This window comes from Candidatus Aciduliprofundum sp. HYA1, from assembly GCF_056175085.1.
The window spans coordinates 900,976-956,244 of the sequence record NZ_CM149694.1 but is presented as its reverse complement, the minus strand read 5'-3'; the positions used below and the strand labels follow the sequence as shown (position 1 = coordinate 956,244).

Genomic DNA, 55,269 nt, shown 5'->3' with positions numbered 1-55,269 from the left:
ACCACACCACTTTCATACGCTATAATCTGCTGCGTGCGCAGAGCAATTTCCACAGATTTGCGAGTTGGTAGTGCAAGTGCCTCATCATAGGAATTTGTGTGTAAACTCTGAGTTCCTCCGAGAACAGCAGCAAGTGCCTGTATTGCCACTCTAACTATGTTGTTGAAGGGCTGCTGGGCAGTAAGAGTGGAACCTCCAGTTTGAGTGTGAAACCGCATCATCATTGACTTGGGATTTTTCGCACCAAACCTTTCACGCATAACCTTTGCCCATATTCTTCTGGCGGCTCTGAACTTGGCAATCTCTTCAAAGAAATTATTGTGCGCCGCAAAGAAGAAGGATAGGCGAGGGGCAAATTTGTCCACATCCACACCTCTACGGGTGATCCATCTAACATACTCAATGCCATCTGCTATTGTGAATGCCACCTCCTGGACCGCAGTGCTCCCAGCCTCACGAATGTGATATCCGGAGATGCTTATGGGATTCCACTTTGGTATTTTCTCAGCACAGTATACAATGGTATCCGCCACCATGCGCATTGAAGGTTGAGGTGGAAATATGTACGTGCCCCTGGCTATGTATTCCTTGAGTATATCATTCTGGATGGTTCCCCTCAATACACCAGGAGAGATACCTTTTTCCTCCCCAACAATCTGATACATGCTTAAAAGTATTGCCGCCGTGGAATTTATGGTCATTGAGGTGCTTATTTTGTCAAGTGGTATCCCATCAAACAGGATCCGCATATCCTCAATTGTATCTATGGCCACTCCAACCTTGCCCACTTCCCCCAAAGCCATAGGATCATCAGAATCGTATCCCACCTGGGTGGGTAAGTCAAACGCCACACTGAGCCCTGTTTGTCCCTGCTCCAGCAAAAACTTGTACCTTTTGTTTGTCTCCTCTGCTGTTCCAAATCCCGCATACTGCCTCATTGTCCACAGACGACCACGGTACATGGTTGGATAAACGCCCCTGGTGAAGGGATACTCCCCCGGAAATCCCAATTTTTCAATATAGTCCCAATCCTTAAGATTATCTGGTGCGTACAATCTATCTATATTCACATCAAAATCCAGCACAAATTTTTTCCTCTCACCCTTCCTCTCAAGAAATTTCTTTAGAGTTGTGCTTTCCCAACGCTCCCTTTCCCTGATTATTCTCTCCACATCCACATTTATCCCTCCACAAGTTCCAGAAGAAATCTGGTGCTCTGTGGGTGCACAAATGCTATTTTTTTGCCCCCTGCACCGAGTCTGGGTTCTTCATCAATAAGCCTGTATCCCAGCTCCTTCAAAACTTTCAGGGATTTTTCAATGTTTTCCACCTCAACGGCAAGATGATGCAATCCTTCACCCCTTTTCTCTAAAAACTTATTGATTGGCGAATTCTCGTTAATGGGCTCAAGAATCTCTATTCTGGCATTACCAAGATGAATTATTCCAACCCTTACCCCCTGATCATCCACATTTTCATATTCTACTTTAAAACCCATATCTTTCCATATTTTCACGCCTTCTTCCAGATTTTTAACCGCTATTGCAACATGATCAATCTTCTTTATCATTGCAGAGCACCTCCTTTTTAAAGATTTCATAAAGATTCTCTACTGCACTATAATAGTCACACTGGCATTCTGCCACCTTCTTCACATAGGCATCAAACGACTCGTTTCCATTGAGAAATTCAATTGCAAGATCATCCACATGGTCCAGAAACATTGTTCTAAGCAATCCCCTTATCTTATCAACATACATTGGGTTCTCCATACTCAAGTGCTCCTCAATCTTATCAAGAAGTGGTATTACCGTGGCCCTGTTGTACCCTATTGTTCTTACTATTGGAGGGGTCCATCCGTCTCTGGGTTCCACATTATCCCTCAAATAAGCCTCTGTAAGATCTGCTCCGTTTATATCACACTTATTTATCACATATATATCCGCACTCTCAATTATCCCTGCCTTCATCATCTGTATATCATCACCCATATTGGGCATGAGCACGAGTACTGTGGTATGGCATATGTAGGACACCTCAACTGCAATCTGCCCCGTGCCCACGGTTTCCACAATTATGTAATCCATCCCCGCAAGGGCAAGAACCTTGAGGATGTCCTTTACAGACCTTGATATCCCCTCCGGATTATCCGCACAACTTATGCTTCTAATGAAAACATTGGGATTTGTTGCATGTCTCTGCATTCTTATTCTATCCCCCAGTATGGCTCCACCGGTGTAAGGAGATCTTGGATCAACAAGGATCACTCCAACCTTCTTACCCCTTTCAACCAAGAGTGAAATAACATGATCTATCAACGTGCTCTTCCCCACTCCTGGAGGACCGGTGAAACATATAATCTTACCCTTCACCGGACAACCGTATATCTTTCCGATCACTTCCTTTCTAAGATCTGCATCCCTCTCCATCATTGTTATTAGTTTTGAAAGTGCAACCCTATCCCCCGACCTCACCCTCTCCAGAATTTCGCCTATTTCACCCATTCTCCCACCTTCTCAACTATAAACTTTAAAGAAGTACCCGGCCCAAATACCTCTTTGATTCCCATCTTCTTCAGAGCCTCCACATCATCTGGAGGTATCGTACCACCGCAGAAAACAGGAATATCCACACCCTTCTCCTTCATCAACTCAATAACCCGCCTGAAAAGTTGAAGATGTGCACCGGATAGACAACTTAGACCTATAAGATCAACATCTTCCTGTATTGCAGTTGCTACAACCTGCTCAGGACTCTGCCTGATTCCGGTGTAAATAACCTCGTACCCTGCGTTCTTTAATGCCCTTGCAACTACCTTGGCTCCACGATCGTGACCATCGAGCCCGACCTTTGCTATGAGAATCCTTTTTCCCATTGTTATACGATATTACAACATTGAATTTAAATTTTTCTTCATTTTATTTTCATAATTCGTTTTTATTTTGTTTTATCTTTGAATTTTAAATACGATACGCAAATATGGGGAGAAAAATTTTAATAAGTTGCTTCATAAAACCCCATACATGCTTTCGGTGAGAAATCTAAAGGTGTATCGAGGAGATACGGAGATAATAAAAGGGATAAATATGGATTTTCAAGATTCCAAGATTCATGTTATTCTCGGGATTAACGGTTCAGGAAAGAGCACGCTTGCAGGAGGAATCATGGGGATATATCCCACCACGGGAAAAATAGAATTGAATGGGAGAAGAATAGATCACATGGGCATCACCGAACGTGCCAAACTGGGCATAACACTCTGTTTTCAGGAGCCAGCAAGATTTGAGGGGATAATTATAAAGGACTACCTGCTGATTTCCTCAAAAGAAAAAAGCCTAAATTCGCTGTTCTCCGTTCTAAATCTCGTTGGACTACCGGTTGAGATAGTGAAAAAGAGAATGGACGATACCCTCAGCGGTGGTGAGAGAAAGAGAATAGAACTCGCATCTGTTTTACTTATGAAACCCAGAGTGGCAATACTTGATGAACCAGATAGTGGCATAGATATGCTTTCCTATGGAAAAATAGGAGAGGCGGTGTATACTCTGAAGAAAAATGGAGCTACAGTCATTCTGATCACCCATAACAAAGAACTTGTAAACCTGGGAGATGTGGCCCATGTGCTCAGTAACGGAAAGATAATAAAATCCGGTGAGCCAAAACTTGTGAAAAGTTTTTTTGAAAATATGAATGGGGGTGATGAGGACGAATGTTCTTGAGAGCATATCAAGGTACACCGGAATAGTGGATGAAAATACCCCCAGATTACTCATACACAAAAATAAACCTGTTAAAATTAAACTGGCAGATGGTATAATCATAAATACAGAAGAGTTGAAGGACAGCACGGTTATAGATATCCTGGTTGAAAGGAGTCTTGAAAAACCCGTACATATTTGCTTTGCAATATTGAACAAAACCGGAGAGCAGAGTATAAATGCAAGGATAACAGTAAAGGATAACTCAAAGGTGCACTTTATTTCCCATTGTGTATTTCCAAATGCAGAAAAAGTTGTTCACAAGTCAAATATCCAGTTTCAAATAGGACATGGAGCAGTGGTAAAATACGAGGAAAATCATATTCATTCTCAGGAAGGAGACATAGAAATAGATTCCAAGGTGCACGTGAATACAGGCATAAAATCAAGATTCGATCTTAGTTTTACTGCAACACATGGAAGGGCTGGAAAATTAAACTCATCTACGGATATTCATGTGGGTGCAGAATCTTCAGCAAATGTTATTGCTAAGATCCTTGGAAAGAAGGATGATTACATAGTTTTAAACGAAAAGATAACACTGGAGGGCTGTGAATCGAATGGGATGGTAAAAACAAGAAATGTGCTAACCGAAAGATCAAAAAGCGTGGTGAACTCTGAGATAACAGGACTCGGAATAGAATCCAGAGGTCACATAGACTGCACAGAGATATTGATGGATGAGGCAACAGCCATGGCCTATCCAATAGTAAACGTTCAAAATCCCACTGCAAAACTTACACACGAGGCTGCAATAGGTCGGGTTGATAAAAAGCAGATAATAACCCTTCTGTGCAGAGGACTTTCTGAGGAAGAGGCCACGGACTTCATAGTCCAAGGACTTCTGAGGTGAGTTAATGAAAATCCTTATGGGTGTGGGTAACGAACTCAGGGGAGACGATGCCATTGGAATCTATGTAGCCAGAAATTTTCACAGGAATGATTGGCATGTGATAATAGCCGGCCAGGTACCGGAGGACTTCACCTCCGAGATAAGGAGGATCAAACCTGAAACTTTGGTACTGGTAGATGCCGCGTTGATGGGCTTATCTCCCGGAGAGTTCCGTATCGTACCAATTGAGAAAATCCCGAACGTGGCATTCAGCACCCATGGTATGCCACTTTCATTCTTTCTAACCTACATTAATGATTTCGTGGGAAACAGCATTCTCATAGGAATTCAGCCTAAAACAATGGAGTTCGGAGTTCAGATTAGCCAAGAAGTGAAGAGAGGTGCAGATCAGTTAATTAAAATACTTCAAAGCGAAAATTGGAATTTAATAAAATCATTGTGACTTTCGTTTTATATTTTACTTGCACGTCTCATCTTTTCACGGGCCTGGTTCACAATATCTATAATACCTTCTTCATCCATTTCACCCACTTCTACGTATTCATTCTCCTCAGCTGACCTTAAAATCTCTAGAGCATATTCACTTCTGATTATGCAACTTCTCCAATCACCCTTTGAGCCCACGATACCAAAGGATATATCCGAGCTCTTTGCTGTGAAATCCTCACAAGACAAACAGGCAAGTTTCACATCTCTCCTAACACTCTCTAAAGAGATCTTTTTAACTTCACCATTTCTAAGCACCACTATAAACTCATTCATTTTTATCTCTGCACTTTTTATTTGTGGAAGACTAATTCCCATTTCTCTTTCCAACATTGTTTTAAATCCGTCCTGTGTGAATGAACCCATACAAAATAGACCAATGATAAGTTTTATCCTTTCAAATATATCGCCTACCTGCATAGGATATTCTCTCATATCCCTTATTACCTGACACTGGCAAGGTGTGCCAATTATTGCAATTCTATCCAATCTCCCAACTTTTAAAGCATCCACTATCGCATCCACCATTGGAGTGATAACCCATTTCGTTCCAATGGCAGACTTGAGTTGCTCACTATCTTTTATAACAATCGCTTTAGAATTCCAATTATCATCCGCCTTCACAACGATGGCCCCATCTATTTCATTTGAATCCAAAGCATAGGCTATAAGTGCTGTGGTGGCACCAAACGATGGTTTTCTGGATCTTACTCTAACCACATCTATATATTCCCCAAAATATTTTTCATACATCAAATCACCTCCGCATTTTCCTTTTTCAATTTAAGAAAGTTTCGGGGACATCTAAAATAACAGGTTCCACATCTTATACATTTATCCATCCTTACCTCTGGCATACCTTTAATCATTTCTATGGCCTCAACAGGACAAGAAAGTGCACACATACCGCATCCCACACATAAACCACGGGCAACAATTTCATCCTGAAGGTCCTGACCACTCGCTCTCTTTTTCTTTATGAGATTTTTAAATGGAATCAAATATTTTGAATTACCCTTTAAATAAGCATCTAGGAACTTTTTCAAAATCTCAACCGATGCAGGGCATCCAGGAATTGCATAGTCTATATTGATAACATCAGAAACTGGAACGAAGGTCATATGATATGCCTGCGGTATTTGATTACCCCTGCAAAACCTTGTTATACCCCCAACACAAGCACATGATCCCACAGCAACTATATCCCTGCACAATTCCCTTAGTTTTTTAAGAATTTTTATATGCTCAGGAAACTCTAAACATACAGATCCACTTACAAATCCAATATCAGCCTCTGTCATTTCTTTATTATCTACCAAATTTGGACAGTAAACCAACTCAACATCTGGATTTGTAAGAACTCCAAGAAAGTTAATCATACATCCGCTACAATCTGCGAGTTTGATGTATATAACCTTCATCCCCCATCCCTCCTAACAATTATCCTATGTGTTGCACACGAAAGGCAGGGATCATAACTTCTTACAATTACCTCTGCAAATTTCAAAGGAGCACCCACAAGTGCAGCATCTATTACAGGTATATTGAACATAGTTGGAACTATTATCCTATAATCCATTATTATCCCATCCTGTCTTAAATTCAACACATGTATGTTTGTACCCCTTGGGGCTTCATGAACGCCAATACCCATTCCACTTTTTGGTTCAAAAAATGTTCTTGTTTCTCCATTGGTATTTAGGAGTCCACATAATTCCTCTATCCTATCGCATCCCTTTAAGGCATCTTCTATGTAAGCCATATTTATTGCCAATGGGAATCTGGAATCAAACTTAAAGAATCTCTTTAATCTTGCCCTTGGACCCACCTCAGTTATCTCGTTATTATACATGGCCAGGGACGATCCAGTTTCCCTTATTGGTTCATCCAGATCGTAATACTTTTCAGGTGGCACTACTGATACATCCAGAAGATTTACCTCATTTCTATCCCCATAATATGGGTGCGTGGCCAAAAAGGGTAAATTAACGTTCCCGAGATCTTCAGGAATTTTATTTTCTTCCACCATTTTACCCAATCTTTCCTCAAAAGATGTGCGGAACTCCTCCATTAATGTCTTATATTCTCTCGTTGATTTTTCTATTTCTTCCTTACCTTTATCGCTTACATTTTTCAGCATGCCTCCAACGCAGACATTGGAGGGATGAATGGGTGCATGCCCGCTTATTTTAACTATCTCACTGGCCAATTCAAGCATTTTGAAAATTTTTTTCAACACAGCCCTATCATCTTCAAAGAAATCCTGGTAAAGAAAGAGCATATGCATGGCATGGCTTTGCAACCTGTTTCCCAATCCCGCTATTTCCCTTAGGATAAGTCCGTCTTTAGGAGGTATGATACCAAGCACATACTCCGTTGCTTCAATCGCCGCGATACCATGCGTAACATGGCAAACACCACATATCCTCATTGCCGCCACAGGCAAAAACTCAAGATCCTTTCCCACAAACATCTTTGAAAATCCCCTCACCGGCATAAACGGGTAAAAAAATCCTTTTTTTATTCTATCTTCTTCATCAACATAAACGATAATTTTTCCATCTGCTTCGATTCTTGTAACTATAGATTCTATTTTATTGCTCATTAAATACGATATTCGTTTTAAACATATAAATATTTCTCAAAATCAATCCATTTTGCATCACATAGATGATCCAAGTACCTTGCAAATTTCCGTTTAAAAACATTTACACTCCAATGAAAAATAATTTTCCACCATTTTTACGAATTTTAAAATCTAAAAAACGACTATCGTAACATTTATTAGGTAAAATGCGATATAGTAGCGATGTGTCTTGCCATACCTGGAAAAATTGTGAAAATCGATGGAAATGTGGCCATTGTGGATTATGGTGGAATAAAAAAAGAGGCACGCATAGATTTCGTTCCTGACGTTAAAATAGGGGATTATGTGATCGTTCACACGGGATTTGCCATTGAAAAATTGAAAAAAGATGAGGCATTAAAAAGCATAGATGCTTGGGAATTCATACTGGGGGATGATGATGAAGACCAGGATGCTCATTGATAGAATAAAAAAAGAGGCTTTGAAAATAGGACGCGTTGTCAGATTCATGGATGTCTGTGGCACCCACGAGGATACCATAAATCGTGGGGGAATAAGAACACTCCTCCCTGAAAATGTGAAAATATTTGCAGGTCCCGGGTGTCCTGTATGCATTACACCCGTTGAAGACATAGTGCGCATGATGGAGATTGCAAAAAGAAGAGAGATGGTAATAACAACCTTTGGTGATATGTACCGTATTCCAACTCCAATAGGTAGTTTTGCAGATTTCCGTGCAGAGGGACACGACGTTAGAATAGTTTATTCAATTCACGACGCCTACAAGATGGCACTCAAAACGGACAAGATGGTTGTTCATTTCTCACCAGGATTTGAAACCACCACAGCCCCTACTGCAGGCATACTCCAGGAGGTATGGGACAAAAATATTGAAAATTTCAAAATATACTCGGTACATCGTCTCACACCTCCCGCCGTTGAATATCTTCTGAAACAAGGGTCAAAATTTGATGGGCTCATCACTCCGGGACATGTATCCGCCATTATAGGAGTCAGGGGCTGGGAGTATATAACGAGAGACTACGGCGTTCCTCAAGTAATCTCTGGATTTGAACCGGAGGATATTCTCATATCCGTGCTGATGCTTCTCAAAATGCTCAATGAGGACCGTGTAGCGATAGAAAACGAGTACACCAGGGTTGTAGAGTATGATGGAAACTTGAGTGCTCAGAAGGCCATAAAAAAGTTCTTCTCAATACAAGATGCAAAGTGGAGAGCCCTCGGAACAATTCCCAAAAGCGGTCTTGTCCTGAAGGAGGAATACGAGGATATGGAAATAAGAACCCACTTGGATGTGGATGTCCCAGAAATGGAGGACCTTGAAAGGGGTTGCAGATGCGGGGAGGTCCTGAGGGGGCTTATCCTTCCTAATGAATGCCCATTATTTGGAAAGGTTTGCACACCATCCTCACCCGTGGGTCCCTGCATGGTTTCCTACGAAGGCACATGTCAGATATTTTACAAGTATGGCTCTCTGTTCGGGTGAACCTATGAAATGTGTAAAAATAAGTGTAAATGGTATAGTCCAAGGCGTAGGATTTCGCCCCTTTGTTTACAGACTTGCCAGTGAAAATTCTCTAAGAGGATACGTAAAAAATTTAGGGGATGCTGGAGTGGAGATTGTTGTTGAGGGTGCTGAGAAGGATATTAAAAACTTCATAAATATGTTGAAGTTAAAGGCCCCTCCTCTTGCAAGGGTGGAGAAGATAGAGGTGAAGAGCATATCTCCAAAGGGTTTCAGTACATTCACCATACAAAATAGTTCCTTGGAAAAGAAGGGTGGTGATTCCATAATTCCGCCGGATATTGCAATATGCGAAGATTGCCTTAAAGAACTTTTTAATCCGACAGATAGAAGGTATCTGTATCCCTTTATAGTGTGTACCAACTGCGGACCAAGATTTTCAATAATTGAATCCCTTCCATACGACAGAGAAAACACATCCATGAGCGAATTTCCCATGTGCAAGGATTGCAAAGAAGAATACGAAGACCCTATGGACAGAAGATATCACGCAGAACCCGTGTGCTGTCCATCCTGTGGACCAAGTTATACTCTTGTGGATAGGAAAGGAAATAAAATAAAAGGGGATCCCCTTAGAAATGCATCCAAATTGATAGACGATGGGTATATAATTGCCATCAAGGGTATAGGAGGATTCCATATAGCATGCAATGCCAATGATGAGAGAGCCATAGAAACCCTGAGAAAAAGGGTGAGAAGACCTCAGCAACCATTTGCAATAATGGCAAAGGATATGGATACAATAAAGAGTTTTGCCATAGTGAGCAAAGATGAATTGGAAGAAATGAAAAGTTATCGTCGTCCAATTATATTACTCAGAAAAAAGAGACCTTTTCCGTTACCTGATTCCCTAGCCCCTGGGCTTCATACGATTGGAGTTATGCTCCCTTATGCCCCTGTACACCATATAATGTTTCATTATTCAAAAACTCCAGTTTACGTTATGACTTCTGCCAATTATCCGGATTTCCCAATGGTGAAGGATAATGAGAAGATTGGGGAAATAAGAGATGTGGTCGATTACTTCCTCATCCACAACAGAAGAATTGTGAACAGAGTTGATGATAGTGTTGTAAGATTTGTGGACGGAAAGAGAGCAATCATACGCCGTTCCCGCGGATTTGTGCCCCTCCCTGTGGGGAAATGCCACAGGTACAACGGCATTGCTCTTGGAGCTGAACTGATGAACTCAGTATCCCTAATAAAAAACGGGAAGGTGTATCCCAGTCAATACATAGGAAACACATCAAAGGTGGAAGTTCTAGAATTTATGGAAGAGGCCATTGAGAAACTGAGAAAGCTCATATCGGTTGATTCCATAGAACTAATCACTGTGGACTCACATCCCCTTTATTACACCTCAAGATTTGGGAAGGACCTATCAGAAAAGGAGGATGTGGACCTGCTTAGGGTACAGCACCATAAGGCACACATCGCATCAATAATGCTTGAATACGGCGTTGAGGAGATTATAGGAATTGCAATGGATGCAGTTGGTTATGGTTCGGACGGTAAGATCTGGGGTGGAGAGATATTCTCAATCACCCAAAGTAGCATAAAGAGACTTACCCACATTTCCTATTACCCAATTCCGGGAGGAGATCTAGCCGCCCATTACCCCCTGAGATCCCTCATCGGACTGCTCTCAAAGACATACGATGCTGAGAAAATAGAAAGTATAATTCGAAAGATGTGCCCCCAGGCAATAGACGCCCTCAAGCACAAGAAAGAATTTAATCTTGTATTCCACCAGATTGAAAAAAGAATAAACACACCCGAAACATCATCCACTGGGAGATTTTTAGATGCAATCTCTGTACTTTTAAATCTCACATACATAAGAACCTATGAGGGAGAGCCTGCAATGAAACTTGAGAGTTTTGCAATGGGTGGCAAAGAGATGAACATTGATGTGGAGGTGGATAAGGAGATAGAACTCCACACCATTATTCCACAGATTCTCGATTTATCCAGAAAGGATGCGGCATACAGCGTTCAAACAGCTATTGGCAGAGCATTTGCCATAGAAGCCATAAGACAAGCTGAAGAGATGGGCATAAAAAGCATTGGAGTTTCAGGGGGAGTCGCATACAATCAGATCATAATCTCCACAATGAGGAGAATCGTGGAAAACTCAAACCTAAAATTTCTGGTAACCAAGGACATTCCCCGGGGAGATAACGGCATAAGTGCCGGACAGGCCTACCTGGGTGGATTGTATCTGAATGGAAATTTAAGGAGGGATGAAATTGAGTAGGATAACCTTGATGGATGGAGCAGGTGGAGAGTTGATGGACCGCTTGATAAGAGATGTGATCCTATCAACCTTATCTCTAAAAAGGGCAGGCAGTGTCTCTCTGGATGATCTGGATGATGGAGCAACCGTTTCTCTTGGATCACAAGAGATCGTCTTCACCATTGATGGTCATACAGTGCAGCCAATATTCTTTCCTGGAGGTGATCTTGGAAAACTGGCCTTAAGTGGAACAGTGAACGATCTTGCAGTTATGGGAGCAAAACCCATGGCAATTGCTGTCTCTCTCATCCTTGAAAATGGATTTGAGAGAGATTCTCTTAAAAAAATCCTGAAATCAATGAACGAGGTGTCCACCAGCGTTCCCGTACCGATAATTACAGGAGATACCAAAGTTGTGGAAGATCAAATAGGCCTATATGCCATAACTGCCGGGATAGGTGTTGCAGAGCATGTCGTGCGTGATTCTGGAGCAAGGGTGGGTGATACGGTTCTCATAAACGGAGGAATCGGTGAGCATGGCTTCTCAATAATGAGCAAGAGAGAGGGTTTGGAATTTGAAACAGAGTTGAAGAGTGATGTATCTCCAATATGGAATGTCGTGGAGAGCGTGGCAAATGCAATTGGATGGGAAAACATTCACGCCATGAAGGACCCCACCCGTGGAGGGTTGAGCGAGGCGCTTAACGAGATGGCAACGAAGGCGAATGTGGGTATTGAAATAGAAGAGGAATCTGTTCCAATGGATCCTGCTGTACGGGCCGCTGGAGAGATGCTTGGCATATCTCCTTATATCATGGCAAACGAGGGAAAGGTAATAATAATTGTACCATCACAGTTTGCTCAAGATGCACTGGACGCAATGAGAAAATGTGAGAACGGAAAAAATGCAAATATAATAGGCAGAGTAACAAAAGAATTTCCAGGGAAAGTCATACTGAAAACAAAGATAGGAGGTAGGAGATTTCTCGAGAGACCCATGGGCGATCCTGTGCCCAGGGTATGTTAGGAGGTGAAAAAATGCATGAGTGGGCTCTTGCAGATGGAATAATGAAAACGGCCCTGGAATTTGCAGAGCAGCACAGGGCAAAAAGAATAAAGAGGGTTACCATTGTTCTTGGAGAACTACAGGATGTGGAGCAGGAAATTGTGGAGTTCGCATTGAACGAAATGAAGAATGGAACCATGGCAGAAGAGGCAGAATTCAGATTCGAGGAAGAGGAAGCAATATTTGAGTGCAGAAATTGCGGATATGTGTGGAAATTAAAGGATGTGAGTTCCAATATGAATGAGGAAATAAGGGAAGACATACACTTCGTACCAGAGGTTGTGCATGCGTTCCTCGCTTGTCCGAATTGTGGAAGCAGAGATTTTGAAGTTGTGAAGGGTAGAGGAGTTTACATAAAGGAGATAGTTGTGGAGGAATGAATATGATAGATCCAAGAATTAGGGCAATAGAGGAAAGAACAAAAAATGTGAAGAGGATTATCCCTGTTGTTAGTGGAAAGGGCGGTGTTGGAAAATCCTTGATCTCGACAACCCTGGCCCTATTGCTGCGGGAGAGAAATTACAGGGTTGGTCTCCTAGATCTAGATTTCCATGGGGCAAGCGATCATATAATTCTGAATGCAGATACTACCACTCTTCCAGAGGAGGAAAAGGGAGTAATTCCCTCAGAGGTTGCTGGAATAAAATTTATGAGCATTGTGTTTTACTCTCAGGATAAACCCACGCCTCTTCGAGGTATGGAAATAAGTGATGCACTTGTAGAACTAATGGCAATAACCAGATGGGGGCCATTGGATTTTCTCATAATTGACATGCCACCTGGAATGGGTGATCAATTTTTAGACCTTCTCAGATTCTTGAGAAGAGGAGAATTCATACTAGTTGGTACACCCTCGCCCCTGGCACTGAACGTCGTAAATAAGGTTCTTGAGGTTCTTAAAGAGCAAAATGTAAAGGTGCTTGGGTTAATAGAAAATATGGCCAAGGATAAAGAATTCCTAGAAGAACTGGCAAAGAAGCATTCCATAAGATATCTTGGAAAGATAAAGTTAATAACCAGCATAGATTCTGTGATAGGCGATGTCGAGAAACTCCTGAATTCGGAGTTTGCCCAGGAACTAAAAAAAATAGTTGAGATAATTTAATCTGCAGGAACAACCAGGTTCTTAGACAATTTATCCTCGTCGGCTAACAGAAATTCATCGGTCATCTTAAGGCATTTCCTAGGGCATATCTCAGCACACTGACCGCAAAAAACGCAACGGGAAACATATATCCTTATTTTCAAGGGTGCAGCCAGTTTAGCACCATCTTTGCAGTGCATTATTATCCATTTTTTATCCCTAACAATTTCTATGGCTTTAGAGGGACATACCTGAGCACAAAGTCCGCATCCAACACATTGATCAGTATTGTATTCCAGTTTTCCTCGGAAATCTGGTGGCGTTGGGACTGGAGGATTTATCTTTATCTCATTATTTTGTACACCTTCAATAAATTTACTGGTGTTTTTAGGAGCGTACTTTGCAGGAAACTTGTTTGTGAATGGCTTTTTGAATAGCAATTTTAAAACCTCAAAAAACATCATTTTTATCACCTCACAACATCACATCAAGAGCTATAAAAACCAAAGCAATCAACGAGGCCAGCGTGAGATATCCCCAGTACATTTTAACTACCTGATTCACCTTGAATCTTGCAACGGATACTCGTATAAATGTCATACAAAAGAAGATCACTATTTCCAATTTCAGAAGGAAAAACAGGAAATCCACAATGTTCCATGCCCACGGAGGGAGTGAAACATAACCGCTCAGCAATGGAGATAAATTGTAAGGGAAGAATATGGCCACTATGAGCGATGACATAACCACAGTTTTCACAGCATCTGCTATGTAGAACAATCCAAGATTTCTCCCGGAATACTCAACAAATAAACCCTCCGCTATCTCAGTTTCTGCCTCGGCAATATCAAATGGGACCTTTGTTATCTCCCCCGTTGTAACCAAGAGCAGAACGACAAGTAGAATCACTGCACCTATCCATCCCCATGGTCCCATTATACTCCATACAGGATGCTCTGCAAATACAGCCAATGAAAATACTCTCTCTCCAGGATAGAGCGAGGCTATTTTCCAAGCAAGAGCAATCACGGTTATGGCCAGTGGAAACTCATAGGACATCATGAGAACCATTTCCCTCTGGGCACCTATGGAGGCAAAGGGTGAGGATGAAGCAAATCCCCCTGCAACCATCGCAAGGGAGGGGATAGTAAGAAGGTAGAGCACAAGTATAACGTCTCCATGACCCTGGAGAACTGGACCGAATGGCCCCAGGGGTATATAGAGCAGAATAACCAACGTTGAGGCAAGAGAGATTATTGGGGCTGAGTTGTAGAGCCATGAGATAGCATCATCTGGAACTATGCTCTCCTTCTGCAGTAATTTTTTCACATCCCAGAAGGGTTGCCACACTGGTGGTCCTACTCTCCACTGCATATGGGCTGCAAGTTTTCTATCAATGCCCTTAGTAAGCAATCCAAAGGGTATAGCAAAAATGGCAATGCCGCAAGTAGCCACCATGTACCATAGCAACTCTATAATATTAATGGGCATTGCGCATCAACCTCCTTGTCTTTTTAACACTCAATTCATGCATATACTCTTTTGTGATTTCATACTCCTTTCCACGCTCATTAACAACGGTAACTCTATTCAAACAAGACATACATGGATCCGTACTCGCTGCAACTATTGGCACATCCGCTATCTGAGCACCTAAAAGCATGGGAATCCAAGGCAGAACATTGTTATAGGTAGGTGCTCGAATTTTCCAAGACAAGAATGGCTCTTTGTTCTTCTCAAGCCTAACATAGTGAATATCCTCGCCCCTAGGTGCCTCCACCCTGCCTATGCCCTCCCCCTCTGCCTTCTTAATCATCATTTTTAATTTCACCAGATTCCTCTCAGCCAGTATTGGTCCGGAGGGCATATTCTCAATGGTCCAGTTTATAATATCAACACTCTGCTTCACCTCCAAAAGGCGCACTATTATGCGATCATACACATCCCCATGTACTTCCCCATTGTACATATTAGGAGTTATGGCCTTTACGCCATAATCGGCATAGGCTGCGTATGGAAAATCCTGGCGAACATCCTTGGGCACTCCAGAGGCCCGGGCTACAGGACCTACTGCGCAGAGTTTGAGTGCATCCTCTTTGGTAAGCACCCCAACATCCCTTGTTCGCATCCTTATTGTTCTATCCTTAAGATACATATCTCTAATCTTGGAGAATTTCTCAAGGTAAAATTCCATACCGTTCTTAATTTTTCTTTTACCCTCCTCTGTGATATCCCTGCGAACTCCTCCAATCATCATTATTGCCTTGGTAACCCGGTTTCCAGTGAGATACTCAATAAGATCCATCACATTTTCTCTAAGAGCCCAGGTGTAATGAAAAACTGTATCAAATCCAATTTCATGCGCTGCCACACCTGCCCAGAGAAGATGTGAATGTATGCGTTCAAGTTCTGCAACTATGGTTCTTATATAATCCGCACGCTCTGGGGGATATAGTTCAATTGCATCTTCCACTGCCTGCACCATACAGAGTGGATGGCAAACATTGCATATTCCGCAAACCCTCTCTGAAAGATAAATGCTCTGTATGGCATTGTTTCTGTTCATTCCAATCCATTCTATTCCACGATGTACTTGCGAGCAGAAAACATCCACACCAACTATTCTCTCACCCTCAACCTCTATCTTAAGGGTTATGGGCTCATGAATCGCAGGATGGAGAGGCCCTATGGGAATGGTGTAAGAGTTCTCACTCATTGGCATCACCTTCCTTCCAGGTTTCATACAATTTGTTAAGCATATCTTGTGGAAAGGTTTCATCTCTACGCCAAGGATACTTCCCATCTGGCCAGTTTTCTGGAAGGAAGAAGTGCCTCGTATCCTTGAGTCCCAGAAATTCCACTCCTACCATCTCATGAATTTCCCTTTCAGATATCAATGCACCTGGAATTAAATCAGTAATAGTTTGAATTTTTAAGTCATTCTTTGGAAGTTTGACTCTAACAGATACGGTTTTTTCCTGATGCTGTTTCCCATAATCAATTGTAAAATGATAGAGCAGTTCAATGTTCTCGCCAAGATCCGTGGCAGATATCACCGCGAAATGAGGATGATCCTGGATCTCAAAAAGAAACCTAACAAATTTCATAAAATCCTCCGTGGATATATCCACAAATATGCTGGTTCTCTTTATTTTCTTTGTTCCACAGGGTATCTCTTTAACTGTAACCTTGGCATTGAACCTTTCACCAATCATATCCACCAGCTTTTTAGTGTCCATTGCTCTCACCCCTAAGTCTCTCCAGTTTAAGCCATGCCTTAACCACACCATCTATTATCGCCTCTGGCCTGGGGGGGCATCCTGGAACGTATACATCCACAGGGATTACCTTATCCACAGGGCCGATTAGATTATAGGACTCGTGGAATACCCCCCCACTTATGCCGCAGGATCCAATTACGATTACAACTTTCGGATCAGGAACTTGCTCGTATATTCTCTTCAGTTTGTCTTCCATATCTCTTGTAACAGGTCCAGTTACCAGAAGAGCATCCGCATGTCTGGGAGAGCCTACAAGTTTAATACCGAACCTTTCCACATCGTATCTGGGTGTCAGTGCAGCGAGTATCTCTATGTCACATCCATTACAGGAACCAGTGTTTACATGGAAAACCCAGAGAGATCTATCAAAACTCTTTGTGGGAATCACGGAGCACCACCCCACAACGCGTACAGTATAATCATCACAGCAAGAACTCCTATGTACCAGCCAATGTAGTCTCTAACATCTCCAGTATGAATTTTTCTTAAAACTTCATAATATTTTTCAAGGGATGTGAAGAAACCCCAGTATATATTTGAAGCCCGAACCCTTGAATTCCCAACTGATTCAGGTTCATATCCGGAGAGAAATGGTTTTGTCTGATCGGTTCCTCTCTTACATCTCCCGTTACCTCTCCTCCATATCAAATAAGAGATAAGCAGTGCAACCAAAATCACCAGGACCCAGAGCAAGGGTGCCCAATAGCCATACGGGGTGAGAAAATCCATGTTCATGGCACCCCACCTCCGAGTACACGTGTGATGTATCCAACAGGATCAGAGAGGGCATGCGCTGCAGGAGAAACCAGATAATGCATGGCAATATTTGGGAATATCCCGAATAGTATGATAAAGAATGTCAAAATACCCATGGCAACAAGCATGGGGCGTGGAACCTCCCTAACATCATACATCTTTGGACCCATAAAGGCCGAATGGAAAACCTTTACGAAGGACGCAAGAGTGAGAATGCTCACAACCATTGCAATTATGGAGAGCAGTGGATTGAACATGTAAACAGATTCGTATATAAGAAGTTTAGACACAAAGCCATTGAATGGAGGAATTCCAGCAATGGCAAGAGCTCCAATCATAAAGAATATCATAGTGTACTTCATGGTATGGCCTAGACCACCCATCTTGTTCAAATCCGATGTACCAACCCGGTATATGATTGCTCCGGCAGTCAAAAACAGAAGCCCTTTGTACATGGCATTGTTCATCATATGGAAAATCCCCCCTTCCATCGCTGCTAAACCGTATTGATGAAATGCCGCGGTTCCCAGCGTGGCCAGACCAACTCCTACACCTAAGAGCATGTATCCTGTCTGAGAGAGACAATGATAAGCCATGAGTCTCTTTATATCGTGCTGTATAAGCGCCATGGTGACTCCAACAAACATGCTCAATACTCCAAGCACAATAAGGAACCACCCAAGGGTATAGGTATTGGCAGCGAGACCGAAAACAGTAAAGCACATCCTGAAGAGTCCATAAAGCGATGCTTGTGATGCTGTAACAAGCATGGCAGTTATTGCTCCAGGAGCTTTTCCATATCCATCAGGCACCCAGAAATGCATAGGTATCGCTCCTGCCTTCATTGCAAGGCTCACAGTTAAAAGTGCCATGGCAATTTTATCCAGACCTGTGAAGCCAGTTACCTGCATCCTATGTGCAATCATTGCCATATTTAGAGCGTCGTACTGCCCATAGAGTAAACCTATGGCAAATAGAACCATAAGACCTCCCAGAGTGCTCACAACTGCATATTTAAATGCGGCCTCAACGGCGATACCTTTATCCACACGATAGGCCACCAGGGCCGCCGAGGCAAGGGAATTTATCTCAAGAAACACAAAGAAGTTGAAAAGATCTCCTGTTAACATCATTCCAAGCATGCCCACGGTCATTAAAAGGAGGAGGGCATAATATTTATCCTGTCCTGTTTGCTCTTTCTCACAGGAAATTGAGTATATGGCCCCCGCTAGGGCAACCGTTGATGCGGTGAAAGCCATAAAAATGCTCATTGCATCCACTTCAAATATAATTCTTATGGGAATACCTCCAGAGTCGGGAGGTACTGTTAGATTATAGGGATTTGCACCGAACACATATACTTGAGTACCAAAATTGTAGACCTGATAGAGAAGCAGAAGTACCAAAATTTCTGTAAAAACAAGCGCTGATAGAACCCATACGTTTCTTAAACGAGCACTAAATCTGGATATAACAGGTGTGATAAATGCCGCAAGCATTGGAACCGCAATTATGAGAGCTGGAGAATTCTGCACCACAGCATCCCATATCATCCTTTCAACCTCCTTACCTTCCTCGCATCGAGGGTTCCGTAATGCCTATAAATTATCACGCAAAAGGCAAGTAGCATAGCCGTGGTGGCCACACCGATCACTATGGATGTAAGTGTGAGGGCCTGGGGTGTTGGAAGAACCATTCTGGTATTTGGAGCATTTGTGAATATGGGTGCAATTCCTCCGTTTTTATATCCCAGGGACACCAGAAATAGATTAACACCACTTTCAATCAGATCCAACCCGATAACAACTTTTATCAAATTTCTTTTGAACAGCGCTGCATATAGCCCAGTTATGATAATCAAGGCAACAGTTATATAAACGATATTAAACAGCATTTTTATCCACCTCCTTAAGATAATGTAAATAGTACATTACTATCACACTTAGACCTCCAAGTACCTCAATTCCAACAGCGAGATTCATTATTGGCAATGTGCCAGCCGTATTTAGATATCCTGGATTTGGACCATATGAAACTTTATTTCCAAATAGAAAACCTGTATTAGCAAGCCAGTTGTAGAAGAAAGAGGTCCTTATACCAATAAACGCTGTGATTATGAAAGCGAGTAAACCTATGGCCTCTGCACCAGTCAAATGTGTCTTTTTTATCCATTTTTTAACCCTCTCATAATTATAAGAAACAACAATAAGAGCTATACCTGTGGCTATCACCGCACCACCCTGAAAACCACCTCCGGGAGTTAAGTGTCCATGAGCAACGATGTAAAAACCGAATATCATAATAAAGACATAAAGGAAATTAGCCTGTGTACGCACAATTTTACTCATCATTTGGCATCCCTCCTTAAATTTCTGAGAACCATTCCAACAGCAAGTACTGCGGTGAACAGAACAGAAGCTTCACCCAATGTATCAAAACCTCTGTAATCAAAAACTATACTTGTAACAATGTTATTTGCACCTGTCTGGTTTTGACCATTGTGAAGGAAATAATTATCCATGTCCTCGAACCTTGGTTTCCCAAACACCAAATGCCCATCACCTGACATTCCAAAATCGGCTGGGTTAATGGCCACGTATAGGAGTGACAAAGAGAAAATAACAAACACCAAACAAAGGAGAATTCTTCTCATCCTTCCACCTCCCACCGGGATGTTCCCCTTATGGCAAGTATGAAAATTGCCGTGGTCAAACCCGCACCTATACCAGCTTCCGCTATTGCCACATCTGGAGCCTGAAGAACGTAGAATTCAAGAGACAGAAGGAAGGAAAATGCACCAAGGGCAACAGCACAGGCTAAAAGATCCTTGAAATGGATGGACATATATGCAGTAATCACCAATCCCAAAATTATTAAAATCTGAATGAGTATTTCAAATATCATTTTCTCACCTCCAGCCGGTCCACAACAGCATATTTTGGCTTCACCCCACTTTTATATGCAGCGCGGGCAATGGCATGGGCACCAACAGGATTGGTTAACAGCAATGCAGCAATCGCAATCAGGGAATGGAGCGCGAGAGTCAAATTCCATGGATTCCCACTCAAATACAGCTGGGTAAAAGCCCATGTCACCACACCGAGGGATGTAAATATGGATCCGAATGTTGTTGCCTTCGTTGCCGCATGCAATCTTGTATATACATCAGGAAAACGGAGAAGACCGATGACTCCGAGCCCGTTAAAGGTCAAACCTATCGCAATGAAAACATAAATGAGGTAAGAGGTCCACATTTAAATCCCCCCCTCCAGATATTTTGCAATGTAGAGTGTGGTAACAAAGGACAAAAGAGCGTAGACGATGGCTATGTCCACATAAATGAGCTCCCTGTATGCCACTGACAAAACTACCATAACAGCAACTATCAGCGTGTTTATCGTGTCAAGTGCAACAACCCTATCAGTCGCTGTTGGACCAAAAATTACACGGAGTAGGGATAGAAGTATCCATACGATAATTACAAATCCTGTTAAAAACCACATGTCAATCATCCGCAACCCTCCTTGCCCACCTGGGAAACGAGCCACATACCTTCTCAATGCTCGCATATTCTTTTTTCTCCTCTCCATGCGGCACATTTATCCAGTGCACATAAAGCACATTATCATCATCAACATCCACGGTCAAAGTCCCGGGAGTTAAAGTGATTGAATTTGCAAGAAAAGTAACGGCAAAATCTGTATTCAATTTTGGATCTATCTTAACTATCCCAGGTCTAATCTTTCCAGTTATAACCCTGTAAGCCACATCCAGATTGGCCTTGGCCATGGCCCAGAAAAATGGACCTATCCCGTAAACCATAAACAATAGCCACCTTGCAGGATTCAACATCCTGTAATTTCTTGACCTGCAGAGATAATTTTTTGTGATTGCCCCAACGATCAAACTCAAGAAAATCCCCATAACTATTTCAGAAGGTGCCCAGAACATCATAAAATGGCCACTACCTGCCGTTAGGACGAGATATATAACGAATGCAACGATTGTTGTGATTATGAATGCAATCATTTAATCACCATGTAAGATAATTGCAATTATAAATATATGTTTTTCGTTTTTTTGTGAATAAAAATTAAAATTTATTTTACGATTATCGTTGAAAAAAGAGGTGAAAAAACGCAAATGACATCATTCAGGAAACAATTTTATACTCTTTTGCATATCCATTAATATGCTGAGAAGATTTGGCGTGTCCATCGATGAAGAATTGCTCAAAAAATTTGATGAGTACATATCACAAAAGGGGTACGTTGGGCGCTCTGAAGCAATTAGGGATTTGATAAGAAACGCGTTGATAGATGAAAGCATTTCAAGGGGCAAAGAGGAGGTATTCGGAACAATAAGTGTCGTTTACGACCATGAGGTGAGAGGTATCAGCGAGAAGATAACACATATCCAGCATCACTATGTCAAGGAGATAAGGGCAGCAATCCACGTGCATATTGACGAGAGGAACTGCCTGGAGGTGGTTATAGTACATGGCAAATCTGCCATCATAAAAGAAATAGCAGATAAATTAAATAGCCTGAAGGGTGTCAAGAATGTAAGATTCCACCTGACCTCTGTGGAACCCTGATCATTCCTCTATTTTCATAAAATAATCTCCCCTAGGCTTCATATCCTTGAAATCCTCCCAGTTTAGTTCCGTGATCTCTTTGTCTATTTTCATTTCAAATTTTTCATTGCCCTTTATATACCTACATTTTTCAACAAAACCATCCTTGATGTATATCCTGAAAAAATCTCCGGTTTCACCCGCACCTAAAATCACAAAACTCCTAGAGTCTGCCGTTGTATAAAAATACTTCACGATTGCGGGCATTTTGGTAGGATCTATATCAGTAACCCTCATTCCACCCCTTTTCTTCTCTTTTATTAAAAATTTGGTATGTACAAACTCATCAATGATGTATCTCAAGGCATTTCGGATTCCCTCTGCAAATTCCTTCAATTGCTTATCCATCAACCTCTCACCAAAACCCTCCCAAGAGACATATATAGTCATATTCTTTTTCTTCTCGTTCATTTCAAACGCTATCACCAAAGTTCCCTTCTTTCCTTTCATTATATATCTCAAGAAGGGATAAGAAATTTCAACCTTTATGTCAAAATCAAACTTGAAATCAAAGATAAATTTTTTAACGTCAAATTCTACATGTACAGCGTTATTCTTAAGAGCACAGCCCTTACAGTATGGAAAATAATAAAGCAAAAACTCCGGCTTTTTAGCGATATTCACAAATGTCTTCCAATCACAGTCGCACTTCATAACAACTTCCTTCGAATTCATTAACTTTCACCCCAGATGCCCGCATTACTCTGAGTGAATTTAAACTTATCGGTATAAAATTAAACTTGTAGCAAAAATTAAATATTAATATGCAATTAGTGTTACTATAAAATAAAAAGGTGATACCATGCATATACCGGATGGATATTTAGGACCTGCCACCTGTGCGTTCTTCTATATAGTGATGATACCAATATGGTACACAGCCTTCCGAATCTCTGCAAAAAAACTTAACGAAAAAAGTGTGCCCATGCTAGCAATGCTCTCCGCCTTCGCATTTCTCGTGATGATGTTTAACTGGCCAGTTCCCAACGGAACAACCGCCCACATGGTAGGAGCTGTTTTGATTGCCATCCTTCTTGGACCCTGGGCTTCTGTAATTGCAATAAGTGTAGCCCTGCTCATACAGGCATTTTTCTTTGGAGATGGTGGACTAACAAGCTATGCAGCCAACTGTTTCAACATGGGAGTTGTCATGCCCTTTGTGGGATACTACGTGTACAGACTCTTGCTGAAAGTAATGAAAGAAAAAAACGCCTGGACCATGGCTCTATCTGCAGCAATAGGAGGATACATTGGAATCAATACTGCTGCCTTTATGGTTGGTTTAGAACTGGGAATACAGCCGTTCATTGCCCCAGGGTACTGTCCGTTTCCATTTACGGTTTCAATACCAGCGATGCTCTTGGCCCATTTGATCACCGCTGGACCTGTAGAAGCAGTTGTAACCGGTACTGTTATTTATTACATGAAAAAACGGGCTCCGAACCTCTTAAACCTTCCGAAGCTCACCTTGAAGGGTGATAAAAATGCGGTTGTGGCTTAAAAAGGCTGTGCTTATAATTCTGATTCTGTGCATAATATCCCCAATCGGCATACTGCTAACATGGAATTACGGTGATGCATGGGGAGAGTGGAGTGAGGTCACAATAGGAAACAAAACATGGGTACCCCAGAAATACAGTGGTGGGGCCCCGCTCCAAGACTACAATGTACCAGGATGGGACTCCATGGTGATGGCATCCTTTGGATACATAATTTCAGCGTTTGTAGGCGTATTTATGGTAATAACAGTAACTCTCGGAGTTATAAAACTGGGGGAGATAATCCGTGAGATTCGTGGAAGCAACACTTAAAAGCATACAGTCAATAGAAAAGTTCAACGGTTCCAACTCCCCACTAAACAGAATAAGTGCCGAAACAAAAATCTTGGCTATGATAATAGTGATCATCCTTATGCTGGTTATGCACTCCCTATTTACACTATTTTTATTGTTAATATTCTTGGTAATGGAAGGTTTAGTCCTGGAGAGAGGTGTGTTCAGAACATGGCTATTCATACCTCTGTTCACAGGGATAATAGCCATCCCTGCAATTTTTATAACTCCTGGAACCCAAATATGGAGTTTTTATTTTTTAAAAATAACCCAAGAGGGTATAAAGGCCGCACTTTATCTAACTGTTAGAACCCTAATAGCCGTTACTGCCGTGGCACTTGTAACAAAAACCACAAGATGGGACGATATAATGTACTCCCTCAAATTGCTTAAATTGCCAAATACCTTCATAATGATTCTATTCTTGACCTTCAGATACATATTTTTCTTCACAAGAATTTTGGAAGACACACTACTCTCAATAAAGAGCAGAGTTATCGGTAAAGAAAAATCCATAGAATCTTGGAAACTCTACTCCCCCCTTGTAGGTAATCTATTCATAAAAACCTACAAAATGGAGGATAAAATATTTCTCTCCATGAAGGCGCGAGGATTTTCAGGAGAGCATTCATATACAAGAGAGAAAAACTTTGAAATCAACTGGCATTACCTATTAATATTCATCTTCCTAGCGATTATTCTCATAAGCATAAACGGAGGGCTACTATGGAAATTGCCAAACTTGAAAATGTGAGTTTCAACTACGGGGATGAAGAGATCCTTCATAATATAAATATACGCATAAACAGGGGTGAGGTTTTATACCTCATAGGAGAGAACGGCGCCGGAAAAAGTACTTTGCTTCTCATTCTTGCAGCCCTATACGTGCCAACCAAGGGGAAAGCAACAATATTCGGAAAAGAAATAGATGAGAGGGCCACCAAAGATACTGAATTACGTAAAAAAATTGGAATTGTGTTTCAGGATTCAGATGTACAGCTATTCTCACCAACAGTATTTGATGACGTGGCATTTGCCCCTAAACATCTGAAGGAGAAATACAATAGAAAGGTTGTGGAGAGTGCCATGAAAAGAATGAATGTATGGCATCTTCGCAACAGACATCCCTACGAATTAAGCGAAGGGGAGAAGAAAAGGGCATCAATAGCAACGGTACTATCATACTCTCCAGAATTCATACTTCTCGACGAGCCTACTGCCAATATGGACGCAAAGGGAAGGAGGGAGTTCAAAAACCTGATAGAGGAGTTGAAGAATGATGGAAAAACTATTGTCATAGCAACCCATCTTTTTGGCGAGATTGTGCATGCAACAAGAATCATCGGATTGAAAAATGGAAAAATCATCTACGATGGAGACCCGAAAATCGTTGAAGACGACGAGTACATGGAATCCTTAGGACTTATATAAAAATAAAAGAAAATTAAATTTTGGCAAGAATTTCATCCAGATTTTTCCTTGCCTTCTCATCAACCTCATCGTATATACTGTTTCCATGCGAGTCCATTGTCACCACGAGAGGACCGAATTCCTCCACGCGGAACACCCATACCGCCTCCGGAATTCCAAGTTCTTCCAGAAAATGCACTTCCTTCACGCCCTTAATCCTCTCAGCCGCAAGAGCACCGCATCCTCCGGTGTAGGCGGCGTAAACGGCACCGTACTCCTTCAAGGCCTTCAGGGTGCGCTCGCCCATTCCACCCTTGCCAACTATTATCGCAGGATGGAATTTTGCGATGAATTCATCCTCAAATATCTCCATTCTTATGCTCGTTGTGGGTCCGGCTGCAACGACCTTCCATTCTCCATTTTTCTTCGTCACTACTGGCCCACAGTGGTAGATAACGGAACCTTTAAGATCCAGAGGTGCCCCCTCCTCAAGTAGTTTCTTGTGAGCTTCATCCCTTGCAAGGATAACCTCGCCGGTGATGTAGATCACATCTCCCACTTTGTATTTCCTCGCATCTGTGATGGGTGTTTTCTCGTGATACTCCATTCAGACCACCTCCACCTTGCCGCTGGCATCTATAATAACCTTCCTCTTGCGATTTGCCCAGCACTGCGTCACAATTCCAAGAGGTAGCGTGGCTGGATGCCTGTGCGCGTACTCCACATGGACATCAAGTACCGTGGTATCGCCTCCAAGACCCATTGGGCCTATTCCCAGTTTGTTTGCCATCTCGTAAAGCTCCTCTTCAAGCTTTGCAACGAAATCCTCTTCGTGTCTCTGTCCAATTGGCCTCAAAATCGCAGCCTTCTTCGCAAGTGTGAGTGCAAGATCCGCGCCGCCTCCAATTCCCACGCCAATTATCGTTGGTGGGCATGGCTTGCCGCCTGAGCGGAATATGTGCTCTATAACCGTTTTCTTTATTCCCTTGATCCCAACGCCTGGAGGGAGCATGTAAAGACCGCTCATGTTCTCGCTGCCACCACCCTTGGGAATAACATGAATTATCGCGTCATCCCCTTCCCGAAGTTCCCAGTGGATATAAGGCACGTACCTTCCCGTATTGTCTCCCGAATTCTTATGAAGGAAGGGATGCACTGCGTTTGGTCTCAGTGGCACTTCCTTAGTTGCCCTTCTCACCGCCTCCACTATCGCATTCTTCAACTCCGCCCGATATGGAAAATCGTAGCCCATATCTATGAAGAATGTCTGCAATCCCGTATCCTGGCACATTGGCAGGGACTCATTCCTGGCAACGGTGAAGTTCTCTATAATCGCCTTGAGCTGTGTCCTCGCCATCTCATTACTTTCCCTCTCATAGGCCTTTTTGAGGGCTTCAATGGTATCCTCGGAAAGTTGCGTTTCTGCCCTCCTTATGGCTTCAACAATTTCATCAATCATATTATCACCTTAAGGTAATGTACCTGTTAAGTAAAAAATGTTTCTGTGAACCTAAAAAAAGGAAAGAAGATTATTTTCTAATCCTGCGTATAGCCAATAGGAGTACAATCAGTAGTACGAGAGCAATAGCCATAAAGCACGTAGTACCTCCCATAGAAAAGCCAAATTCTAAATTTTTAGTATCTTCTGATTCTCCAGAAGAGTTGGGCGCCTTTAAGGTTTCATCACTTATGTTTCCCGATGAAGTTGTTATTGATGAATCAAATGTGCCATCTCCATTCTTATCAATGCTTACCTTGACAGCCCCTTTTAATCCCTGCGTAAGTTTGACCCAATCCACCACATACTGCTGAATTTCGCCCTTGCTTATTGAAATGTCCGTGGCCTTAACAATGTCTATCAAATCGGATCCTCTCGTTGCTCCATGCCTCTCAATTCTCAGATCGTACTTTCCATTGCTACCACCAATTACCTGGTACTTCAATCCCGCCGTGTTTCCCACAACCCTGAATCTCATAACATCCCCGTAGCTCAATTCGACACCCCCGCTGATTTCCTGGTAGTGATGATAGGAGGAATCGTATCCCATTCTGCTCCCGGAGGAATCAACGAGAAGCAGGAGATTGAACTCATCGTGCAATCCGGATACCTTGCTCGTGAGGACAACATCCACGTACTCAGGCGTGCCTGGTGCATCACCCATCACAATGTAATGCTTTCCGTAATCGTCATCCACGGTCCAGAGCAGCTTTCCGCCGCCAACATCAATCTCTCCTATGCTTCCCAGCGGTGAATAGTGCGTGCTCAGCTGCATGGTGACTAGATTGAAAATATACGCTGTTCCATCGTAGCTCCAAACCACGAAGTTCCCGTCGATGTTGAAGGAGTCCAGAGTGTAGTACTCTCCAATGTCCATCTGCCATATTATCTTATCATATTTCCAGTTGAGATTCCATATCTCCACGTAAACTCCTCTTCCGAAATTGTTGCGCCCTACGCCCATTATCCAGTCACCCGAGATTCTGGATTCAATCCTGTCATCGCCGGAGAATCTCCATTCCGTACCGTTTTTAAAGCTGTAGATGTACGGGCCGTAAACCGCCAGGTCGCCGGATATGTCTGGGCAAGAGTATCCACTGTAATCGCTTATTTTCCTTATCCCTCCATTGTAGTACGCCTTTATCCCATCGCTCACCTTGAAAATCACGTTGCTCCCATCCGCGCGTGGGCATATCGGGCCATCAGCGCCGCTATATATCTCGCCAGAGTTGGATACAATCACCCCGCTTCCATTATCCGGCCACGCTTCCCACACCATTGAGGATCCCGCGGATGGCCAATCCTCGGGATAATCGTTGGTACCCAGAGAAATCACGCTTCCATCGTAGCCGTAAACGTTGTAGTTTGTTCCATTATCTCCCTCATACGCGACCCATGCAGCCCTGTTTCCGTAAACAGATATCTTGCCAACATAGCTATCAGTGGTGAGTATCGTTGTGCCCTCCAAGGGCTCAGGTGCGCGGTTATTCTGCAGGGAAACTCCCAATTCTGCGGCCCCATTCAAAAATGTCAGGGAAAACAGAAGAGAGAGAAACACTATCACGACTATGGCTTTTTCCATTTAACCACCTCTTCCCCAATTTTCATATATCTGGCATAGTATAAAAGAGTTGCGTGCCCAAACCTATCCAAGAAAATTTCAGTGTGAAGACGTTCGGAAAAATTAAAAAATTGAGAGATGGATTATTTATAAACCTTCTTCAATGCCTGTGGGATCTCCCACGGAAACTCCGCCACAGGCACGCCAGCTTCGTTGAACGCCTTTATCTTGCTCTCCGCCGTTCCCCTGCCGCGGGTAATTATCGCTCCTGCATGGCCCATTCTCTTGCCAGGTGGAGCGGAGCGGCCTGCAATATATGCAACGACGGGCTTGCTCACATTCTTCTTTATGTACTCTGCCGCCTCTTCTTCCGCCGTACCTCCTATTTCGCCCACGAGTACTATCGCTTCTGTATCCTCATCATTCTCGAACATCTCAAGAACATCAACGAAATTAAGGCCTGTTATTCTATCCCCACCTAATCCAATCACAACGCTCTGCCCGTAGCCGTTAAGGGTAAGGGCGTTCACAATCTCATATGTGAGCGTTCCACTGCGCGAAGCAACAGCAACATGGCCCTCGCGGAATATGTGGTTGGGCATTATGCCCATCTTCGTCTTACCGGGTATCGTGATACCCGGCCCATTCGGGCCTATAACCACATGTCCATGACTGCGAGCGTATGTCACGATATCAAGGGCATCATGCAGCGGGACCTTCTCGGTGAGAATGTAAACCACGCGTATCCCATGGTACATGGCCTCAAATGCTGCATCTTTCACAAATCTCGCAGGAACGGTTATCATTGTTGCTTCCGGCTTATGCACCATAGCCTCCTCCACGGTATCGTAAACCGGCACGCCATTTACCTCTTGACCACCTTTGCCGGGTGTGACACCCGCAACCACATTCGCTCCGAATTTTATCATCTCACCACTGTGAAACCTGCCCTGATGCCCGGTTATTCCCTGAACAATTATCCTGGTATCCTTATCAATTATAACACTCATTGAGATCCCTCCATCACACTCTTCAACTTTTCAATTGCATGCCGCATATCCGCAAATGCGTGAATCCCAGCATCAGCCAGCATCTTTCTTCCTTCTTCCTCATGCACACCACTCAGGCGCACAACTATGGGCATTTCTATTTTGAATTCATCCTTCGCGGCGATTATACCCTGCGCAACGGTATCGCATTTCGTAACTCCTCCAAAGATATTCACCAGAATGGCCTCAGGATTGGCCTTGAGCACATAGGTGAATGCGTTCTTGGTTATATCCACACTGTCTGTGCCTCCAAGATCAAGGAAATTCCTCGGCTTCAGTCCATATAGAAGAAGAGTATCCAGCGTGGCCATTGTAAGTCCAGCTCCATTTGCTATCACTCCAATATTTCCATCCAACTCCACAAACGCATAACCTGCTTTATTTGCTTCAAGTTCCAGAGGCGTCTTCTCCTCGGCATTCTCCTCCAGATCCTTATGACGATACAGCGAGTCAGAATCAATCACAACTTTAGAATCCGCAGCTATGAGCTTTCCCTCGCTCAGTACGAGGGGATTGATCTCAACAAGCTCAGCATCGTACTCTCTGAACATGCGATAGAGATTCATAAGTATGGCCGTGAACTGCTTGGCCAGATCTCCTGTGAAACCCATCTTCTTTGAGAGGATGCGCCCAACGAACGGCTGTACACCTATCTCAGGATTCACCCTGTACTTGTAAATCTTATCATCGGGCACGCTCTCTATCTCCACCCCACCCTCTGGAGAGGCCATGATCAGAGGCGCCCTCGTGCTTCTGTCAATCAGTATGCTGAGATAGTACTCCTTCTCTATCTTCAACTTCTCCTCCACTAGGACCGCGTGCACCTTGTGGCCCTTGATCTCCATGGCAAGGATTTCCTCGGCAAGTTTTCTTGCCTCATCCACAGTGGAGGCAAATTTCACTCCTCCGCTCTTGCCACGACCACCGGTGAGAACTTGAGCCTTTATGACCACGTCCCTGTTCACTTCCTTTATCTCCTCCGGTTTGAATACAACGTATCCCTCCGGAGTGGGCACTCCGAATTTCCTAAACAGCGCCTTTCCTTGATACTCGTACAGATTCATTTTCATACCTCCTTTATTATTCCATTATCCATCAGGATCTTCAAACTATCACGGGAAAGTTTGATCATCTTTCTCGCCCTTTCATATTCCTCATCCCACGTCACGTACTTCCTAGCCACACCCTCTTCAAGAGCGGCGATGGCCACGGCAGCGGCTTCCCTGGCAAACACGTCCCAGTCATCCATTGTGGGCAGGATATGCTCCTCACTCAGGCCCTCCTCCTCACCAACCTTCGCAAGCTCGTGGGCTGCAGCAACAGCCATACCATCAGTTATGGTTGTGGCATGCACATCCAAAGCTCCCCTGAATATGCCTGGAAAGCCGAGAGAGTTGTTTATTTGATTGGGATAATCTGATCTGCCCGTGCCCACTATCCTGGCCCCCGCCTCCTTGGCCTCCTCAGGAAGAATCTCAGGAACGGGATTGGCCAGAGGGAACACTATGGCATCGTCGTTCATCAACTTTATCCACTCCTTCTTTATCACGCCAGGCCCAGGCCTGGTGAAGGATATGAGAATATCCGCGTCCTTCAAAGCTTCCTCAGGACCACCCATCACGTTATCCCTGTTTGTTTTTCTGAGAAGACAGCCCCTGTAGGGGAACAGCCGGGCAAGGTCCATATGCTGATGCAGAACGGTGGGTTCTCGATTCACCATCTCAACAACCCTCATATTTCCGGGATTCACACCGGCTTCCACAAGAAGACGCATAACAGCATATCCTGCAGCCCCAGCACCGAATGATGCTATAACCACATCCTCAAGTTTCTTGCCCACAATTTTAAGGGCATTGAGAACAGCTGCAAGCACAACAGTTGCGGTTCCCTGCTGGTCATCGTGCCATACTGGAATGTTCAGCTCCTTTTGCAACCTGTCCAGGATGTAGAAGCACTTAGGAGAGGATATATCCTCAAGATTTATACCTCCAAAGGAAGGTGCTATCAATTTCACAGTTTCAATGAACTTATCAGGGTTCTTAGTATCCAGCATTATTGGTACTGCGTCCACACCTCCAAAATGTTTGAAGAGAAGGGATTTACCTTCCATCACCGGCAAACCGGCGAGGGGTCCAATATCTCCCAGTCCAAGGATGCGGGTAGCATCACTCACAACAGCCACAGTGTTCCCTTTGTTGGTGTATTCGTAGACCTTTTCAGGGTCCTCCTTAATGGCCTTGCAGGGCTCGGCCACCCCCGGGGTGTACCATATGCTCAGATCTCCACGGTCCCTGACAGGTACCTTTGGTAACATCTGAATCTTGCCCCTATACACCTCATGCCTTTCCAAGGCCCTATTTCCAATATCCTCTGCCATTTGTATCACCAAGTTACCGCATGGATTTCAACCCCATATAGTTTCCCATTATTCTTTAGACTCCTTTATGAATTCCTCAATCTCCTCAGCAAATTCCCTAACGATTTTCGGCACATAACCCTGTTTACGAGCATCGTTGCGCAGTTTTGATATCATTCCGGGAATATCAATATTCAGAGGGCACATAACCTTGCACTTGCCGCAGCGGGTGCACGTATATGCTATGGGGCTGGCCTTCTCGAGCCCGACTGTGGTGAACGCGTCCCATATGGCACCTATTCCACCCATGTACTGCTGTCCAAAGAATCCTGCAGTTACCGCATAAACGGGGCACTCGTAGAGACAAGTGCCGCAGCGCAGGCAATAGAGGGCCTCATCATAGCCCGCCTCGTGCATCCTCATTCTTCCATTATCAAGGAGAATCACATGGAGTTCCCTGGGACCGTGGGCACCGTAGGTTATGACCTTTTCAATGTCCCCGGTCTTACTGGGTCCAGAAACAAGGTTAACATATGCCGGCACCGTGTAATTGGCGTACCTCCAGGTGACCTCTGTGACCTTGAACGCATCTTCAATGGTTGGCACGATTTTCTCCACACCCACGATGGCTATTTGCACGGGAGGAGCACCTATGCTCAACCTTGCGTTCCCCTCATTCTCAATTATGAACATAGTGCCCGTATCTGCGGCGAGGGCATTTGCTCCGTTTATTCCAATATCAGCCTTGAAGTATTTATCCCTCAGAAACTTGCGCACTGTCTCAACCATCTTCGGTATGTCCTGCTCGTCAAGATCCTTATCAATTATGCCCTTCTCCTTCATAAATTTGGTGAGTACCTTTGCCACATCCTCCCTGGGCACATTAATGGCAGGTGCAAGAATATGCGTGGGTCTCGTCCCCATCAGTTGCACTATGAACTCTCCCAAATCGGTTTCATAAACCTCGTTGCCCAGTTCTTCCAGAAATTCGCGAAGATGAATCTCCTCGCTTGTCAGACTCTTGCTCTTAACTATGAGTTTTCCACTACCCACAAGTTCCTTGAATATCTCAAGGGCCTCTTCCTTGGTTCTCGCATAATAGCAGTGCCCATGGTTGCGCTCAATGCTCTCGCAGGCCTTCTTTATCAGTTCGTCCATATGCTGAATGCTGTACTCCTTAATTTTTCTGACCTCTTCCGCGGTTTCAACGGAATTTGGAAACAGACTCAAAGCGTTGCGACGATTCTCCTCAAATGCTTTTATCGCACGGGATAACGCGATGCGAACCTTCTCGCTCTTTGCACCGTATTCCACGATGCGATTCACATATTCCTTGTAAACTTCATCTATCATTCACTCCACCCCCTCAAGGGCCATGTCCACAAGATTGGTGTAGCTGTATGCCTTGATGTTGAATCCAGAGTGCTCTATGCCTGCCTTGAAAGCGTGGTATCCATTGCCGCATGTAGTTACAATGGCATCCACATCCCTTGGCAGCGCGTACTCGCGAACAACATTGGAGGCCACATAGGGCATAAGTTCGGGCATGGTGAAATCAAGCCATCCTCCCGGGCATGCGGATATGTCCCAAGGTTTCAGGTTTCTCTCCTTAACATAGAGTTCGGGATGGTCAAAGTTCAGATACTCCAGTTTTGGAATCTTTTCAAGAACCTTTCGTGGCTGCTCAACCACGCCGTACTTCCGGCCAAGGGTACAGCCGTCGTGCAGCAGAATTCTCATTGGTAACTCCTTGAACTTCAGCCTATCCAGATTCTTGTAAAGGAATGTGGATATGTGCTCAATGGGCACGGGCAGTTCATATCCTCTCTTTACCAGAAATCCATTCACCTCCTTGCTCCAGGCCACGTAGGGAGCAGCGTAGGATGTGAGAATGAGATCAATGTCGTATTTGCTGACCTTCTCCTCAATCTCCTTCACAGTTGCCTTGGCAAAATCATCGGTTAGATTATCGTAGCCCAAGAATCCTATGGCCTCCGCACATATGACCTTGCTCTCGTTGGGAACGAACTCGTGCCCCATCTTTGTCACTATGGACTTGGAGGCATCGCATATCTCTGGCACACCCAACCTGTGGGATGTGTCCCATCCATGTAGCATTATTCTCATTTCCATCACTCCAGTACAGGCAGATCTATTTTCCTGGCCAGTGCCCTCTTTCCACGATAATCGGGTAGAAGAATCGGGCTTCTGCGCTCTGGGGGCACATTTATCTTCCTGACCTCTTCGGCGAAAAGTTTCACGTGCTTCAGAGTCAGTTTCCCAGGTTTACCCGAGTTACGGGCAACCTTCGCCGCACTTATTCCAGCTCTCCTTCCGAATACATTGTAATCGAGAAGAGAGTTACCCATCAGGCGGTTCTTGCCGTGCACACCGCCCTCAACCTCGCCTCCGGCGAAGAATCTTGGGTACGGGCTTCCATCTGCCCTTATGACCTGGGCATCCGCATTTATTTCCACTCCACCATTCTGATAGTGCAGAGTGGGGAACACCAGAATCGGATCCTTGGTCATGTCTATGCCGAATCTCTTGTACATACGGTACATTGCATCAAGGTTCTTGCGAATTGCACCCTCACCCCTGAGTTCCTCAATCATGGGCGAATCGAGCCATACACCACGCATACCTGTCGGGGTTGTAACACAGTTGCCCTTTCCATAACACTCCCGGATGAACATGGCCGCTTCAACGTCCCTTGGCTCCATGGGGAACACAAAGGCCTGCCCATACTTGTTCACAGGAGTTGCGCCCATTGCACGAACCTTTTCAGTTATGAGCAATCCAACTATCTGCTCGGGATAGGCCGCTCCTGTTGGATGATACTGCACAGATTCCAGATCCCTCAATCTGGCCCCTGCTCTGTAAGCCATGACAAGGCCGTCTGCGGTGGCCCCATAATGATTTGTTGTCGGAAAACCGCGAATGTGCAATCTGCCCCATCCACCTGTGGCGAGAACCGTTGCCTTCGCTCTGACAACATAGTACTCCTTGGTTTCCATGTTCCAGAGTATTGCACCCCCTATCTCGCCGTCCTCCGTGGTTATGAGCTCAACGCCGGGGGAGAATTCGAGCACAGGAATATCACGGTTCCTGGCCTCATCTCGGATCACCCTCATTATTTCCATTCCCGTGTAATCCTTGGCAGAGTGCAGTCTCATTCTTGATGTGCCTCCACCCCATCTCTCAATGAAATTCCCATTTTCGTCCTTATCGTACATAACACCAAGTTCTTCATGCCACTTTATTATGAACGGTGCATCCTCCGTGAGTGCCTTAACAAGTTCGTGCTTGTTGGCAAAGTGGCCACCACCAAGAACATCCAGATAATGTATCACAGGAGAATCCCATGGTCTATCGGCAGCCTGAATACCGCCCTGAGCCATCATTGAATTTGCATCCCCATGCCTCAGTTTTGTGGCAATGAGTATGTTTTCAGCAGGAATTCCCTCATAATTTGCCCATAGGGCGGCTACTGTTCCAGCGCCTCCTCCACCGATTATGAGGATATCCACATCGTAATCAATGTCGTTCAAATCCACATCCTCGGGGTTCAACGCGGGCCATGCCTCAAGTATGTCGGCCACCTCATTTGGCACGATATCTCCGCTATTGGGTCCTACCCTCAGCTCTCTCTTACCACCAGGTGCGTAATCCGGATGGAATTTGTTCAAAACCTCCTCGCGCTCTTCCATTGTAAGGGCAAATTCTATTTCCCTCTCCTTGTTTTTTATTCTCTCGTCCCTGGTCTTTTCTACCATCTCTATGCTCTCACGCATATACTCCGGGTATCCCCCAATCATTTTCAAATCAGCCATTTTAATCCTCTCCCAACCTTGCAAGTGGGTTTTCAATCAATTTCTCTTCCTTCTCCCTTCCATTCTTAATTATGTATCTGTAAAGTTCCTTAACCTTCTCGGGATTTTCCTCCCTCCATTTCTTGATCCTTTCAAAGGCCTTCTCGTACATTCCCGACTCGATCTCCTTTAACCTTCTCTTTAAGAAGGGAGATCTCTTCATATAGTACTTGCCATACAGCCTGCGGGCAAACTGGGCCATATGGTAATGCTGTATCTCGGCGGGGCAGCGCAGCGTACACAATCCGCACTGAATACAATCAAAGCTCAATTCGGCTACCTTCTTTATATCACCGCGGATACCGTACTGGATGTAGTACATCACATCCAACTCCTGGGGGCATGCCTTGGTACAGGTGTTGCACGAGACGCACCTCGCAATCTCAGGATAATATTCAAGTAGCGTGGTAGGCGTGGGCTCTATCTCATCAATATTGTAAGTGGCCTTGTTGGCGGGCACGAATGGAATCTGGGCAAGGTACATTCCATCCTCCACAGTGGTCTGGCACGCGAGGGCAGTCCTGAAGCGATACTCACCCTTCTTCCGGTATATGGTGGCGCATGCACCGCAGAATCCAGCACGGCAACCAGCACCTCTTATGTAACGATATCCCGCATATTCCAGAGCTTTCATTATGGTCAATCCTGCAGGCACGCGATATGGCTTGCCCATCACATATATGGTAACCCAGTGCTCCACCTCCTCTGGCGGAGAAGCAGCCTTGCGGATCTCATTCATAACCTTCTCGCTATCCACCTCAAGCAGTTCAACCTTCTTTCCCATCACTCCTCACCCCCCAGGAGACCCTCGAATTCATGCAATTCATCCTCGCGGAAGTCCATAACTGGTGGGAGATCATCGTTCACGCCGGGCTTGTAGTTGAACACCTTCTGTAGGTCGTTGCCCACTATTCCAAATAGCCTGTAAAGGGGAATATCCATCGGGCACGCCTGCTGGCACAGGCCACAGCCAATGCAGGATGTGCCCATGTGTATGAGACGGCCAATGTGGAACAGGGATTTATCTGTGGGCAGGCGAATTCCATCCTTGTCATCTGCCCAGTTGTAGAACTTGTTGGACTCGTAATCGAACACACTGTGATCCTCGAAGAAGCACTCCTTGCAGAAGCATATGGGGCACATGTCCTTGCAGTTGTGGCAATTCAGGCAGGAGGAGAGGAAATCTTCCAGTCCCTCACGGCCGTTGCGGATGCGTTCCTCCTCCAGCCACTTTGCCCTACGCTTCCTATGCTCTTCAACCCAGGCCTCGTTGTCACGGGAGCCCTCTTCAATGCCCATACCTGCCAGAAATTCCTTACCCCTATCGCTCAGGGAGAAGAACACCGGCTCCTCCGTGTTAACGAGTCCCAGACCAATATCACCCACGCCCTTTATGGGTGATGGATACTCGCAAACCTTGCAGGAATCGCGAATCTTCTCGCTCTTTCCGCCCTTCTTTATCTCAGCAATGAGATCCTCGGGCTTATTGAGTTCGAATTTGAACTTACGTGCATGAATCGTTCCAGGGCAATCGTAACTCAGCACGATTATGTTCTCAGGATTGATCTGATTGAACTTCACAAGTTCTTTGTATGTTCTAGCCTCACATGGTCTGAGTATGGCAAGCAACTTTCTCTCGCTCTTCTTCAACTTTGTTATGCGCCTTATCATATCCGCACCGTTCCACTGCATCACCGGTGCAATGGGCGTTAGTTTATCCACATCCTCCTTCTTAGTTACGAGTGCGTAGGTGTAAGAGTCCTTTGTGGCTGCAGGAGCCATAACCGCCTCAATGAGACCCTTCTCAAAGGCCTCCACTATGAATTTTTTGAGCATGTCGTTCTCACTCAATCTTTTCACCTCCAAGAGAGTCAAGGTACTTGAAATCTGAGGGACCCTTCTTCTTTATGTACTCTGTGTATTCATTCATAACCCTTGCGAACTTGGGACCCTCACTTCCCGATATCCATTCCAGAAGAACACGATCATCATCGAATCCAAGGGATTTGAGCACCGTTTTCACTATGGCAACCCTTCTGCGCGCCTTGTAGTTGCCCGTTATGTAGTGGCAGTCTCCAGGGTGGCAACCTCCGAGTATGGTGGCATCGGCACCCTCCTGCAGGGCACGAATCAGGTACACGGGGTCCACCGTGGACGAGCACATAACCCTTATGGGCCTTATGCTCGCCGGATAGTGCAGTCTTGAAGTTCCAGCCAGATCCGCAGCCGCGGATGTACACCAGTTGCAGAAAAATCCCACTATCACTGGGTCAAACTCTTTTTCGCTCATTTTACTACCTCCTTTAACATTTTAAACACTCCATTTGGATGATACGGCATCACGATGGCCGCTCCGCTCGGGCATGCGTTGGCACATGCAGCACACCCAACGCAGAGTTCCGTTCTAACCTTGGCGATCTTATCCTCCTCATCAATATACCTTGCACCTGCAAAGCAGGCATCCACACACAACCCACAGCCAGCACACCTTCTCGGATTCGTGGTGCTGACAAACTTACCCGCCGGCGAGGGGGCATCACTCATGGAGAACAGTGCGTTCTGAGCTGCAAATCCGGCCTCGTACACCTCCTCCTCAATGCTCATGGGCCTATGGGCCAGACCTGCAACGAATACACCGCTGGAAGGATACTCCACAACCATAAACTGTATTCCGATTCTTTCAATCCAGTACCTTGGCTCTTCTCCAAAGAAGAAAAAGCCCTCATCGTCAAGACGCATACCCAGCATCTCTGCGATTCTCCTGTTGATCTCCCTTGGCTTAACCTCCGCAATGGGCTCACCCTCTCCACGCTTTGCACTTGGGGGGTCCACATCCATCAGGGAGTATGAACTCATAAAGGAGTAGGTGCCTTCAACTCCCTTCCTCTTGGCATAAAGGGAGCCAATGGTTCCATGCATCGTCCCTCCCGTTATAGCATCTATCTTGTTCCCCTTCTCCAGAATATCTCCACCAGTTGCAATTATAAGGATTCCCGCATCAATTTCCTCATTGCCCGCTCTGACCTTAAAGTTACCGAGATAGCCCTCAATATCGTCAACATCGCCCTTAATCCACTTTGCCCTCTTAAGAACCCTGTCCTTCATTGCCTCGTACCATTCTTTTAGCTCCTCATCCTTAATCTTCAGAGTATTACCCTTAACTCCCGTGGCCAGGTGTGGGGAATCAAACTCCTTGGCCACAATGTAGACCATGGGAACCTTCTCAACAAGATAATCCGCAGCGATCAGTGCAGCCAAGCCTCCTCCAATTATTGCCACACCCTTACCCAGCGTGTTAAATGGAACGTCCACAAACATATCCGCCTTTGCCTTCTCAATGGCCCCCTGAAGCATGGCATTTGCCTTGCGAGAATCACCGCCAACACGGGAAACATACTCTCTCAACTGCACAAGTTCAACATAGGAGGAATGGATTCCAGCCTGATTTGCGAGCATCTCAAGCATGGTTCCCCTCAGTGCAGGGGAGCAGGCACCGAATACAACGCGATTCACCCCACTTTCCTTGATCTCCTTCACAATCTCCTCAGGATGCAAACATAGATAATCCTTCTTCACAACGTAATCTGCCTTGACATCAATATTGAGATTCTTTGCGGCACATTCGCATACGAATACGCCAACCTTGGGATTGAAATCGTCCCTGACCCACTCCACCTCAGGCATCTTCCTTGGCTCTTCCGGTGGTTTTAGATACCTCATAGCCTGGGGCACGATAGCAGTGCCCTGATAAATGGCCTCTGTGCTTCCCACCGGCTTAACAAATTCCCCTATTGCAAACACACCATCCTTGCTAGTTTCAAGGCTGAAGGGTTTTGTAACGGCAAATCCGTTTTCAAGTTCAATTCCAGCAAGTTGGGCGAGTTTCTCCCAGTCCTCAGGTATCTTCTGCCCCGGCATGACCACAAGAAGGTCTATGGATACGCCGTTGAACTCCAGAGAGTCTCCATTCTCCTTTATATTCACATCATCGATTATGTGAACGTTGATCCCCTTTTCCTTTGCCTCCTCAACGAGTACCATCTGGTTGTGTCCGTAGAGACGAATCTCCTTGGCAAAGATGTGCACCTCAAGCGAGGGATCCATTTCCTTCATCAACAGTGCTTCCCTGAAAACTATAACGAATTCCTCATAGGAACCAAGCCAGTTATTGAATCCAACCGGAATGAAAAACCCCAGAGATCTGGGGGTCTTTCCATCATCCCTCTTCAAGAACTGCTTCTCAACACCCTTACCCCGGAAGAGCCATGCAAAATCTCTGAAGGCCATGGTGTGGGGCACATCGCCCACGTACTTCTTAATGTCCTCAGGCTCATACTCTGGAGATAGAACCACCGCATCCACGGTTACCTCCTTTTCCTCCTCCCTGGGTATCTGAATTGCCCTGGCAGGACAAACATCAACGCATCTCTCCGCCTCCTTGGGATCCTGGATTATGCGCATTCCAGGTCCAAGAGGCATCGGTATGAACTTGACATTGCATTTCTCGTGGCAGAGATCACAGCCAATGCACTTGAACTCGTCAACACTCTGGGGTTTAAACTTGAACTTCACCTTGAAATTGCCGGGACCACCTTCGAGCCCCAGAAACTCCGAATTGTGATAGATTTCAACATTTCCCGTCATGTTGGCCACGTTGAGCAAAATACCCTTGGAGTACCCATTAACTATATCCCTGGGCTGTTGCCACTGCATCTGTGTCATTTTATGCCAGAGAAAAGCACCTCTATTTAACAGCACAACCTTGTGTCCTGCCTTGGCAAAGTTGGCAGCAGCACGGTACGAAGCGAGAGTGGTTCCGTAAATAAGCACCTTACCCATTTAGAACACCTCCGCAAGTATGTCCACCGCTCTTATAACCTGACCCTTCTTGAAGTTCACCACCTGTATAGCGGTGGTTGGGCAATTTGCACTGCACGCACCGCAGCCCTCGCATAGAGCCTCGTTCACCACAGAGACATGCCTTATGGGATCAATCGTTATGGCTCCATAGGCACACTGATCCTTGCAACGACCGCATCCGGCGCATATCTCAGGATCAACCTTTGCGAGGAGTGGCTCCTTTTCCAGCTGGGGTTTGGAGAGCAATGCCATTGCCTTGGCTGCGGCACCACTTCCCTGTGAAACACTATCGGTGATATCCTTCACAAATTGAGCGGCACCTGCAATAAACACACCGCCCACGGGAGTCTCAAGGGGCTTGAGTTTCAGATGTGTCTCCTTGAGCCAGCCCCACTCATCATACGGAATACGCAATTTCTTGGCGAGTTCCTTAACCGTGGATGAACCCTTGGCGGCGGTGGCCAGAATGACCATGTCCGCATCAACCTCAATGATCCTGCCGGTGAGAGTATCCACACCCTGCACGCGATACCGATCCCCAACCTTGTAAACCTTGGAAACCTTTCCTCTTATGAAGTTCACCCCGTACTCCTCCTTGGCACGATGATAGAATTCTTCGTATCCCTTGCCATTTGAGCGTATATCAATGTAGAAATCATAAACCGCAATGTCCGGGAATGCGTGTTTGACGAGCATTGCCTGCTTGATTGTGTACATACAGCAGATGCGGGAGCAGTAAGGCACCCCATTCTGTGGGTCGCGAGAGCCAACACAGTGCACGAACACTATGCTCTTGGGAATCTTACCATCTGAAGGTCTTTTCGGAACACCTGCAGTGGGACCCGATGGAGCTAAAAGACGCTCAAACTGAAGCGAGGTGATAACATCCGGATACTTGCCACCCAACTCTGGAAACGCCTCGGCAGGCATAACCTCGAAGCCAGTGGCCACGATTATTGAGCCAACCTCTTCCTCAACTATCTCCTCATTATTCTTAAAATGAATGGCTTTGGGTTCACAAACGTCAGCACATTTTGAACATATCTTGACATTTTTCTTTGGCTTTATCTTTCCATCTCTGACTTTCTTTTCAAACTGTAATCTTATACAGGAATCTTCATCTATCAATGCCTTTAGAGGTACCGCTTGCTCATTGTATATATATATGGATGTTCTCTTTGCCATACCCAGATCATACTCAGATGAAACCTTAACAGGGCAAACTCTCAGACATTCACCGCACCCTGTGCACTTATTCCAATCAACAAAGGTACTTTTCTTCTTTATCTTAACCTTAAAATTACCCATAAATCCCTCAACGGCCTCCACCTCACTGTATGTATAAAGTTTAATGTTGGGATGAGCCCCCACATCATTCATCTTTGGAGTGAGAATGCATTGAGGACAATCAAGCGTTGGGAATGTTTCGCTGAGTCTGAACATATTTCCACCTATACTAGGATCTTTCTCAACCAGAATCGTCTCGATTCCAGCATCTGCAATATCCAAAGCAGCCTGCATTCCAGAAACCCCACCCCCTATAACCAAAGCCCTCCTTATAACTGGCACCTCAATAGGTTCCAGAGAGGCATTCGCTTTGAGTTTCTCAATCGTGGCATTTATTATGCGTATTGCCTTTCTTGTGGCCGCCTCAGGATTGTCCTCGTGGGGCCAGGCAGCCCATTCTCGTATATTGGCAATTTCAACGCGATACGGGTTCAGACCAGCACGGGCGGCGGCGTTGCGCATGGTTTTTTCGTGAAGCGTGGGTGAGCAATTGGCTACGACAACACCATCCAGATTGTATTTCTTTATAGAATCTTCAATGAGTTGCTGGCCGGGCTGTGAACACATGAAAACATAGGTGGTGGAGAATGCAACATCCTCCCTCTTTCCTATCTCCTCTGCGACTCGCTTTACATCCACGGTGCCCGCAATGTTACGACCGCAGTGACATATGAACACGCCAATTCTCTTCATAGCCATCTTGAAAGCACCTCCCTCGGGGAAATATAATGCTGCTCAAAATGAAGCACCTTATCATCCTTAATCCCAAATGCAATGGCCATAAGTTGCGTGAAATACACAATGGGCATGAAATCAAAATCTGAATGCTTGTTCTTGGCTATTTCCTGCCTCCTATCAAGATTGAAGAAACAGAGGGGGCAGGAGGTGGCAATAACATCCGCTCCCGTCTCCCGGGCTACATTCACAAGTTTGTACGTCCTTTCGGCCACAAACTCCTTCTTATCCACCGTATGATAGGAGCCGCAGCATTCATTCTTGAGGGGGTAATCAACGACCTCCGCACCTAAAATTTCCAGCAACTCTTCAAGAATGTGGGGATCCTCACGGTCATCAATTGCTATCTCATCCGGGCGCAGGAGAAGGCAGCCATAGTAGGGCGCGACCTTGAGCCCTTTCAGCGGGTTATTCACCTTCTCTGCAATCCTGTCAAATCCCTCCTTCTTCAGGAAGGTCAGGTAGTGCTGAACGTCTATTTCTCCCCTATAATCGGGCTCTTCATCCATAAATAGATCCAGAGTTTTTAATTTATCGCGATTCTTCATTACATCTATGTGCGCCCTGCGCAGATTATTGTAGCACATTGAGCACACTGCCACCAAACGATTATCCCCTATCTCCTCCGAATACTGCTGGGCCCTTATCAGATTGCGAACATTGGCAATTGTGAATTTCACACTGTCCTGGGCAAGTCCATAAACGGCTCCGCAGCAGGTCCAGCCGGGAAGCTCAATGAAATCATAACCAAGAATCTTTGCACTTTCCACGGTGCTATCCTCAAGGTTCTTTGCCACTCCCTTCAAGGTGCATCCCGGATAAAACATTATCTTCTTCAATTCCATTCTTTCACCTCAAGGCGTGAATTTTCTGAAGTTGCTCACCAGAGCTATGGGTGGAAGTTCGTCGCGCTCTTCCACCTTGTAGGGATCAACATAATCGTAATTCTTCCTGAGTTGCAACTCGCGTATCGCTTCCATCACAGCGGCCAAATCAAGTCCCACCGGGCAACGCACAGTGCAGGTGAAGCACGCGGCGCATATCCAAGGACTCTTTGCATTCAGCAGGGTATCCACATCTCCCTCCTGCAAGAACATAAACACCTGGTTGGGTAGCACATCCATGAACTCAGCCATGGGACATCCAGAAGAACAACGGCCACATTGATAGCAGGCGAAAATGTTTTCACCGCTTATCTCTATAATTTCCTTGACCCTTTCGTCATTGTGAGGGTCTTCCTTTATCGTGTATTTCATCCTGAGGCCTCCATACTGGGAATATGACCCGTGATGATTCTCTTCATATTTAGAGTTTTTGTGAAATGTTGAAAAACAAACCTAAAGATTTTATTTTCAATCCGAATTAGACGGATATCGCAATATTGCTTTATGGATGCACCAAAAATCGTGATTAAATATAGTTGCAAAAATAAAACATTCGCAATTATTTGTCCACGGAAAAATTATAATGTCGAAAGCATATGACCCCGTATGGATGCCATAATACTTCACGGTGGCGCATCAAATAAAAGGGAATTGAAGATCAAGGTTGATGATTTCGCAAAAATGGCATTTATGGAGAGGGATGCCCTTGATGCTGTTGTGAAGGCTGTAACGCTGATGGAGGACGATCCTCTTTTCAACGCGGGCACGGGATCAAATATGCGCATTGATGGAAGCATTCAGATGGATGCTGCAGTTATGGTTCCAGGCAACTTTGGGGCTGTTATGAACATAGAATTCGTGAAAAACCCCGTGCTGGTGGCCAGGGATGTTATGCTAAGATCCCCTCATCTCATACTTGCAGGAGATGGTGCCATAAAATTTGCAAGAAAGATGGGGTATGCCTACTATGATCCCGCAACGGAGAGGGCCAGAGAGAAGAGGGAAAGGGTTCTAAAAAAATTGAAAAACGGAGAGATTCCAGAGTTCTATCATCCCAAATTCCTCCTGGAATTTCTGGGAGATACCGTAGGTGCGGTGGCAAGGATAAACGGAAAATTTGCAGCGGCCGTATCCACAGGAGGAACGAGTCTCACCCTTCGAGGTAGGGTGGGAGATTCACCAATTCCCGGTGCAGGGATATACTGCGGTGAAAAGGGCGCCGTGGTTGCCACTGGAATCGGGGAGGAGATAATAAAGAGAATGCTCTCACTCAGAATATATAACTCCATAGGAAGCAGACCCCTTGACGAGATATGCAGGGAGGAAATTGATAAATTTGGGAATATACCCGTTGGTGTGATTGCAGTCAGCGAAGATGAAGAATGCGCAATTTCAAATCTCACAATGCCATATTCAATTAGAAAAAAATAGGTAAAATTTAAATTCTTTGGCATCTATTTCCACCCATGGGCAAGAGTGATTTGATCAACGAAATAAATTCTCTGAGAAGAGAAATTTCCACACTAAGCGAGAGGATTGAAAAACTATCAAAAAGGGCAGATAATATTGAGAAAAAATTAAAAAAATTGGATGAAATTGAAGAGTTGCTCGATGCCTTTCCGGCCAAGTTGAACACCACATCTTTCCAGATATTGTCAAATTTTGAAGATACAGCAAATAAAATAGGCGAAAGCCTTGAGAAATCAATAGATGAAAATTTGAAAAAGATGGATAAACTTGTGGATGTAAACAAACGCCTTGATTCCCTTGAAGAATATTTGAAGGCCTACATGGCCAAGATACGTATGATGCTGTTAGAACTTGAGGATAACGTAAGGAGGTGAAAAAATGGGTAAACTCTTTGGTATGGGGAAAAAATCCCAGGAAGAGGAACTTGAGAGGGATACAGAAAGCATATTTAAAAAATATTCTGCCCTGAACAAAAAAATGGATGAGGCCCTTCAAAAAATAGAAGAACTCACGCAGAGATACGAAAGGGTGGATGAAAGGGAAAAAAATCTTGAAGAAAGGGAGAAAAAGATCTCCGAAATGCTTGACAAAGCGGATAAAATGAGCCAGTTGGTGGATTCTCTCACAAAGATCCAGAAAAGTTTAAGCGCAGAGGAGGAAAAGATAGAGGAGAGGGGAAAGACCCTGAACAATATACTCTCAGAAACTCAAGAGGTTATAAAGAGTCTGAATGAAAAGCTGGATTCTTTCAATACCCTTGTTGGGAAGTGGGAAGAGGAACGCAAGAAATGGGATGAGGAGAGAAAGAACATCGAGGAGGAACTGGAGAAGAGGGAGAGAGCCCTGGAAAGTCTGAAAAACACGCTGGAAATACGTGCCAGAAACATTGAGAGAAAGGAGGAAGAACTTGCAGAACTGGAGAGAAAAAAAGCACTCCTTATGAAGGAGTTGAACGAACTGGAGGTTAAGAAAAGAACACAGTTATCCGAGGAAGAGGCAAAACTCAAGGAGTGGGAGAGTAACTTGCTAAACAAGGAGAGAGAACTGGCAGGATATGCAAGGATGCTTGCAGAGAGAGAGGAAAAGATCGACGCCCGCAGAAGGGAAATAGAGCAGATGCTTGAGGATGCCCAGAGGAAAGAGAAGAAGATCAGAGAGTATCAGAAGGAAGTAGAAAACCTCCAAGAAGAGATAAAATTCCTGAACCAGAGGATTAAGGAGCTAACAGAGCAGAAGGAGGAACTGCTAAAGGATCTGGCATCTCTGAGAGCAAAAATATAAATTTTCCTTTCTTTTCCAGAAAAGGTTAAATCCACTTTGTCAATCCACCTCAAGAGCCGAGGTAGCCTAGCCCGGCAAGGCGGTGGATTCGAGATCCACTGGCCGCAAGGCCTCGGGAGTTCAAATCTCCCCCTCGGCGCTGCTCTGCCCGCACCATGCGCTCTTATTCTAAACCCTCCTTCTTTTTATAACCGCAACTATGATATTCTCCAGACCTATGCCCCTCCATGAAGAGGATAGGCATAATCGGGGGCACCACCCCAGAATCCACAATATACTACTACAGGAATTTTGTGGAAATTTCAAGGAAAAGATTTGAAAAGAACTTCTACCCTGAGATAGTGATATTCAGTTTGAACTTCAAAAAATTCAGAGAGTTGCCCGACTGGACGAAGAAAAAGGAGTATATCATGGAGGGTATAAGGGCACTTGAAAATTCTGGCGCTGAGATCATTGCTTTGTCGGCGAATACACCCCACATAATATTCCCAGAGCTTCAGAAAGGGAGCAAGGCAAAGATGGTAAGCATAATAGACGCGGTGGCAGAGGAGGCAAAGAGAAGAAATTTCAGGAAACTTTTACTTCTGGGAACAAAAATAACTATGACCTCCGAATTTTACATCCGCGGGCTCAGAGGCCATGGACTTGAAGTCATGGTCCCGAATCCTGAGGAGATTGATGAGGTTGACAGAATAATCTTTGAAGAACTATCCTTTGGAAACACCAAGAGCAAGGGTTATCTTGTGAAACTCATTGAATCTTACAAGAACGAGATTGATGCGGCAATACTTGGGTGCACAGAATTGCCCATTGCTCTGAAAGATGGAGATACTTCCGTTCCACTCTTAGATACTGCCAGGATCCATGTCAACGCTATCATAAATGAGGCTCTAAAACCTTAAATATAAAAACATTTATTACCCTCGGGATGCGGGTGTGGTGTAGCCTGGTAACACGAGGCCCTGCCACGGCTTTGCCCCGGGTTCAAATCCCGGCACCCGCACTAATTTTTTAGGAATCCTATTCATCTCACGCATGCTCCTTTGTGCAGCGGTATATCTTCGTCTGGAAGAATTAATCGGACTCCCTTTAATCCCCATACTTTCTTGTACAATTAGGCAGTCCTTTCAAGCACAACTCGTATCTCTATGGTCTTCCTTCCTCTGAATGCCATGGTACTCCATGAGAATCCTACGAAAATATAGAAGAGAAGCGGGCCCGCCGGGATTCGAACCCGGGTCGTGGATTCCGAAGACCCACAGTCTATCCTGACTAGCCTACGGGCCCTTCCATCTTCTGGGATATCTTCCCGGTTCCATTATTACCCTGAACGGTTCAGCCACGATGTCATTTTCCAGCAATGCCCTTGAAACAGACACAAGTTCACCCCGCTCCGTGTACACTGCAACGTAATCTCCTTTATTAAATTCATCCATCCTCAATACTCCAGGATTGTAAAGGGGAGCACCATGAGCAAGTGCATCCACAGCAGAATCCTTAACAACCACCCGTGGAAGAAAGGAAACTATCTCCTCCCCCGGTTTTACTATGCTCCTTATGTATTTTTCCTCTCCTTCTTCCTTCCAAAAAACGTATGCATCCAGCAAATCCTGAAGTGTATGGGCATCCCCCTCCTTGAAATGTCCCGTGGATATGCGTCTCAAATCCTCCATATGGGCCCCTATACACATGGCCTCTCCAATATCGTTACACAATGTTCGTATATACGTTCCAGACTCCACCCTTGCTCTGAAAAGCACATCGCGACCCTCAGTATCCAGAATTTCCAGAGAGTAAACCCTGCGCTTTCTCAATTTTCTTGCAACTGCAGAGCGCAATGGGGGAGTCTGATATATCTCCCCCTCAAACTCTCGCATCACATTGAGCAATTTCTTCTCGGAGAAATCACCATGGAAACGCATAACACCAACATACTCCTTGGGCACAAGATGCAGGAGATTGATTATCTTCGTGGCCCTTCCTATACCAATTGGAAGTACACCGGTGACCTTGGGATCAAGGGTACCAGCGTGACCAGTTTTGTTCACATTAAGTATGTTTCTAACCCACGCACTTACCTGATGGCTTGTGGGTCCCTTGGGTTTATCAATAACAACAACTCCAAAACTTAGAAGTTCCTCAACTGTGCGTTCCATATCCAATCCCCTCCAGAATCATATTCACTATCTCTTCAGGAGTGAGAGAATCACTGTTCACAACGAGATCGTAAATTGATAGGTCATCAAAATCTATGCCATAAATCTCCCTGTATCGCTTCTTCTCGCTGCGCTCACGGAGAATTGTTGCCCTTTTGACAGTTTCCTCATCTCCACCCTCCCTTTTTCTAATCCTTGAAACACGAACTTCGAGAGAGGCATCCACAAATACCTTGTAGGCTGGAATACCATTGAGATGCATGAGCCATCCACTCAACCGGGAGTCAATAACCACATTTTCCTTACTTTTTGCAAGTTCCACCAAGCGGGAGTCCAAACGCCTATCAATTTCCCAGTTTTCCTCAGCATATCTGCTGAATTCAACAAGATCCATACCCATTTCTCTTGCCATTTCTCTGAAGATTTCACCACCCGAAACCAATTCATAGCCCAATCTATCCGCCAAAACCTTTGCAACTGTTGTTTTTCCACTTCCCGGAGGACCACTTATGGTTATTCTCATTCCACCGCCCCGGATACGGGCTCGGAACCAAGTTTTTCCAACCTCTTCCTGAACTCGAAAAACTTGAATATGTACGTAACCACCCAGCTGAGGGGCATTGTGAGGGCAGAGTATATGAGAAGCCAGTTTGGAAACAGATACTGAACCTTGTTGAGCTCAATAACATTGCTCCAGGGTATGGCTATGAGGGTGTAACTTACCTTGGCCTGGAGAAATAGCCAGAGCCAGGTGAATATAGCAATCACAATGAACATGGTAAACATCGTTGCCTTCATACTGTTGCTCTGAATGTTCATATTCTCCGCCATGTACTTGGTCTGCAGCTTTTTCAATTTTTCAAGTTTGTTGAGATCCTGCTTTTGCATGGCCTCTCTGTAAACCTTGTTGAAGGCCTTCATTTTCGTCTGTATGCGGGCCATATTTATCCAGTCTGTAAAGTGATGGCGAGCCCATGTGTTTATAAGGGTCACCAGAATTCCCGTGGCAAGGAAGGTGTAGAGAGGATACATGTAATCAAAGGAAAAGAGAGGTTCCAAGACTATCCCAGCCACATTACCAAGCGCATATCTCAAACTTGGGATGAATAGTATCATAAGCATAAGGAATGTGAACATCATGTACATTCCGCTCATACTCGACTGGGTTTTTGGCACAATAGGTTCCTGAGAGTCTGTCATCTCAAGGCCTCCATAAACCTCTCAACCGCCCTATCCAGCTGACCATCATTGTTTTTCAATATCAACACCGTGGCACCCGTATACATGGAGCATGCAAAGGCACTATATCTATTTACCTGCAAATGCTCATTTATCTCATCCACACTCTCAACATCCCTCTCCCTAGTGGCATCCTTCACTCTCCTGCCATATATCTCCTCAGGAGATGCCTCTATCACCACAAGTATCTCAGGATTCATTGCCTCAAGAACCCAGCGAGGAAGCCCCGGAAAATAGCCAGAGGGTGTTTTTATTGTGAAATGGGTGTCAACAATAACATCGGACATCCCAGATATTCGCTCTGCCGCCCTTTTTTGAAGGTCCCTCTGTATCTCTATGGGAAGTTTTCTCATCTGATCCCTGTGCTCAACCAGTTTCTCTTCCCTTGCCATCTCAAACATCAGCGTGCCGAAGTTCACGATGGGGTAATTTGCCCTCTTTGCAACCTCTTCCAGTATGCTCGTCTTACCCACACCAGGCACACCTGCTGCCACCACTCTCATTTCAATCACTCGAAGAACTGCCTTATCACAGGGTGCATCTCCATCAACTGCTCCCTACCCATTGCCTCGTACAGCTGGATCAGTATACCCACGGTAAGCAGAACACCTGTACCGGATGTATTTCCCACAGTACCAATTAGGTCAGCAAATGCCGCAAGGGCACCTACAGCAGCTCCGCTGAATATGGTAACCGCAGGAATGTACTTATTCAAAATCTTTTCAAGAACAGCAGGGCTTCTCCTGAATCCTGGAATCTGCATCCCGCTTGACTGAATCTGCTTGGCAATGGCCTTCGCGTTCATATTTGCGGTTTCGATCCAGAACTTGGCGAATATGATGCTCATCCCTATCATAAAGGACGTGAAGATTACCACATTTCCAACGAGCATCCAGTAGGTTTGATATGTGAACACATAGTGATAGGCCTGCGGATTGATGAGTGGCAGAAGCCAGTAGTTGAGACCTCTGATCCTGTTCAGATAATATGCTATACCACCTATGGGTGTGGTTGTTTTTATTCCCCATTCTGCCGCCTGCTGGGCCGTTGGATAGGCGCCGATCCAGGGATTGTGTCCCAAAATTGGAACATGGCTCAAAGTAGGATTGGTCCAGAACAGAATGGACCACATTGCAACGTTGGCTAGCAGAGCTGATGTCAGTATAACAGGTATGTTTGAGGAGTACATCAACTTGATAGGATACCTGCCCCTTGCGCCCCTGGCACGCTCGTGGGCCAATGGCAACTCAATCTTAACGCTCTGTACATAGGCAACAAGGAGGAATATTATGGTTGTTCCTATCAGTGCAATTATCGGATTTGGAGGTGCGAAGAGGATTGATTCAATTCTTCCACCATATAGCTGGGCTGCACTGCTGTGGGTGAGTATATAAATTGTCTTTGGTATGGTACCGCTGGGCGGATTATTCAGACTTAGGGGGGAATTTGGCTGTGGTGGAATCCATGAAACTATACCTGTGAATATGGCTTGAGACACACCTGCTGCAATGAAGAGGGATATACCGGAGCCTATACCCCATTTTGATACTACCTCATCCATAAGAAAGACCAGATAAGAGCCAAAGAAGAGCTGCAGAACTATTATTAGCTGGGCCAGGAACATTCCATATCCCGGAGCAAAGGCATTTAGACCCTTAACAAAGGCATCGGATGGCTGCAGATATCCAAACACCTGTGGAATGGCTTCAACAAAGATCATTATTATAACCAGCAATTTCTGGGTACTCTGATATATGGCCTTGTCCTCATCGTTGGTAAGGTCTATGTTGAATATTTTTGCACCCACAAACAGCTGCATTATGATACTTGCCGTTACTATTGGACCTATACCGAGATGCACAAGAGAACCTGAAGCACCGGCCATTATGGCACGAAAGGATGCAAAGAGATCAATCGTCTTTGCCTTATCAAGTCCGTATATGTAAATATTAGTGAGCGAGAAGTAAATCAAGAGGGTGATGAAAGTCCACATCAACTTGTGCTTGAACTGCACATGACCCTTGGGCTTGCGGATCATTGGCAGATATTCCAGCACGGGTTTCAAACCGTACAACTTGCTTTTATCTCCGTTGTATGAAATAACCAAATACCCCAAATAGAACAGAGGGACTGACCAGAGAGAGAATATGAGAAAACTAACCCACTGCTTGGTCACTATGTTCCACATATCCTGAATGCTCAACAGTTTCCAACCAACTATTGAGAAGTAAAGGTAAGCAAAGATTATCCACGAGAGTATAACCGGCAGAGCCAGTCCCTTCTTCCGGGGTATTTGTTCTTCAGACATAGATCACTTCACCACCCACATCTTCTATTTTTTCTACGGCATTAGAAGATGCATATTTAACCTTAACCCTGATTTTCTTGGTCACCTTTCCCCTTCCAAGGAGTTTCTTTACTCCCAGAGCACTCAGGTCAATTTCATAAACATCCTCGTTTAACTTGGCAATACCCTGCTTCACAAGGGCATCTAAATTCTCGTTGAGTACTCCAATATTTATGGTTTCAATTTCCTCCTTGGGATGATGGGATGTGAAGCCATGGTTGCCCCAAAGGAACTCTGGATGTTTCAGGGCAAAACTCCAGTGATGCTTACCAAGACCGGCGTATCCTCTGCCACCTTTGCGACCCGCGCCTCTTCTACCCTTACGCCCATGGCCATAGGTATTTGAACCTCTCATCTTCCTCGATTTCTTCTTTGCCATTTATTCCACCCCCGGTCCAAACATTCTATTGATCAAGGCATTGATGCTCTCTCCCCTGTACCCAAGTGCACCCCCTTCCGTAAAGTGCCTCTTGGTCTTCTCCCAGCCCTTCAATGGAGGATGCAATCTGAAAACGGGCTTCACATTTGGAATGTCCTTGTAAAGCACCTTTCCTTCAATAATGGCCTTAACAAGGGTTTCAAGATCATCGAATCCCATGGTCTCCTTCACATACTCGTCCGTTATGGGTTTATCCCCATACAGACGACCTTTCAGGCGAATCAACTTCAACAATGTCTCCTCGTCAATCTCACCCCAAGTCACATAGTCCTTAACCTTCTGAAGCATACCGCGATATGCAGGCGTATCCGGCACAAGAACACAGTGATTTATACGGGTTAAATTGAGCATTTTTAGCGTGTCTGCTATATCCTTCCTAACACCTGTGCGACCTCTAACTCTGACCACTGCGTACATCCTCTACACCTCCTTTGTAAATTGGCATTATCAACCTCGGATTTACCCTAACAATTGTGGTTTGCTTAAGTGCATCAAAGGTGGCCATGGCATAGTTGACCGTGGTCTTCGTATGGCCCTGAGTAAAGCCCCAAACATCCTTTACTCCTGCAAGAGTCAATATGGTCTTTGCAACATCTCCAACCGCAAGACCAACACCCTTTGGCGCGGGTTTAAGAGTCACACGCACTGATCCACATTTACCGGTTACCTTAAAGGGAATGGAATGGGGCATTCCGCAACCGCATTCCCAGGAACCACAACCTCTCTTTATCTCAATTATGTTAAGTTTTGCAACCTCAATTGCCTTTCTTATGGCCGCACCAACTTCCTTTGCCTTGGCCTTCCCTATGCCCACAAAACCATCGCCATTTCCAACGGCGACCATAACGGAGAACTTCGTTCTGCGGCCACTATCGGTCATTCTCTGCACCATACGAACATCAATCACTTCCTCCTTCAGTTCGGGAAGAAGTATATCAACTATCTCAGGTTCTCGCAGAGGCAAATTGCTTCTCAGTGCCTGGGACATGTTGGTTATCTTCCCCTCGTAAACGAGTTTCCCAAGCCTTGTTTTTGGTTCCCAGTCCATTTTCATACCTCCATTATCTTGGCTTTAACTTCATCAAACATCTTTGCCACATCCTCTGATATATGCTCACCCCTAATCCTGGAATCATCTGGATAAATCTCCTCACTGTGCGGGATTTCAAGACCCGCATCCACCATACCCTTGAGTGCAGCAAATACCCTTGAACCCCTTACGGGACTCTGCAATCCTATATCCAAAATGGCCTCTTCAATACCCTTCTTGAGGGCAAGTTTACCTGCCAGAAACCCCGTGAGATACGCTGCAGGGGTGTTCTTAAATGACCCTTCCCATCCGTATTTTTTCAGATGAGCAGATGTTACGCCCACAACAATTCTATCTCCATCATCCTGATACTCAACAATCTGAACAATAACATAGCGCAGGGTTTTCCTCACAACGGCTCTGGGCTTACCGGATTTGAGATAGGCAAGTCTCTTCCTGTAGTCCGTTTTACCCTCACGCCTTCTGCGCATCTTGACCCTATATACCGCATTTCTTGCCATTTTCATTCCTCCTTGAGATAGCCCTCAGATTTGAGGTGAGTCAGAAGATGATTTCTGCTCTTGAACGTGCCACCCTTGGCGAGCCTGTAAAAGCGCCTGTAAGTGTGCCTATCAATTTTTCCAGCATCACGGAGATCCCTCAGGGTAGCCCTTATTGGCCTTATCGTCTTGATCCATCTCCTCTTGCGGGGATACCTTGCGTATTTCTTGCCCTTTCTGGAACCCGGACCCTTTCGCAGTCCCTTCTCCTTCTGGGCCTTTATATAATTGGCCCTCACACGGGAGGTGCCACGCTTCTGTTTCTTCTTTATCAGCCCTCTCTTTATGAGCATCTTTATATCCTCCCGCGTCACCGCTTCCTTTATCTCATCAAGGGCATTGGGATCCATCCAGACGCGCTCTTCCCCGCATTTCAATATGTCTGCCGCAAGTCTTCGCTGAAACTTAACATCCATCTTCAATCACCCCTGAGCATTGGATTGAGCACCCTGATGTTCATCTCCTTGGCCTTCTTTTCTATTTCCATTCTCTTTCTGACACCCACCCTGCTGGCTATTCTTATGGCCTCCTTCTCAGGATTTATACCCTCAAGTTCCTTTGGATTGTAAACGAGTACCTCCCTGAATCCGGATGGGTGCAGACCACGAACCTTCTTTGGACCACGATAACCTGAATCAACCACAGGAGGGCGATAACCCTTATGCTCCCTCATCTTTGAGTGCTTGCCCTTTGGTCTGCGCCAGGCATCACCCAATCTCTTGTACCTAAACCATTCCTGCCTTCTGAACCAAGGGCGCTTGCGATTCAGTTCGTTGCGAATCTTGAGGAGTCGTTTTTCCTCATCACTCAGTTTTGGCTTCAACTTAACCATTTATTTCACCCCTTCTTCACAATGTAAATTCCATCCTGGAACACACGAGGATCCCTATTCTTCACCCTTGTGGCCCTCTCTATATTTGCGGCGGTCTGTCCCGCATGCTCCTTATTTATGCTTTTCACAACTATTGTATCTCCCTTAATCTCAACCTTGGCATCTCCAAATATATCCGCATATCGAGGAGCCCTTTCGCCAAGGAAGTTCTCTATAACTACCTTATTACCCTTCACTGTAACCTTCATCGGGAAGTGGGCGTAGAGAATCTTCAGATGATAC

General features: G+C 44.9%; 68 protein-coding genes and 3 tRNA genes (2 of these 71 cut by a window edge). 20 read left to right on the top strand and 51 right to left on the bottom strand.

What is annotated here, in order from left to right; translation table 11 throughout:
* The 4 genes in view from AC0S1O_RS05265 to AC0S1O_RS05250 are tightly spaced (each overlapping or abutting the next) and all read right to left on the bottom strand, a layout consistent with a single transcriptional unit that may run on beyond the window.
* A protein-coding gene (locus AC0S1O_RS05265) for an acyl-CoA mutase large subunit family protein (protein ID WP_475394476.1) crosses the window boundary here: on the bottom strand, positions 1-1,184 show its 5' portion. It extends 502 nt beyond the left edge of the window; 1,184 of the gene's 1,686 nt are visible here — the first part of the coding sequence; the start codon lies at positions 1,182-1,184; its stop codon lies beyond the left edge, outside the window.
* Positions 1,181-1,570: a methylmalonyl-CoA epimerase gene (gene mce, locus AC0S1O_RS05260; RefSeq protein WP_475393284.1), complete on the bottom strand. Its 390-nt coding sequence runs from the start codon at positions 1,568-1,570 to the stop codon at positions 1,181-1,183. The genes AC0S1O_RS05265 and mce overlap by 4 nt, the downstream gene beginning before the upstream one ends.
* Positions 1,554-2,504 (bottom strand): methylmalonyl Co-A mutase-associated GTPase MeaB, encoded by a 951-nt coding sequence (meaB, locus tag AC0S1O_RS05255; protein WP_475393283.1) that lies wholly within the window; start codon positions 2,502-2,504, stop codon positions 1,554-1,556. Before meaB ends, mce begins: the two co-directional genes overlap by 17 nt.
* Positions 2,492-2,875 (bottom strand): cobalamin B12-binding domain-containing protein, encoded by a 384-nt coding sequence (locus AC0S1O_RS05250; protein ID WP_475393282.1) that lies wholly within the window; start codon positions 2,873-2,875, stop codon positions 2,492-2,494. The genes meaB and AC0S1O_RS05250 overlap by 13 nt, the downstream gene beginning before the upstream one ends.
* 148 nt (positions 2,876-3,023) lie before the next feature.
* On the opposite strand from AC0S1O_RS05250, the gene AC0S1O_RS05245 reads away from it, so the two are divergent.
* From AC0S1O_RS05245 to hycI, 3 genes are read left to right on the top strand one after another with little or no spacing between them, the layout of a single operon-like run.
* Entirely contained in the window at positions 3,024-3,719 is a 696-nt protein-coding gene (locus AC0S1O_RS05245) for an ATP-binding cassette domain-containing protein (protein WP_475393281.1), read from the top strand.
* Positions 3,700-4,611, top strand: coding sequence for a SufB/SufD family protein (locus AC0S1O_RS05240; RefSeq protein WP_475393280.1), 912 nt, complete (start codon positions 3,700-3,702; stop codon positions 4,609-4,611). The genes AC0S1O_RS05245 and AC0S1O_RS05240 overlap by 20 nt, the downstream gene beginning before the upstream one ends.
* Before the next feature lie 4 nt (positions 4,612-4,615).
* A complete protein-coding gene (gene hycI, locus AC0S1O_RS05235) occupies positions 4,616-5,053 on the top strand; it encodes a hydrogenase maturation peptidase HycI (protein ID WP_475393279.1) in 438 nt (145 codons plus the stop codon).
* A gap of 8 nt (positions 5,054-5,061) precedes the next feature.
* Here the strand turns inward: hycI and AC0S1O_RS05230 are convergent, their stop codons facing one another.
* The 3 genes from AC0S1O_RS05230 to AC0S1O_RS05220 are packed head-to-tail and all read right to left on the bottom strand — an operon-like array spanning position 5,062 to position 7,702.
* Positions 5,062-5,850: a Coenzyme F420 hydrogenase/dehydrogenase, beta subunit C-terminal domain gene (locus tag AC0S1O_RS05230; protein WP_475393278.1), complete on the bottom strand. Its 789-nt coding sequence runs from the start codon at positions 5,848-5,850 to the stop codon at positions 5,062-5,064.
* Positions 5,850-6,518: an NADH-quinone oxidoreductase subunit B family protein gene (locus tag AC0S1O_RS05225; protein WP_475393277.1), complete on the bottom strand. Its 669-nt coding sequence runs from the start codon at positions 6,516-6,518 to the stop codon at positions 5,850-5,852. The genes AC0S1O_RS05230 and AC0S1O_RS05225 overlap by 1 nt, the downstream gene beginning before the upstream one ends.
* Entirely contained in the window at positions 6,515-7,702 is a 1,188-nt protein-coding gene (locus AC0S1O_RS05220; RefSeq protein ID WP_475393276.1) for a nickel-dependent hydrogenase large subunit, read from the bottom strand. The genes AC0S1O_RS05225 and AC0S1O_RS05220 overlap by 4 nt, the downstream gene beginning before the upstream one ends.
* A gap of 204 nt (positions 7,703-7,906) precedes the next feature.
* Here AC0S1O_RS05220 and AC0S1O_RS05215 point away from each other — a divergent pair, with 204 nt between their 5' ends.
* Genes AC0S1O_RS05215 through AC0S1O_RS05190 form a run of 6 tightly spaced genes read left to right on the top strand, consistent with a single transcriptional unit; the run spans position 7,907 to position 13,637 of the window.
* Positions 7,907-8,146 carry a HypC/HybG/HupF family hydrogenase formation chaperone gene (locus AC0S1O_RS05215; protein WP_475393275.1) on the top strand — a complete coding sequence of 80 codons (240 nt, stop codon included), beginning with the start codon at positions 7,907-7,909 and terminating at the stop codon, positions 8,144-8,146.
* Positions 8,094-9,191, top strand: coding sequence for a hydrogenase formation protein HypD (hypD, locus tag AC0S1O_RS05210; RefSeq protein WP_475393274.1), 1,098 nt, complete (start codon positions 8,094-8,096; stop codon positions 9,189-9,191). Before AC0S1O_RS05215 ends, hypD begins: the two co-directional genes overlap by 53 nt.
* Positions 9,192-9,195: 4 nt before the next feature.
* Positions 9,196-11,487, top strand: a complete 2,292-nt coding sequence (hypF, locus tag AC0S1O_RS05205) for a carbamoyltransferase HypF (protein ID WP_475393273.1) — start codon at positions 9,196-9,198, stop codon at positions 11,485-11,487.
* On the top strand, positions 11,474-12,493 hold the full coding sequence (gene hypE / locus AC0S1O_RS05200; protein WP_475393272.1) for a hydrogenase expression/formation protein HypE: 1,020 nt from the start codon (positions 11,474-11,476) through the stop codon (positions 12,491-12,493). Before hypF ends, hypE begins: the two co-directional genes overlap by 14 nt.
* Before the next feature lie 11 nt (positions 12,494-12,504).
* A complete protein-coding gene (gene hypA, locus AC0S1O_RS05195; protein ID WP_475393271.1) occupies positions 12,505-12,912 on the top strand; it encodes a hydrogenase nickel incorporation protein HypA in 408 nt (135 codons plus the stop codon).
* A 2-nt stretch (positions 12,913-12,914) separates the two neighbouring features.
* On the top strand, positions 12,915-13,637 hold the full coding sequence (locus tag AC0S1O_RS05190; protein WP_475393270.1) for a P-loop NTPase: 723 nt from the start codon (positions 12,915-12,917) through the stop codon (positions 13,635-13,637).
* Here AC0S1O_RS05190 and AC0S1O_RS05185 read toward each other — a convergent pair.
* Genes AC0S1O_RS05185 through AC0S1O_RS05120 form a run of 14 tightly spaced genes read right to left on the bottom strand, consistent with a single transcriptional unit; the run spans position 13,634 to position 21,682 of the window.
* Entirely contained in the window at positions 13,634-14,080 is a 447-nt protein-coding gene (locus tag AC0S1O_RS05185; RefSeq protein WP_475393269.1) for a 4Fe-4S binding protein, read from the bottom strand. The genes AC0S1O_RS05190 and AC0S1O_RS05185 overlap by 4 nt on opposite strands.
* A gap of 10 nt (positions 14,081-14,090) precedes the next feature.
* The gene (locus AC0S1O_RS05180; protein WP_475393268.1) at positions 14,091-15,107 is read right to left on the bottom strand and encodes a respiratory chain complex I subunit 1 family protein; all 1,017 of its coding nucleotides are present in this window, start codon (positions 15,105-15,107) and stop codon (positions 14,091-14,093) included.
* Entirely contained in the window at positions 15,097-16,332 is a 1,236-nt protein-coding gene (locus tag AC0S1O_RS05175) for a hydrogenase large subunit (protein ID WP_475393267.1), read from the bottom strand. Before AC0S1O_RS05175 ends, AC0S1O_RS05180 begins: the two co-directional genes overlap by 11 nt.
* Entirely contained in the window at positions 16,325-16,855 is a 531-nt protein-coding gene (locus tag AC0S1O_RS05170) for an NADH-quinone oxidoreductase subunit C (RefSeq protein WP_475393266.1), read from the bottom strand. Before AC0S1O_RS05170 ends, AC0S1O_RS05175 begins: the two co-directional genes overlap by 8 nt.
* Positions 16,845-17,285 (bottom strand): NADH-quinone oxidoreductase subunit B family protein, encoded by a 441-nt coding sequence (locus AC0S1O_RS05165; RefSeq protein ID WP_015283652.1) that lies wholly within the window; start codon positions 17,283-17,285, stop codon positions 16,845-16,847. Before AC0S1O_RS05165 ends, AC0S1O_RS05170 begins: the two co-directional genes overlap by 11 nt.
* On the bottom strand, positions 17,282-17,632 hold the full coding sequence (gene mbhI / locus AC0S1O_RS05160) for a membrane-bound hydrogenase complex subunit MbhI (protein WP_475393265.1): 351 nt from the start codon (positions 17,630-17,632) through the stop codon (positions 17,282-17,284). The genes AC0S1O_RS05165 and mbhI overlap by 4 nt, the downstream gene beginning before the upstream one ends.
* Complete coding sequence (locus AC0S1O_RS05155) at positions 17,629-19,206, bottom strand: proton-conducting transporter transmembrane domain-containing protein (RefSeq protein ID WP_475393264.1); 1,578 nt, start codon at positions 19,204-19,206, stop codon at positions 17,629-17,631. Before AC0S1O_RS05155 ends, mbhI begins: the two co-directional genes overlap by 4 nt.
* Positions 19,203-19,547, bottom strand: a complete 345-nt coding sequence (locus tag AC0S1O_RS05150) for a sodium:proton antiporter (RefSeq protein WP_475393263.1) — start codon at positions 19,545-19,547, stop codon at positions 19,203-19,205. The genes AC0S1O_RS05155 and AC0S1O_RS05150 overlap by 4 nt, the downstream gene beginning before the upstream one ends.
* On the bottom strand, positions 19,537-20,004 hold the full coding sequence (locus tag AC0S1O_RS05145) for a Na(+)/H(+) antiporter subunit B (RefSeq protein WP_475393262.1): 468 nt from the start codon (positions 20,002-20,004) through the stop codon (positions 19,537-19,539). The genes AC0S1O_RS05150 and AC0S1O_RS05145 overlap by 11 nt, the downstream gene beginning before the upstream one ends.
* Positions 20,001-20,306: a hydrogen gas-evolving membrane-bound hydrogenase subunit E gene (mbhE, locus tag AC0S1O_RS05140; protein WP_475393261.1), complete on the bottom strand. Its 306-nt coding sequence runs from the start codon at positions 20,304-20,306 to the stop codon at positions 20,001-20,003. Before mbhE ends, AC0S1O_RS05145 begins: the two co-directional genes overlap by 4 nt.
* Entirely contained in the window at positions 20,303-20,557 is a 255-nt protein-coding gene (locus AC0S1O_RS05135; protein WP_475393260.1) for a DUF4040 domain-containing protein, read from the bottom strand. Before AC0S1O_RS05135 ends, mbhE begins: the two co-directional genes overlap by 4 nt.
* The gene (mnhG, locus tag AC0S1O_RS05130; protein WP_475393259.1) at positions 20,554-20,907 is read right to left on the bottom strand and encodes a monovalent cation/H(+) antiporter subunit G; all 354 of its coding nucleotides are present in this window, start codon (positions 20,905-20,907) and stop codon (positions 20,554-20,556) included. Before mnhG ends, AC0S1O_RS05135 begins: the two co-directional genes overlap by 4 nt.
* Positions 20,908-21,165 (bottom strand): monovalent cation/H+ antiporter complex subunit F, encoded by a 258-nt coding sequence (locus AC0S1O_RS05125; protein WP_475394475.1) that lies wholly within the window; start codon positions 21,163-21,165, stop codon positions 20,908-20,910. It abuts the gene before it with no gap.
* On the bottom strand, positions 21,158-21,682 hold the full coding sequence (locus AC0S1O_RS05120) for a Na+/H+ antiporter subunit E (protein ID WP_475393258.1): 525 nt from the start codon (positions 21,680-21,682) through the stop codon (positions 21,158-21,160). Before AC0S1O_RS05120 ends, AC0S1O_RS05125 begins: the two co-directional genes overlap by 8 nt.
* Before the next feature lie 163 nt (positions 21,683-21,845).
* Here AC0S1O_RS05120 and nikR point away from each other — a divergent pair, with 163 nt between their 5' ends.
* On the top strand, positions 21,846-22,250 hold the full coding sequence (gene nikR / locus AC0S1O_RS05115; protein WP_475393257.1) for a nickel-responsive transcriptional regulator NikR: 405 nt from the start codon (positions 21,846-21,848) through the stop codon (positions 22,248-22,250).
* Here nikR and AC0S1O_RS05110 read toward each other — a convergent pair whose 3' ends face one another.
* Positions 22,251-22,964: a hypothetical protein gene (locus tag AC0S1O_RS05110; RefSeq protein WP_475393256.1), complete on the bottom strand. Its 714-nt coding sequence runs from the start codon at positions 22,962-22,964 to the stop codon at positions 22,251-22,253. It abuts the gene before it with no gap.
* Positions 22,965-23,091: 127 nt separating this feature from the next.
* Between AC0S1O_RS05110 and cbiM the strand changes: the two genes are divergently transcribed.
* Genes cbiM through AC0S1O_RS05090 form a run of 4 tightly spaced genes read left to right on the top strand, consistent with a single transcriptional unit; the run spans position 23,092 to position 25,552 of the window.
* Positions 23,092-23,790 (top strand): cobalt transporter CbiM, encoded by a 699-nt coding sequence (gene cbiM / locus AC0S1O_RS05105; protein WP_475393255.1) that lies wholly within the window; start codon positions 23,092-23,094, stop codon positions 23,788-23,790.
* Positions 23,774-24,100, top strand: a complete 327-nt coding sequence (locus AC0S1O_RS05100) for a hypothetical protein (protein ID WP_475393254.1) — start codon at positions 23,774-23,776, stop codon at positions 24,098-24,100. The genes cbiM and AC0S1O_RS05100 overlap by 17 nt, the downstream gene beginning before the upstream one ends.
* Positions 24,075-24,875, top strand: a complete 801-nt coding sequence (gene cbiQ, locus AC0S1O_RS05095; RefSeq protein ID WP_475393253.1) for a cobalt ECF transporter T component CbiQ — start codon at positions 24,075-24,077, stop codon at positions 24,873-24,875. The genes AC0S1O_RS05100 and cbiQ overlap by 26 nt, the downstream gene beginning before the upstream one ends.
* Positions 24,848-25,552, top strand: a complete 705-nt coding sequence (locus AC0S1O_RS05090; protein WP_475393252.1) for an energy-coupling factor ABC transporter ATP-binding protein — start codon at positions 24,848-24,850, stop codon at positions 25,550-25,552. Before cbiQ ends, AC0S1O_RS05090 begins: the two co-directional genes overlap by 28 nt.
* A 13-nt stretch (positions 25,553-25,565) precedes the next feature.
* Here AC0S1O_RS05090 and AC0S1O_RS05085 read toward each other — a convergent pair whose 3' ends face one another.
* The 16 genes from AC0S1O_RS05085 to AC0S1O_RS05010 all read right to left on the bottom strand — a co-directional run bounded on the left by AC0S1O_RS05085 (position 25,566) and on the right by AC0S1O_RS05010 (position 44,005).
* Entirely contained in the window at positions 25,566-26,138 is a 573-nt protein-coding gene (locus AC0S1O_RS05085) for a FumA C-terminus/TtdB family hydratase beta subunit (protein WP_475393251.1), read from the bottom strand.
* Positions 26,139-26,990, bottom strand: a complete 852-nt coding sequence (locus tag AC0S1O_RS05080; protein ID WP_475393250.1) for a fumarate hydratase — start codon at positions 26,988-26,990, stop codon at positions 26,139-26,141.
* Between the two features lie 70 nt (positions 26,991-27,060).
* Positions 27,061-28,611, bottom strand: a complete 1,551-nt coding sequence (locus tag AC0S1O_RS05075; protein ID WP_475393249.1) for a hypothetical protein — start codon at positions 28,609-28,611, stop codon at positions 27,061-27,063.
* A 122-nt stretch (positions 28,612-28,733) separates the two neighbouring features.
* Complete coding sequence (sucD, locus tag AC0S1O_RS05070; protein WP_475393248.1) at positions 28,734-29,600, bottom strand: succinate--CoA ligase subunit alpha; 867 nt, start codon at positions 29,598-29,600, stop codon at positions 28,734-28,736.
* Positions 29,597-30,703 (bottom strand): ADP-forming succinate--CoA ligase subunit beta, encoded by a 1,107-nt coding sequence (gene sucC / locus AC0S1O_RS05065; protein WP_475393247.1) that lies wholly within the window; start codon positions 30,701-30,703, stop codon positions 29,597-29,599. Before sucC ends, sucD begins: the two co-directional genes overlap by 4 nt.
* Before the next feature lie 2 nt (positions 30,704-30,705).
* The gene (locus AC0S1O_RS05060; RefSeq protein ID WP_475394474.1) at positions 30,706-32,016 is read right to left on the bottom strand and encodes an NAD(P)-dependent malic enzyme; all 1,311 of its coding nucleotides are present in this window, start codon (positions 32,014-32,016) and stop codon (positions 30,706-30,708) included.
* A 48-nt stretch (positions 32,017-32,064) separates the two neighbouring features.
* Positions 32,065-33,348 (bottom strand): LUD domain-containing protein, encoded by a 1,284-nt coding sequence (locus tag AC0S1O_RS05055; protein WP_475393246.1) that lies wholly within the window; start codon positions 33,346-33,348, stop codon positions 32,065-32,067.
* Complete coding sequence (locus AC0S1O_RS05050) at positions 33,349-34,122, bottom strand: heterodisulfide reductase-related iron-sulfur binding cluster (RefSeq protein ID WP_475393245.1); 774 nt, start codon at positions 34,120-34,122, stop codon at positions 33,349-33,351.
* A 5-nt stretch (positions 34,123-34,127) separates the two neighbouring features.
* Positions 34,128-35,828 (bottom strand): FAD-binding protein, encoded by a 1,701-nt coding sequence (locus tag AC0S1O_RS05045; RefSeq protein ID WP_475393244.1) that lies wholly within the window; start codon positions 35,826-35,828, stop codon positions 34,128-34,130.
* 1 nt (position 35,829) lies between these two features.
* A complete protein-coding gene (locus tag AC0S1O_RS05040; protein ID WP_475393243.1) occupies positions 35,830-36,651 on the bottom strand; it encodes a 4Fe-4S dicluster domain-containing protein in 822 nt (273 codons plus the stop codon).
* Complete coding sequence (locus AC0S1O_RS05035) at positions 36,651-37,727, bottom strand: 4Fe-4S ferredoxin (RefSeq protein WP_475393242.1); 1,077 nt, start codon at positions 37,725-37,727, stop codon at positions 36,651-36,653. The genes AC0S1O_RS05040 and AC0S1O_RS05035 overlap by 1 nt, the downstream gene beginning before the upstream one ends.
* Positions 37,711-38,157, bottom strand: coding sequence for a hydrogenase iron-sulfur subunit (locus AC0S1O_RS05030; RefSeq protein WP_475393241.1), 447 nt, complete (start codon positions 38,155-38,157; stop codon positions 37,711-37,713). Before AC0S1O_RS05030 ends, AC0S1O_RS05035 begins: the two co-directional genes overlap by 17 nt.
* Positions 38,154-40,706: a 4Fe-4S dicluster domain-containing protein gene (locus AC0S1O_RS05025; protein WP_475393240.1), complete on the bottom strand. Its 2,553-nt coding sequence runs from the start codon at positions 40,704-40,706 to the stop codon at positions 38,154-38,156. Before AC0S1O_RS05025 ends, AC0S1O_RS05030 begins: the two co-directional genes overlap by 4 nt.
* Positions 40,707-42,707 carry a 4Fe-4S binding protein gene (locus AC0S1O_RS05020; protein WP_475394473.1) on the bottom strand — a complete coding sequence of 667 codons (2,001 nt, stop codon included), beginning with the start codon at positions 42,705-42,707 and terminating at the stop codon, positions 40,707-40,709.
* A complete protein-coding gene (locus AC0S1O_RS05015; RefSeq protein WP_475393239.1) occupies positions 42,704-43,594 on the bottom strand; it encodes a CoB--CoM heterodisulfide reductase iron-sulfur subunit B family protein in 891 nt (296 codons plus the stop codon). The genes AC0S1O_RS05020 and AC0S1O_RS05015 overlap by 4 nt, the downstream gene beginning before the upstream one ends.
* 9 nt (positions 43,595-43,603) lie before the next feature.
* Positions 43,604-44,005, bottom strand: coding sequence for a 4Fe-4S dicluster domain-containing protein (locus tag AC0S1O_RS05010; protein ID WP_015283622.1), 402 nt, complete (start codon positions 44,003-44,005; stop codon positions 43,604-43,606).
* A gap of 234 nt (positions 44,006-44,239) precedes the next feature.
* On the opposite strand from AC0S1O_RS05010, the gene AC0S1O_RS05005 reads away from it, so the two are divergent.
* From AC0S1O_RS05005 to AC0S1O_RS04980, 6 genes are all read left to right on the top strand, one after another.
* On the top strand, positions 44,240-45,064 hold the full coding sequence (locus AC0S1O_RS05005; RefSeq protein ID WP_475393238.1) for an isoaspartyl peptidase/L-asparaginase: 825 nt from the start codon (positions 44,240-44,242) through the stop codon (positions 45,062-45,064).
* 35 nt (positions 45,065-45,099) lie between these two features.
* Positions 45,100-45,477: a hypothetical protein gene (locus tag AC0S1O_RS05000; protein WP_475393237.1), complete on the top strand. Its 378-nt coding sequence runs from the start codon at positions 45,100-45,102 to the stop codon at positions 45,475-45,477.
* Between the two features lie 4 nt (positions 45,478-45,481).
* Positions 45,482-46,384, top strand: coding sequence for a hypothetical protein (locus AC0S1O_RS04995; protein ID WP_475393236.1), 903 nt, complete (start codon positions 45,482-45,484; stop codon positions 46,382-46,384).
* A 55-nt stretch (positions 46,385-46,439) separates the two neighbouring features.
* Positions 46,440-46,523: transfer RNA gene (locus tag AC0S1O_RS04990), tRNA-Ser, on the top strand.
* Positions 46,524-46,611: 88 nt separating this feature from the next.
* Positions 46,612-47,286, top strand: a complete 675-nt coding sequence (locus tag AC0S1O_RS04985; protein WP_475393235.1) for an aspartate/glutamate racemase family protein — start codon at positions 46,612-46,614, stop codon at positions 47,284-47,286.
* 28 nt (positions 47,287-47,314) lie between these two features.
* Positions 47,315-47,387, top strand: a tRNA-Gly gene (locus AC0S1O_RS04980).
* A 210-nt stretch (positions 47,388-47,597) separates the two neighbouring features.
* Here the strand turns inward: AC0S1O_RS04980 and AC0S1O_RS04975 are convergent.
* The 13 genes from AC0S1O_RS04975 to AC0S1O_RS04915 form a co-directional block, all read right to left on the bottom strand.
* Positions 47,598-47,671 (bottom strand) — tRNA-Arg (locus tag AC0S1O_RS04975).
* Positions 47,662-48,540, bottom strand: coding sequence for an RNA-guided pseudouridylation complex pseudouridine synthase subunit Cbf5 (locus AC0S1O_RS04970; protein WP_475393234.1), 879 nt, complete (start codon positions 48,538-48,540; stop codon positions 47,662-47,664). Before AC0S1O_RS04970 ends, AC0S1O_RS04975 begins: the two co-directional genes overlap by 10 nt.
* Complete coding sequence (gene cmk / locus AC0S1O_RS04965) at positions 48,524-49,063, bottom strand: (d)CMP kinase (protein WP_475393233.1); 540 nt, start codon at positions 49,061-49,063, stop codon at positions 48,524-48,526. The genes AC0S1O_RS04970 and cmk overlap by 17 nt, the downstream gene beginning before the upstream one ends.
* Positions 49,060-49,740 carry a DUF106 domain-containing protein gene (locus tag AC0S1O_RS04960; RefSeq protein ID WP_475393232.1) on the bottom strand — a complete coding sequence of 227 codons (681 nt, stop codon included), beginning with the start codon at positions 49,738-49,740 and terminating at the stop codon, positions 49,060-49,062. The genes cmk and AC0S1O_RS04960 overlap by 4 nt, the downstream gene beginning before the upstream one ends.
* The gene (locus AC0S1O_RS04955) at positions 49,737-50,282 is read right to left on the bottom strand and encodes an adenylate kinase (protein WP_475393231.1); all 546 of its coding nucleotides are present in this window, start codon (positions 50,280-50,282) and stop codon (positions 49,737-49,739) included. The genes AC0S1O_RS04960 and AC0S1O_RS04955 overlap by 4 nt, the downstream gene beginning before the upstream one ends.
* Before the next feature lie 5 nt (positions 50,283-50,287).
* Positions 50,288-52,087: a preprotein translocase subunit SecY gene (gene secY, locus AC0S1O_RS04950; protein WP_475393230.1), complete on the bottom strand. Its 1,800-nt coding sequence runs from the start codon at positions 52,085-52,087 to the stop codon at positions 50,288-50,290.
* Positions 52,080-52,505 (bottom strand): uL15m family ribosomal protein, encoded by a 426-nt coding sequence (locus AC0S1O_RS04945; RefSeq protein WP_475393229.1) that lies wholly within the window; start codon positions 52,503-52,505, stop codon positions 52,080-52,082. Before AC0S1O_RS04945 ends, secY begins: the two co-directional genes overlap by 8 nt.
* Complete coding sequence (locus AC0S1O_RS04940; protein ID WP_475393228.1) at positions 52,506-52,982, bottom strand: 50S ribosomal protein L30; 477 nt, start codon at positions 52,980-52,982, stop codon at positions 52,506-52,508.
* Positions 52,960-53,613, bottom strand: coding sequence for a 30S ribosomal protein S5 (locus AC0S1O_RS04935; RefSeq protein WP_475393227.1), 654 nt, complete (start codon positions 53,611-53,613; stop codon positions 52,960-52,962). The genes AC0S1O_RS04940 and AC0S1O_RS04935 overlap by 23 nt, the downstream gene beginning before the upstream one ends.
* Before the next feature lie 2 nt (positions 53,614-53,615).
* Complete coding sequence (locus tag AC0S1O_RS04930; RefSeq protein ID WP_475393226.1) at positions 53,616-54,116, bottom strand: 50S ribosomal protein L18; 501 nt, start codon at positions 54,114-54,116, stop codon at positions 53,616-53,618.
* 2 nt (positions 54,117-54,118) lie between these two features.
* Positions 54,119-54,571, bottom strand: coding sequence for a 50S ribosomal protein L19e (locus AC0S1O_RS04925; RefSeq protein WP_475393225.1), 453 nt, complete (start codon positions 54,569-54,571; stop codon positions 54,119-54,121).
* 2 nt (positions 54,572-54,573) lie between these two features.
* A complete protein-coding gene (locus AC0S1O_RS04920; RefSeq protein ID WP_475393224.1) occupies positions 54,574-54,987 on the bottom strand; it encodes a 50S ribosomal protein L32e in 414 nt (137 codons plus the stop codon).
* A gap of 5 nt (positions 54,988-54,992) precedes the next feature.
* On the bottom strand, positions 54,993-55,269 hold the 3' portion of the coding sequence (locus tag AC0S1O_RS04915) for a 50S ribosomal protein L6 (protein WP_475393223.1). The gene runs 260 nt beyond the window's last position; only the last 277 of its 537 coding nucleotides appear in the window; the start codon falls outside the window, past its right edge — the gene reads right to left on this strand; the stop codon is at positions 54,993-54,995.

Coding starts and splice junctions, on each gene's coding strand:
- AC0S1O_RS05090 (WP_475393252.1), top strand. CDS start 24,848: ATGGAAATTGCCAAACTTGAAAATGTGAGTTTCAACTACGGGGATGAA.
- AC0S1O_RS05000 (WP_475393237.1), top strand. CDS start 45,100: ATGGGCAAGAGTGATTTGATCAACGAAATAAATTCTCTGAGAAGAGAA.
- AC0S1O_RS05020 (WP_475394473.1), bottom strand. CDS start 42,707: ATGAAGAGAATTGGCGTGTTCATATGTCACTGCGGTCGTAACATTGCG.
- AC0S1O_RS04940 (WP_475393228.1), bottom strand. CDS start 52,982: ATGTACGCAGTGGTCAGAGTTAGAGGTCGCACAGGTGTTAGGAAGGAT.
- AC0S1O_RS04985 (WP_475393235.1), top strand. CDS start 46,612: ATGAAGAGGATAGGCATAATCGGGGGCACCACCCCAGAATCCACAATA.
- AC0S1O_RS04955 (WP_475393231.1), bottom strand. CDS start 50,282: ATGAGAGTGGTGGCAGCAGGTGTGCCTGGTGTGGGTAAGACGAGCATA.
- AC0S1O_RS05075 (WP_475393249.1), bottom strand. CDS start 28,611: ATGGAAAAAGCCATAGTCGTGATAGTGTTTCTCTCTCTTCTGTTTTCC.
- AC0S1O_RS05040 (WP_475393243.1), bottom strand. CDS start 36,651: ATGGGAAAGAAGGTTGAACTGCTTGAGGTGGATAGCGAGAAGGTTATG.
- sucC (WP_475393247.1), bottom strand. CDS start 30,703: ATGAATCTGTACGAGTATCAAGGAAAGGCGCTGTTTAGGAAATTCGGA.
- hypA (WP_475393271.1), top strand. CDS start 12,505: ATGCATGAGTGGGCTCTTGCAGATGGAATAATGAAAACGGCCCTGGAA.
- AC0S1O_RS05125 (WP_475394475.1), bottom strand. CDS start 21,165: ATGATTGACATGTGGTTTTTAACAGGATTTGTAATTATCGTATGGATA.
- AC0S1O_RS05005 (WP_475393238.1), top strand. CDS start 44,240: ATGGATGCCATAATACTTCACGGTGGCGCATCAAATAAAAGGGAATTG.
- secY (WP_475393230.1), bottom strand. CDS start 52,087: ATGTCTGAAGAACAAATACCCCGGAAGAAGGGACTGGCTCTGCCGGTT.
- AC0S1O_RS05185 (WP_475393269.1), bottom strand. CDS start 14,080: ATGATGTTTTTTGAGGTTTTAAAATTGCTATTCAAAAAGCCATTCACA.
- AC0S1O_RS05030 (WP_475393241.1), bottom strand. CDS start 38,157: ATGAGCGAAAAAGAGTTTGACCCAGTGATAGTGGGATTTTTCTGCAAC.
- AC0S1O_RS04930 (WP_475393226.1), bottom strand. CDS start 54,116: ATGGCAAGAAATGCGGTATATAGGGTCAAGATGCGCAGAAGGCGTGAG.
- AC0S1O_RS05250 (WP_475393282.1), bottom strand. CDS start 2,875: ATGGGAAAAAGGATTCTCATAGCAAAGGTCGGGCTCGATGGTCACGAT.
- mbhI (WP_475393265.1), bottom strand. CDS start 17,632: ATGAACATGGATTTTCTCACCCCGTATGGCTATTGGGCACCCTTGCTC.
- mce (WP_475393284.1), bottom strand. CDS start 1,570: ATGATAAAGAAGATTGATCATGTTGCAATAGCGGTTAAAAATCTGGAA.
- AC0S1O_RS05155 (WP_475393264.1), bottom strand. CDS start 19,206: ATGATATGGGATGCTGTGGTGCAGAATTCTCCAGCTCTCATAATTGCG.
- AC0S1O_RS04925 (WP_475393225.1), bottom strand. CDS start 54,571: ATGGATGTTAAGTTTCAGCGAAGACTTGCGGCAGACATATTGAAATGC.
- AC0S1O_RS04935 (WP_475393227.1), bottom strand. CDS start 53,613: ATGGACTGGGAACCAAAAACAAGGCTTGGGAAACTCGTTTACGAGGGG.
- AC0S1O_RS05240 (WP_475393280.1), top strand. CDS start 3,700: ATGAGGACGAATGTTCTTGAGAGCATATCAAGGTACACCGGAATAGTG.
- hypF (WP_475393273.1), top strand. CDS start 9,196: ATGAAATGTGTAAAAATAAGTGTAAATGGTATAGTCCAAGGCGTAGGA.
- AC0S1O_RS05175 (WP_475393267.1), bottom strand. CDS start 16,332: ATGAGTGAGAACTCTTACACCATTCCCATAGGGCCTCTCCATCCTGCG.
- AC0S1O_RS05170 (WP_475393266.1), bottom strand. CDS start 16,855: ATGGACACTAAAAAGCTGGTGGATATGATTGGTGAAAGGTTCAATGCC.
- AC0S1O_RS05145 (WP_475393262.1), bottom strand. CDS start 20,004: ATGATGAGTAAAATTGTGCGTACACAGGCTAATTTCCTTTATGTCTTT.
- AC0S1O_RS05010 (WP_015283622.1), bottom strand. CDS start 44,005: ATGAAATACACGATAAAGGAAGACCCTCACAATGACGAAAGGGTCAAG.
- meaB (WP_475393283.1), bottom strand. CDS start 2,504: ATGGGTGAAATAGGCGAAATTCTGGAGAGGGTGAGGTCGGGGGATAGG.
- sucD (WP_475393248.1), bottom strand. CDS start 29,600: ATGAGTGTTATAATTGATAAGGATACCAGGATAATTGTTCAGGGAATA.
- AC0S1O_RS05060 (WP_475394474.1), bottom strand. CDS start 32,016: ATGGCAGAGGATATTGGAAATAGGGCCTTGGAAAGGCATGAGGTGTAT.
- cmk (WP_475393233.1), bottom strand. CDS start 49,063: ATGAGAATAACCATAAGTGGTCCTCCGGGAAGTGGAAAAACAACAGTT.
- AC0S1O_RS05230 (WP_475393278.1), bottom strand. CDS start 5,850: ATGTATGAAAAATATTTTGGGGAATATATAGATGTGGTTAGAGTAAGA.
- AC0S1O_RS04970 (WP_475393234.1), bottom strand. CDS start 48,540: ATGGAACGCACAGTTGAGGAACTTCTAAGTTTTGGAGTTGTTGTTATT.
- AC0S1O_RS05080 (WP_475393250.1), bottom strand. CDS start 26,990: ATGATTGATGAAATTGTTGAAGCCATAAGGAGGGCAGAAACGCAACTT.
- AC0S1O_RS05050 (WP_475393245.1), bottom strand. CDS start 34,122: ATGAGAATAATGCTACATGGATGGGACACATCCCACAGGTTGGGTGTG.
- AC0S1O_RS05015 (WP_475393239.1), bottom strand. CDS start 43,594: ATGGAATTGAAGAAGATAATGTTTTATCCGGGATGCACCTTGAAGGGA.
- hypD (WP_475393274.1), top strand. CDS start 8,094: ATGCTTGGGAATTCATACTGGGGGATGATGATGAAGACCAGGATGCTC.
- mnhG (WP_475393259.1), bottom strand. CDS start 20,907: ATGTGGACCTCTTACCTCATTTATGTTTTCATTGCGATAGGTTTGACC.
- mbhE (WP_475393261.1), bottom strand. CDS start 20,306: ATGAGAAGAATTCTCCTTTGTTTGGTGTTTGTTATTTTCTCTTTGTCA.
- AC0S1O_RS05220 (WP_475393276.1), bottom strand. CDS start 7,702: ATGAGCAATAAAATAGAATCTATAGTTACAAGAATCGAAGCAGATGGA.
- AC0S1O_RS05120 (WP_475393258.1), bottom strand. CDS start 21,682: ATGATTGCATTCATAATCACAACAATCGTTGCATTCGTTATATATCTC.
- AC0S1O_RS04920 (WP_475393224.1), bottom strand. CDS start 54,987: ATGGTTAAGTTGAAGCCAAAACTGAGTGATGAGGAAAAACGACTCCTC.
- hypE (WP_475393272.1), top strand. CDS start 11,474: ATGAAATTGAGTAGGATAACCTTGATGGATGGAGCAGGTGGAGAGTTG.
- AC0S1O_RS05085 (WP_475393251.1), bottom strand. CDS start 26,138: ATGGAGTATCACGAGAAAACACCCATCACAGATGCGAGGAAATACAAA.
- nikR (WP_475393257.1), top strand. CDS start 21,846: ATGCTGAGAAGATTTGGCGTGTCCATCGATGAAGAATTGCTCAAAAAA.
- AC0S1O_RS05025 (WP_475393240.1), bottom strand. CDS start 40,706: ATGGGTAAGGTGCTTATTTACGGAACCACTCTCGCTTCGTACCGTGCT.
- AC0S1O_RS05110 (WP_475393256.1), bottom strand. CDS start 22,964: ATGAATTCGAAGGAAGTTGTTATGAAGTGCGACTGTGATTGGAAGACA.
- AC0S1O_RS04945 (WP_475393229.1), bottom strand. CDS start 52,505: ATGGCAAAGAAGAAATCGAGGAAGATGAGAGGTTCAAATACCTATGGC.
- AC0S1O_RS05045 (WP_475393244.1), bottom strand. CDS start 35,828: ATGGCTGATTTGAAAATGATTGGGGGATACCCGGAGTATATGCGTGAG.
- AC0S1O_RS05215 (WP_475393275.1), top strand. CDS start 7,907: ATGTGTCTTGCCATACCTGGAAAAATTGTGAAAATCGATGGAAATGTG.
- hycI (WP_475393279.1), top strand. CDS start 4,616: ATGAAAATCCTTATGGGTGTGGGTAACGAACTCAGGGGAGACGATGCC.
- AC0S1O_RS05225 (WP_475393277.1), bottom strand. CDS start 6,518: ATGAAGGTTATATACATCAAACTCGCAGATTGTAGCGGATGTATGATT.
- cbiM (WP_475393255.1), top strand. CDS start 23,092: ATGCATATACCGGATGGATATTTAGGACCTGCCACCTGTGCGTTCTTC.
- AC0S1O_RS04995 (WP_475393236.1), top strand. CDS start 45,482: ATGGGTAAACTCTTTGGTATGGGGAAAAAATCCCAGGAAGAGGAACTT.
- AC0S1O_RS05055 (WP_475393246.1), bottom strand. CDS start 33,348: ATGATAGATGAAGTTTACAAGGAATATGTGAATCGCATCGTGGAATAC.
- AC0S1O_RS04960 (WP_475393232.1), bottom strand. CDS start 49,740: ATGACAGACTCTCAGGAACCTATTGTGCCAAAAACCCAGTCGAGTATG.
- AC0S1O_RS05150 (WP_475393263.1), bottom strand. CDS start 19,547: ATGCTGTTTAATATCGTTTATATAACTGTTGCCTTGATTATCATAACT.
- AC0S1O_RS05100 (WP_475393254.1), top strand. CDS start 23,774: ATGCGGTTGTGGCTTAAAAAGGCTGTGCTTATAATTCTGATTCTGTGC.
- AC0S1O_RS05190 (WP_475393270.1), top strand. CDS start 12,915: ATGATAGATCCAAGAATTAGGGCAATAGAGGAAAGAACAAAAAATGTG.
- AC0S1O_RS05245 (WP_475393281.1), top strand. CDS start 3,024: ATGCTTTCGGTGAGAAATCTAAAGGTGTATCGAGGAGATACGGAGATA.
- AC0S1O_RS05180 (WP_475393268.1), bottom strand. CDS start 15,107: ATGCCCATTAATATTATAGAGTTGCTATGGTACATGGTGGCTACTTGC.
- AC0S1O_RS05135 (WP_475393260.1), bottom strand. CDS start 20,557: ATGATATTTGAAATACTCATTCAGATTTTAATAATTTTGGGATTGGTG.